51 protein-coding genes (3 of these 51 only partly in view) are annotated in these 56,968 nt (G+C 71.1%); 34 read left to right on the top strand and 17 right to left on the bottom strand.

The features are described 5' to 3' along the window. On the top strand, window positions 1–9 hold the 3' end of the coding sequence (locus AC07FN_RS05815; RefSeq protein WP_478394573.1) for a sensor histidine kinase. Its footprint begins 1,089 nt before the window's first position; only the last 9 of its 1,098 coding nucleotides appear in the window; the start codon falls outside the window, past its left edge; it ends in the stop codon at window positions 7–9. Continuing rightward, on the top strand, window positions 1–641 hold the 3' portion of the coding sequence (locus tag AC07FN_RS05820; protein WP_478394574.1) for a response regulator transcription factor. 7 nt of this gene lie to the left of the window's left edge; the window shows 641 of its 648 coding nt (coding positions 8–648); the start codon falls outside the window, past its left edge; the stop codon is at window positions 639–641. The genes AC07FN_RS05815 and AC07FN_RS05820 overlap by 16 nt, the downstream gene beginning before the upstream one ends. A 145-nt stretch (window positions 642–786) precedes the next feature. Here AC07FN_RS05820 and AC07FN_RS05825 read toward each other — a convergent pair whose 3' ends face one another. Further along, window positions 787–3,963, bottom strand: a complete 3,177-nt coding sequence (locus AC07FN_RS05825; RefSeq protein ID WP_478394575.1) for a BTAD domain-containing putative transcriptional regulator — start codon at window positions 3,961–3,963, stop codon at window positions 787–789. A gap of 96 nt (window positions 3,964–4,059) precedes the next feature. Between AC07FN_RS05825 and AC07FN_RS05830 the strand changes: the two genes are divergently transcribed. From AC07FN_RS05830 to AC07FN_RS05840, 3 genes are read left to right on the top strand one after another with little or no spacing between them, the layout of a single operon-like run. Next, window positions 4,060–4,926, top strand: a complete 867-nt coding sequence (locus AC07FN_RS05830; protein ID WP_478394576.1) for an NAD(P)-dependent oxidoreductase — start codon at window positions 4,060–4,062, stop codon at window positions 4,924–4,926. Next, complete coding sequence (locus AC07FN_RS05835) at window positions 4,923–5,087, top strand: hypothetical protein (RefSeq protein ID WP_478394577.1); 165 nt, start codon at window positions 4,923–4,925, stop codon at window positions 5,085–5,087. Before AC07FN_RS05830 ends, AC07FN_RS05835 begins: the two co-directional genes overlap by 4 nt. 41 nt (window positions 5,088–5,128) lie before the next feature. Further along, the gene (locus AC07FN_RS05840; protein ID WP_478394578.1) at window positions 5,129–5,992 is read left to right on the top strand and encodes an NAD(P)-dependent oxidoreductase; all 864 of its coding nucleotides are present in this window, start codon (window positions 5,129–5,131) and stop codon (window positions 5,990–5,992) included. A gap of 54 nt (window positions 5,993–6,046) precedes the next feature. Here the strand turns inward: AC07FN_RS05840 and AC07FN_RS05845 are convergent, their stop codons facing one another. Genes AC07FN_RS05845 through AC07FN_RS05855 form a run of 3 tightly spaced genes read right to left on the bottom strand, consistent with a single transcriptional unit; the run spans window position 6,047 to window position 8,942 of the window. Further along, complete coding sequence (locus tag AC07FN_RS05845) at window positions 6,047–6,946, bottom strand: glycine betaine ABC transporter substrate-binding protein (protein ID WP_478394579.1); 900 nt, start codon at window positions 6,944–6,946, stop codon at window positions 6,047–6,049. A gap of 45 nt (window positions 6,947–6,991) precedes the next feature. Then, entirely contained in the window at window positions 6,992–7,891 is a 900-nt protein-coding gene (locus AC07FN_RS05850; protein ID WP_478394580.1) for an ABC transporter permease, read from the bottom strand. Next, window positions 7,884–8,942: a quaternary amine ABC transporter ATP-binding protein gene (locus tag AC07FN_RS05855; protein WP_478394581.1), complete on the bottom strand. Its 1,059-nt coding sequence runs from the start codon at window positions 8,940–8,942 to the stop codon at window positions 7,884–7,886. Before AC07FN_RS05855 ends, AC07FN_RS05850 begins: the two co-directional genes overlap by 8 nt. Before the next feature lie 541 nt (window positions 8,943–9,483). Here AC07FN_RS05855 and mshC point away from each other — a divergent pair. The 3 genes from mshC (at window position 9,484) to AC07FN_RS05870 (ending at window position 14,122) form a co-directional block, all read left to right on the top strand. Beyond that, window positions 9,484–10,719 carry a cysteine--1-D-myo-inosityl 2-amino-2-deoxy-alpha-D-glucopyranoside ligase gene (mshC, locus tag AC07FN_RS05860; protein WP_452613859.1) on the top strand — a complete coding sequence of 412 codons (1,236 nt, stop codon included), beginning with the start codon at window positions 9,484–9,486 and terminating at the stop codon, window positions 10,717–10,719. 298 nt (window positions 10,720–11,017) lie between these two features. Further along, on the top strand, window positions 11,018–12,247 hold the full coding sequence (locus AC07FN_RS05865; protein WP_478394582.1) for a styrene monooxygenase/indole monooxygenase family protein: 1,230 nt from the start codon (window positions 11,018–11,020) through the stop codon (window positions 12,245–12,247). Window positions 12,248–12,307: 60 nt separating this feature from the next. Then, window positions 12,308–14,122 carry a C69 family dipeptidase gene (locus tag AC07FN_RS05870; protein WP_478394583.1) on the top strand — a complete coding sequence of 605 codons (1,815 nt, stop codon included), beginning with the start codon at window positions 12,308–12,310 and terminating at the stop codon, window positions 14,120–14,122. Window positions 14,123–14,183: 61 nt separating this feature from the next. Here AC07FN_RS05870 and AC07FN_RS05875 read toward each other — a convergent pair whose 3' ends face one another. Both AC07FN_RS05875 and AC07FN_RS05880 read right to left on the bottom strand, forming a co-directional pair. After that, window positions 14,184–15,293: a chitinase gene (locus tag AC07FN_RS05875; RefSeq protein WP_478394584.1), complete on the bottom strand. Its 1,110-nt coding sequence runs from the start codon at window positions 15,291–15,293 to the stop codon at window positions 14,184–14,186. 110 nt (window positions 15,294–15,403) lie between these two features. Then, the gene (locus AC07FN_RS05880) at window positions 15,404–16,297 is read right to left on the bottom strand and encodes a PAC2 family protein (protein WP_132481062.1); all 894 of its coding nucleotides are present in this window, start codon (window positions 16,295–16,297) and stop codon (window positions 15,404–15,406) included. 251 nt (window positions 16,298–16,548) lie between these two features. On the opposite strand from AC07FN_RS05880, the gene AC07FN_RS05885 reads away from it, so the two are divergent. Both AC07FN_RS05885 and metH read left to right on the top strand, forming a co-directional pair. Further along, window positions 16,549–18,918: a lysylphosphatidylglycerol synthase domain-containing protein gene (locus AC07FN_RS05885; protein WP_478394585.1), complete on the top strand. Its 2,370-nt coding sequence runs from the start codon at window positions 16,549–16,551 to the stop codon at window positions 18,916–18,918. A gap of 211 nt (window positions 18,919–19,129) precedes the next feature. After that, window positions 19,130–22,672, top strand: a complete 3,543-nt coding sequence (gene metH, locus AC07FN_RS05890) for a methionine synthase (RefSeq protein ID WP_478394586.1) — start codon at window positions 19,130–19,132, stop codon at window positions 22,670–22,672. Window position 22,673: 1 nt separating this feature from the next. Here metH and AC07FN_RS05895 read toward each other — a convergent pair whose 3' ends face one another. Together AC07FN_RS05895 and AC07FN_RS05900 are read right to left on the bottom strand one after the other, a co-directional pair. Next, entirely contained in the window at window positions 22,674–22,994 is a 321-nt protein-coding gene (locus tag AC07FN_RS05895) for a hypothetical protein (protein WP_478394587.1), read from the bottom strand. A 6-nt stretch (window positions 22,995–23,000) separates the two neighbouring features. Further along, the gene (locus AC07FN_RS05900) at window positions 23,001–23,567 is read right to left on the bottom strand and encodes an esterase/lipase family protein (protein ID WP_478394588.1); all 567 of its coding nucleotides are present in this window, start codon (window positions 23,565–23,567) and stop codon (window positions 23,001–23,003) included. A gap of 260 nt (window positions 23,568–23,827) precedes the next feature. Between AC07FN_RS05900 and AC07FN_RS05905 the strand changes: the two genes are divergently transcribed. The 5 genes from AC07FN_RS05905 (at window position 23,828) to AC07FN_RS05925 (ending at window position 27,788) form a co-directional block, all read left to right on the top strand. Then, window positions 23,828–24,532: an HAD family hydrolase gene (locus tag AC07FN_RS05905; RefSeq protein WP_478394589.1), complete on the top strand. Its 705-nt coding sequence runs from the start codon at window positions 23,828–23,830 to the stop codon at window positions 24,530–24,532. After that, window positions 24,532–25,500, top strand: coding sequence for a homoserine dehydrogenase (locus AC07FN_RS05910; RefSeq protein WP_478394590.1), 969 nt, complete (start codon window positions 24,532–24,534; stop codon window positions 25,498–25,500). The genes AC07FN_RS05905 and AC07FN_RS05910 overlap by 1 nt, the downstream gene beginning before the upstream one ends. Before the next feature lie 91 nt (window positions 25,501–25,591). Next, complete coding sequence (locus tag AC07FN_RS05915) at window positions 25,592–25,855, top strand: phosphoribosyl-ATP diphosphatase (RefSeq protein ID WP_093260198.1); 264 nt, start codon at window positions 25,592–25,594, stop codon at window positions 25,853–25,855. A 36-nt stretch (window positions 25,856–25,891) separates the two neighbouring features. Then, a complete protein-coding gene (gene hisG, locus AC07FN_RS05920) occupies window positions 25,892–26,740 on the top strand; it encodes an ATP phosphoribosyltransferase (RefSeq protein ID WP_478394591.1) in 849 nt (282 codons plus the stop codon). A 202-nt stretch (window positions 26,741–26,942) separates the two neighbouring features. Then, window positions 26,943–27,788 (top strand): VOC family protein, encoded by an 846-nt coding sequence (locus AC07FN_RS05925; protein ID WP_478394592.1) that lies wholly within the window; start codon window positions 26,943–26,945, stop codon window positions 27,786–27,788. Between the two features lie 186 nt (window positions 27,789–27,974). On the opposite strand, the gene AC07FN_RS05930 is transcribed toward AC07FN_RS05925, so the two are convergent. Further along, window positions 27,975–28,862, bottom strand: a complete 888-nt coding sequence (locus AC07FN_RS05930; protein ID WP_478394593.1) for a RecB family exonuclease — start codon at window positions 28,860–28,862, stop codon at window positions 27,975–27,977. Window positions 28,863–28,951: 89 nt separating this feature from the next. Between AC07FN_RS05930 and AC07FN_RS05935 the strand changes: the two genes are divergently transcribed. After that, a complete protein-coding gene (locus tag AC07FN_RS05935; RefSeq protein ID WP_478394594.1) occupies window positions 28,952–30,091 on the top strand; it encodes a site-2 protease family protein in 1,140 nt (379 codons plus the stop codon). Window positions 30,092–30,242: 151 nt separating this feature from the next. Then, window positions 30,243–31,076: a tRNA (adenine-N1)-methyltransferase gene (locus AC07FN_RS05940; RefSeq protein ID WP_478394595.1), complete on the top strand. Its 834-nt coding sequence runs from the start codon at window positions 30,243–30,245 to the stop codon at window positions 31,074–31,076. Window positions 31,077–31,130: 54 nt separating this feature from the next. Here the strand turns inward: AC07FN_RS05940 and AC07FN_RS05945 are convergent, their stop codons facing one another. Then, on the bottom strand, window positions 31,131–31,883 hold the full coding sequence (locus AC07FN_RS05945; protein WP_478394596.1) for a hypothetical protein: 753 nt from the start codon (window positions 31,881–31,883) through the stop codon (window positions 31,131–31,133). Window positions 31,884–31,920: 37 nt separating this feature from the next. Then, window positions 31,921–32,568, bottom strand: coding sequence for an Rv0361 family membrane protein (locus AC07FN_RS05950; RefSeq protein WP_478394597.1), 648 nt, complete (start codon window positions 32,566–32,568; stop codon window positions 31,921–31,923). A 510-nt stretch (window positions 32,569–33,078) separates the two neighbouring features. On the opposite strand from AC07FN_RS05950, the gene arc reads away from it, so the two are divergent. Continuing rightward, window positions 33,079–34,869, top strand: a complete 1,791-nt coding sequence (gene arc / locus AC07FN_RS05955) for a proteasome ATPase (RefSeq protein ID WP_358571066.1) — start codon at window positions 33,079–33,081, stop codon at window positions 34,867–34,869. An 80-nt stretch (window positions 34,870–34,949) separates the two neighbouring features. Next, window positions 34,950–35,900: an aldo/keto reductase gene (locus tag AC07FN_RS05960; RefSeq protein ID WP_478394598.1), complete on the top strand. Its 951-nt coding sequence runs from the start codon at window positions 34,950–34,952 to the stop codon at window positions 35,898–35,900. Window positions 35,901–35,975: 75 nt separating this feature from the next. Here AC07FN_RS05960 and AC07FN_RS05965 read toward each other — a convergent pair whose 3' ends face one another. Further along, complete coding sequence (locus tag AC07FN_RS05965; protein ID WP_478394599.1) at window positions 35,976–36,485, bottom strand: NUDIX hydrolase; 510 nt, start codon at window positions 36,483–36,485, stop codon at window positions 35,976–35,978. Between the two features lie 117 nt (window positions 36,486–36,602). Between AC07FN_RS05965 and dop the strand changes: the two genes are divergently transcribed. From dop to pafA, 5 genes are all read left to right on the top strand, one after another. Next, window positions 36,603–38,102 (top strand): depupylase/deamidase Dop, encoded by a 1,500-nt coding sequence (gene dop / locus AC07FN_RS05970; RefSeq protein WP_452613843.1) that lies wholly within the window; start codon window positions 36,603–36,605, stop codon window positions 38,100–38,102. 161 nt (window positions 38,103–38,263) lie between these two features. Beyond that, a complete protein-coding gene (locus AC07FN_RS05975; RefSeq protein ID WP_010310552.1) occupies window positions 38,264–38,455 on the top strand; it encodes a ubiquitin-like protein Pup in 192 nt (63 codons plus the stop codon). 129 nt (window positions 38,456–38,584) lie between these two features. After that, the gene (gene prcB, locus AC07FN_RS05980) at window positions 38,585–39,418 is read left to right on the top strand and encodes a proteasome subunit beta (protein ID WP_478394600.1); all 834 of its coding nucleotides are present in this window, start codon (window positions 38,585–38,587) and stop codon (window positions 39,416–39,418) included. A gap of 73 nt (window positions 39,419–39,491) precedes the next feature. After that, window positions 39,492–40,247, top strand: a complete 756-nt coding sequence (gene prcA / locus AC07FN_RS05985; RefSeq protein ID WP_478394601.1) for a proteasome subunit alpha — start codon at window positions 39,492–39,494, stop codon at window positions 40,245–40,247. 313 nt (window positions 40,248–40,560) lie between these two features. Then, on the top strand, window positions 40,561–41,919 hold the full coding sequence (gene pafA / locus AC07FN_RS05990; protein ID WP_132480544.1) for a Pup--protein ligase: 1,359 nt from the start codon (window positions 40,561–40,563) through the stop codon (window positions 41,917–41,919). Between the two features lie 69 nt (window positions 41,920–41,988). On the opposite strand, the gene AC07FN_RS05995 is transcribed toward pafA, so the two are convergent. The 3 genes from AC07FN_RS05995 to AC07FN_RS06005 all read right to left on the bottom strand — a co-directional run bounded on the left by AC07FN_RS05995 (window position 41,989) and on the right by AC07FN_RS06005 (window position 44,908). Continuing rightward, window positions 41,989–42,687: an SDR family oxidoreductase gene (locus tag AC07FN_RS05995; protein ID WP_478394602.1), complete on the bottom strand. Its 699-nt coding sequence runs from the start codon at window positions 42,685–42,687 to the stop codon at window positions 41,989–41,991. Window positions 42,688–42,733: 46 nt separating this feature from the next. Beyond that, on the bottom strand, window positions 42,734–43,132 hold the full coding sequence (locus AC07FN_RS06000; protein WP_478394603.1) for an ABC transporter permease: 399 nt from the start codon (window positions 43,130–43,132) through the stop codon (window positions 42,734–42,736). Window positions 43,133–43,276: 144 nt separating this feature from the next. Beyond that, on the bottom strand, window positions 43,277–44,908 hold the full coding sequence (locus AC07FN_RS06005; protein ID WP_478394604.1) for an SMI1/KNR4 family protein: 1,632 nt from the start codon (window positions 44,906–44,908) through the stop codon (window positions 43,277–43,279). Between the two features lie 145 nt (window positions 44,909–45,053). On the opposite strand from AC07FN_RS06005, the gene AC07FN_RS06010 reads away from it, so the two are divergent. The 10 genes from AC07FN_RS06010 (at window position 45,054) to AC07FN_RS06055 (ending at window position 54,994) form a co-directional block, all read left to right on the top strand. Continuing rightward, on the top strand, window positions 45,054–46,037 hold the full coding sequence (locus AC07FN_RS06010; protein WP_478394605.1) for a helix-turn-helix transcriptional regulator: 984 nt from the start codon (window positions 45,054–45,056) through the stop codon (window positions 46,035–46,037). Then, complete coding sequence (locus AC07FN_RS06015) at window positions 46,034–47,005, top strand: helix-turn-helix transcriptional regulator (RefSeq protein ID WP_478394606.1); 972 nt, start codon at window positions 46,034–46,036, stop codon at window positions 47,003–47,005. The genes AC07FN_RS06010 and AC07FN_RS06015 overlap by 4 nt, the downstream gene beginning before the upstream one ends. 19 nt (window positions 47,006–47,024) lie before the next feature. Further along, window positions 47,025–47,225 (top strand): bacteriophage holin, encoded by a 201-nt coding sequence (locus AC07FN_RS06020; protein WP_132480650.1) that lies wholly within the window; start codon window positions 47,025–47,027, stop codon window positions 47,223–47,225. A gap of 78 nt (window positions 47,226–47,303) precedes the next feature. Further along, window positions 47,304–47,576 carry a Sec-independent protein translocase subunit TatA gene (tatA, locus tag AC07FN_RS06025; protein WP_358388060.1) on the top strand — a complete coding sequence of 91 codons (273 nt, stop codon included), beginning with the start codon at window positions 47,304–47,306 and terminating at the stop codon, window positions 47,574–47,576. Window positions 47,577–47,680: 104 nt separating this feature from the next. After that, on the top strand, window positions 47,681–48,553 hold the full coding sequence (gene tatC / locus AC07FN_RS06030) for a twin-arginine translocase subunit TatC (RefSeq protein WP_478394607.1): 873 nt from the start codon (window positions 47,681–47,683) through the stop codon (window positions 48,551–48,553). A gap of 117 nt (window positions 48,554–48,670) precedes the next feature. Beyond that, the gene (locus AC07FN_RS06035) at window positions 48,671–49,552 is read left to right on the top strand and encodes a diacylglycerol/lipid kinase family protein (RefSeq protein WP_358571185.1); all 882 of its coding nucleotides are present in this window, start codon (window positions 48,671–48,673) and stop codon (window positions 49,550–49,552) included. 66 nt (window positions 49,553–49,618) lie between these two features. Then, window positions 49,619–52,396 (top strand): DEAD/DEAH box helicase, encoded by a 2,778-nt coding sequence (locus AC07FN_RS06040; protein WP_478394608.1) that lies wholly within the window; start codon window positions 49,619–49,621, stop codon window positions 52,394–52,396. Window positions 52,397–52,561: 165 nt separating this feature from the next. Further along, on the top strand, window positions 52,562–53,071 hold the full coding sequence (locus tag AC07FN_RS06045; RefSeq protein WP_478394609.1) for a DUF4333 domain-containing protein: 510 nt from the start codon (window positions 52,562–52,564) through the stop codon (window positions 53,069–53,071). Between the two features lie 43 nt (window positions 53,072–53,114). After that, window positions 53,115–54,308 (top strand): GNAT family N-acetyltransferase, encoded by a 1,194-nt coding sequence (locus AC07FN_RS06050; protein WP_478394610.1) that lies wholly within the window; start codon window positions 53,115–53,117, stop codon window positions 54,306–54,308. A gap of 98 nt (window positions 54,309–54,406) precedes the next feature. Continuing rightward, entirely contained in the window at window positions 54,407–54,994 is a 588-nt protein-coding gene (locus AC07FN_RS06055; RefSeq protein WP_478394611.1) for a TetR/AcrR family transcriptional regulator, read from the top strand. A 153-nt stretch (window positions 54,995–55,147) separates the two neighbouring features. Here the strand turns inward: AC07FN_RS06055 and AC07FN_RS06060 are convergent, their stop codons facing one another. Both AC07FN_RS06060 and AC07FN_RS06065 read right to left on the bottom strand, forming a co-directional pair. Further along, entirely contained in the window at window positions 55,148–56,068 is a 921-nt protein-coding gene (locus tag AC07FN_RS06060) for a 5'-3' exonuclease (RefSeq protein WP_478394669.1), read from the bottom strand. Between the two features lie 29 nt (window positions 56,069–56,097). Further along, a protein-coding gene (locus AC07FN_RS06065; protein ID WP_478394612.1) for an alpha/beta fold hydrolase crosses the window boundary here: on the bottom strand, window positions 56,098–56,968 show its 3' portion. 53 nt of this gene lie beyond the right edge of the window; 871 of the gene's 924 nt are visible here — the last part of the coding sequence; its start codon lies off the right edge, out of view; its stop codon occupies window positions 56,098–56,100.

A 56,968-nucleotide genomic window follows, 5' to 3' on the forward strand; every position in this document is an offset into this window, starting at 1 on the left:
TTGTCCTAGCCGAAGACCTAGCACTGCTGCGGGACGGGCTGACCAGGTTGCTCGAAGCGCACGATTTCCAGGTCGTCGCCGCCGTGGACAACGCGCCGATGCTGCTCGACGCTCTGCGCAGGCACCAGCCGGACGTGGCGGTGGTCGACGTGCGCCTACCACCCACGCAAACCGACGAGGGACTGCGTGCCGCGCTCGACGCGCGCCGGGAGAACCCCACGCTGCCGCTCCTGATCCTCTCGCAGCACGTCGAGCAGCTCTACGCGCGCGAGTTGCTCTCCGACCGCTCCGGCGGGATCGGTTATCTGCTCAAGGACAGGATCGGCGACGTGCGGCACTTCGTCGACGCGGTGCGCCGGGTCGCCGAGGGCGGGACCGCGATGGACCCCGAGGTGATCTCCCAGCTGCTCGCGCGCCCCCGGCGCGACGACCCGGTCGACGCGCTCACGCCCCGCGAGCGCGAGGTGATGGCACTGGTGGCCGAGGGCCTGTCGAACCGGGCGATCTCGCATCGCCTTCACGTGTCGGACAAGGCGGTCAGCAAGTACACCAACAACATCTTCGGCAAGCTCGGGCTGCCGGCCACCGAGGACCACAACCGCCGCGTCCTAGCGGTCCTGGCCTTCCTCCAGTCCGTGTGAACGGCGCCCGGTCCGGCGCTCATCCCGTCCGGGGCTGCCACGTCCCGCTGTGGGCGGCCGCGAAGTCGCCGAAGGTGCGCGGCGGACGACCGGTGATGTCTCCTCGACCCCGTTCCCGGAAATGCGGAAACGTGCGCACCAGTTGTCAACGCGAATCCGGCCGGCTGCCGGGAGGTGCCTGTTGTCCCGGGACGTCGTTCGTCGCCTCGGCGGTGGACATCGCCTGGCCGCGTTCGTGCTCCGCGGCGAAGTCCTCGTCGCCCAGGGATTTTCGAGCCGCAGCCTCGATGCGGTCGATGTCCTGGCGTTCCGCCGGGGGGAGGGGCGCGCCGACCGAGGCTCGGGCCGCGGCCGCTGTGCCGAGGAGGCGGGCCGCCCGCGCCGTGTGACCGGTGAGGGCTTCGGCGCCTGCCAGGCCTTCCAGCGTCAGGGCGATCGCCCGGGGGTCGGTGCCCCGGCTGGCGATCCGGTAGGCCGACAGGTGCAGTTCGCGGGCCTGCTCGGCGTTTCCGCGTTCTTCGGCGACGAAGCCGAGTTCGGCCAGGATCAGGGCGTTACCCGGCTCGAACTCCACGCGGCGGTGCCATTCGAGCACCCTGCGCAGGTGCCGCTCCGCCTCGTCGAACCTGCCTTCGCGGCGCGCGCCCAGCGCCAGACCGGTTTCCGCGTACATCTCCGCCGGGGTGAAGCCGCGCTCGGCGGCCACGCGCATCGCGCGGGTGTGCAGCTCACGCGCCCGCGCGTAGTCGTGCCTGAGCAGCGCGACGCGGCCCAGCCAGGACGTCTGGTAGGCCACCTCCGCCCACAGGCCGAGGGCTTCCGCGCCGCGCAGCGCCTCGGCGTGATGGCGCTCGGCGCTCGCGTAGTCGCCGGTGATCCCGGCGACCGTGCCGAGCCCGTACGACGCTTGCGCCAGGCCCCAGCTGTCGCCCAGCTCCTGGAAGAGTTCGGCGCTGCGCTCGGCATCCCGCTTCGCCGCAGCCAGGTCGCCGCGCGTCATCTGGTGCGTCGTCCGGTCGCTGAGAGCGACGCCGAGGCCCCAGCGGTCGTCCAGCTCGGCGAACTCCGCCACCAGCTCGTCCACGTCGCGTTCGGTGCTGGAGAGGTCGGCGACGGTGGTCCTCGCGTGGATGAGGAACCACCGCGCGCGGGCGCGGTCCGTGGGATCGGTGATGTTCCGCCACGCGTCGACCTCCTCGACGGGGTCCCCGGTCAGCAGTCCTATCCCGGCGTACCAGGCCGCCGTCTTCGCCCGCGTTTCTCCGCCACCGCCCGTCGCGAGGGCCGCGGCCAGCGAGCGCTTGGCCTCGCTGAGCCTGCCGCGCAGGAACCAGTACCAGAACAACGCGTTGACCAGCCGCAACGCGACCTCGGTGGAGTGCTGGACGGCGTCGTCCAGCGTCGCCCGCAGGTTCGCCGCCTCCGCGTCGAGCCGCTCCAGCCAGTGCCGTTGTTCGCGGCCGCGCAAGTTCGGGTCTGCTCGCTCCGCCAGCGCCAGGTAGTGCTCGTTGTGCCGCTGGCGGAGGGTCTCGTGCTCGTCGGCCTCTTCCAGTCGCTCCAGGCAGTACGCCGCAACTGATTCCAGCAGGCGGTACCGGCGACCTCCGGCGGGTGTTTCCGTCGCGACCACCAGCGACCGGTCCACGAGCCGTGCCAGCAGGTCCAGCACCTCGGCGGGCCGAACGCCGTCACCGGAGCACACCGCTTCAGCACTGTCCAAAGTGCATCCATCGCGGTGGATGGCCAGGCGGCGCAACACCGTTCGCTCGGCTGTCGGCAGCAGGCGCCAGCTCCAGTCGATCACCGCCTGCAACGTCCGCTGCCGCTCGGGGGCATCGCGGTGGCCGGACGTGAGCAGCGCGAATCGATCGTCCAATCTGGACAACAGGGTCTTCGCGCCGAGCGCGCGAACCCGGGTGGCGGCCAGCTCCAAGGCCAGCGGGATGCCGTCCAGCCGGCGGCAGATCGCGGCCACTGATGCGGCGTTGTCGCCGTCGACGCCGAAGCCCGGAGACGCCGCGGCGGCGCGGGCGGTGAACAGCCGCACCGCGCCCGATGCCCGCACGTCGTCGAGCCCGGATCCGGGCGGCGGAACGTCCAGCGGCGGCACCGGGAGCAGCGTCTCGCCCGAGATGCCGAGCGCCTCCCGGCTCGTGGCGAGGATCCGCAACCCGGGCAGCGCCCGCAGCAGGCGCGCGGCCATCCCGGCGGCGCCGATGATCAGGTGCTCGCAGTTGTCGAGGACGAGCAGGATCTCCTTGCCGCGCAACGCATCGACGAGCGGATCGGCCGGTGCGACGGGCGCCGCTCCGGTTTCCTGCACGTCCAGCTCCGCCAGCACGGCGTGCTCCAGCGAGCACGTCGCGTCTCCATCGGCCCGGATGCCGGCCAGCTCGACGAGCCGCACGCCGTCGCGGAACGCCGCGCTGCGGGCCGATTCGATGGCCAGCCGCGTCTTGCCCACCCCGCCGGGCCCGGTCAACGTCACCAGCCGCGACGTGCTCAGCAACGCCTTGACCTGCGCGAACTCCCGGTCGCGGCCGACCAGGTCGGTGACCGGCACCGGCAGGTCGTGCACCGGCGCGGCGGGGGCGGCGAGCGCGGCGTCCTGCGTCAGGACCGCCTGCTGCAGCCCGGCCAGTTCCGGGCTCGGGTCGACGCCCAGCTCGTCGGCCAGCCGCTCCCGCAGGTCCGCCAGGCTCGCCAGCGCCTCGCTCTGCCGTCCGGCGCGGTACAGCGCCCGCACGTGGACCGCGCGCAGCCGCTCGCGCAGCGGATGCGCGCTCACCAGCTCGCCGAGCTCGCCCGCGAGCGCGGCGTGTTCGCCCAGCTCCAGCCGGGTTTCGGCGAACTCCTCCAGCGCGGCGAGGCGTTCTCCGGCCAGCCGCTGGATGGGGGCCTGCGCGAACGGCTCGTCGGCGAACTCGGCGAACGCGCGACCCCGCCACAGCGCCAGCGCGTCGGCCAGCAGCGTCCGGCGTGCTTCCGGGGCGGCGGTCTCGCGGGCCTGCGCGACGAGGCGGCGGAAGCGGTGCGCATCCACCGCGTCCGGCTCGATGGCCAGCGCGTACCCGGGGGAGCGGTAGGTCACCAGGCCCCTGCCGATGGCCTTGCGCAGCTGGGAGACCTTCGTCTGCAGCGTGTTCGCCGGGTTGCCGGGCGGCTCGACGCCCCACAGGTCGTCGATCAACCGGTCCGCCGACACCGGCCCGTCGTGCGCGAGCAGCGCCGCGAGCAGGGCACGGACCTTCGCCTCGGGAACCACGACCGGTTCGCCCTCGGCGGTCCACACCCCCAACGGGCCGAGAACTCCGAAACGCACGATCCCACCTTAGTCCGCGCGGCCGACACCCCCAGCCGACCGTGCGCGGTTCGTGCGCGGCCCCCAGCAGGGTGGATGTCGACGAAAGGAACTGGAATGAACGGGAAAGCAGTGAGCGTCCTCGGGCTCGGTGACATGGGCGCGGCGCTGGCCGAGGCGCTGCTCGCCGCCGGTCACCGGGTGACCGTGTGGAACCGCACCGCGGCCAAAGCCGATCCGTTGGTGGCCAAGGGTGCCGCCCGCGCGGGCACGGCCGCCGACGCGGTTCTCGCGAGCCGGCTGGTGATCGTCTGCCTGCTGGACTACGACTCGGTCGGCCAGGTGCTGGCCCCGCACACCGACGTGCTGGCCGGGCGCACACTGGTCAACCTGACCAACGGCACCCCGGGCCAGGCGCGCGAGATGGCCGCCTGGGCCGCTGATCACGGTGCCGATTACCTCGATGGCGGCATCATGGCCGTCCCGCCGATGATCGCCACACCGGCGGCGTTCGTGCTCTACAGCGGGCCGAGCGGGACCTTCGACGCCGCGCGGCCGGTGCTGGACGCCTTCGGCGAGAGCAACTACCTCGGCGACGATCCGGGCTCCGCTGCGCTGCAAGACCTTGCCCTGCTCAGCGGCATGTACGGGATGATCAGCGGTGCCCTGCACGCCTTCGCCCTGGTGCGTTCGGCAGGCGCGTCGGCGCGCGAGTTCGCGCCGCTGCTGAACCGGTGGCTGCAGACCATGAGCGGGTGGCCCCTCGGCGCGGCCGAGCAGATCGACTCGGGCGACTACGGCAAGGACGTCGTCTCCAACCTCGGCATGCAGGAAGCCGCGTACGTCAACCACTTCACGGCCGCCGACGAGGCGGGCATCAGCGCGGAACTCCTCGCGCCGCTGCACGCCCTGATGCAGCGCCGCGTCGCCGACGGTCACGCCCACGAAGATCTCACCGGCGTCATCGAACTCCTCAAGAAGTGACGATTTCCTTGGCGCACAACATGAATCAGCACGTCACCCTGATCGGTCTGGGGCCGATGGGGCAGGTGATGGTCAAGGCGCATTACGACCGGGCCCTCGCCGCCGGGAAGGGCGGCGACAGCTGGACCCGGCTCATCGACGGGATCCGCCGACCCGCGTGATTCCTTCGCGACATCCCAACGAAATCTCCTTGGAGCACAACATGAATGAGCACGTCACCCAGATCGGATTGGGTCCGATGGGGCAGGCGATGGTCGTGGCGCTGCTCGATGGCGGGCATCCGGTGACGGTGTGGAACCGGACGGCGAGCCGTGCGGACGATGTGGTCGCGCGCGGTGCCGTGCGCGCCGCCACCCCCGCCGAAGCCGTTGTGGCCGGCGACATCGTGATCCTGAGCCTCACCGACTACCAGGCGATGTACGACATCCTGGGCCCGGTCGAGGACCTGGGCGGCAAGGTGATCGTCAACCTCAGCTCGGACACCCCGGAGAAGACCCGCGAGGCGGCTGCGTGGGCCGAGCAGCGCGGTGCCCGATTCCTCACCGGCGGCGTCATGGTGCCCGCCCCGGTGGTCGGCACCGAAGCGTCCTACGTGTACTACAGCGGGCCGAAGGACGTCTACGACGCGCACGAGAAGACGTTGCGGCGCATCGGGGAAACCCACTACATGGGCGATGATCCCGGCCTGGCGCAGCTGTTCTACCAGGCCAACCTCGACGTCTTCCTGACCGCGCTGTCGGCCTTCCTGCACGGCGCGGCCCTGCTCGGCTCGGCGGGCGTGCCGGCGAAGGAGTTCGCGCCGTGGGCGGCGAAGGTGCTCCAGCTCGCCGCCCACTTCCTGCCGGAATCCGCCGAGCAGGTCGACAGCGGCGAACACCCCGGCCACCTGAGCACCGCCAAGATGATGGGGGCGACCGCCGACCACATCCTGGCCGCCAGCGAGGCCACAGGCATCGACCTCGACCTGCCGCGCGCGATCAAGGCGCACTACGACCGGGCCATCGCCGCCGGGAAGGGCGGCGACAACTGGACCAGCCTCATCGACGGCATCCGGAATCCCCGGTAGCGGCAACGCGAAAGGCCGGTGGTCGCGCCCACCGGCCTTTCGCTCGCAGTGGCTTCAGGGGGTGAAGAAGTTGGCCACCACGGCCTGGTTCTCCGACACCCACTTCCGCGCCGCGTCGTCCTCCTTGCCCTTCTCGGCGCTGTTGATCGCGTTCTCCAGCGACGCCAGCTGAGCGTCGTCCAGCTTGAACTTCTTGACCATCTCGGTGACCTCGGGGAAGTCCCGGCTGAAGTTCTGGCGGCCGATCGCGTGGATCTGCTCCGCCTGGCCCATCGCGCCCAGCGGGTCCTGCAGGTCCTTGATCGGGTACCGGGCGTAGGCCCAGTGCGGGTGCCACAGCGTGACCACGATCGGCTTCTGGTCCTTGGTGGCCTTCTCCAGGGCCGCCAGCATCGCCGTCGTCGACGAGGTCTGCAGGGTGTACTCACCGCCGAGGCCGTAGGCCGGGATCGCGTTGTCCTTGGTGATGCGGGTCAACCCGGCGCCCGGGTCGATGCCGGTGATCACGCCGCCGAACTCCGGGCCGCGGCCCTTGAGGTCGGCGATCGAGTTCAAGTCGGTCATGTACTTGGGCACCGCGATGTTCAGCGTCGCCTGGTCGTACCAGACGTTGAGGTCCTCCAGCTGCGGGCCGTACTGCTTCCAGTAGTCGGCGTGCGTCTGCGGTAGCCAGCCGTCCATGAACAGGTCGATGTTGCCCTGCGCGAGTCCGGCGTACATCGGCCCGGCCTCCAGCTCCTGGGCGTTGACCTTGTAGCCCTTCTGCTCCAGGAGAACCTTGTACAGGTGGGTGACGGCGATGTCCTCGTCCCACGCGATGAAGCCGATGTTGATCGCCTTCGCCTGCTGGCCGGTCTGCGCTTCGCGGCCGCCGCACCCCGCGACGACCAGCACCAGGGCGGCCAGCGCGGCGAGGAGAGCGAACAGCTTTCGGGATCTTCTTCCGGTCGACATTCGTGCCCTGCCTTTCTGCGACAACTGCGCCGGAGACGGGCCGCCTCACTTTGCCTTGGCCGCCGCCCGGTGCTCCGCCCGCGCCACCGGCGAGCGGTCCGACAGCACCGCGGTGATCCGGTCCAGGTAGACCGCGAGGATCACCACCGACAGGCCGGCCTCGAAGCCCAGGCTCAGCTGGACCCGGGTGACCGCCTGGTAGATGTCGGTGCCCAGGCCCTGGGCGCCGACCATGCCCGCGATGACCACCATCGACAGCGACAGCATGATCACCTGGTTGATGCCCGCCATGATCGACGGCATCGCGAGCGGTAGCTGGATGCCGGTGAGGATCTTGCGCCGCGGCGCGCCGAACGCCTCCCCGGCCTCGACGACCTCCTTGTCCACCTGCCGGATGCCCAGCTCGGTGAGCCGCACGCCCGGCGGCAGCGCGAAGACCACGGTCGCTATCACGCCCGGCGTCGTCCCGATGTTGAAGAACAGGATGGCCGGGATCAGGTAGACGAAGGCCGGCATGGTCTGCATCAGGTCCAGCACCGGCCGCACGACCATGCTGACCCGCGCGCTGCGCGCCGCCAGGATGCCCACCGGGATGGCGATCAGCACCGCGATGACGCTGGCCACCAGCACCAGCGACAGGGTCTGCATCGCGGCGGTGAACTCCCGCATGCTCGAGATCAGGCCGAAGCCGATCAGGCTGAACAGCGCGAACCGCCAGCTGCGCAGCCACAGCGCCAGCGCGCTGAACAGCAGCACCATGGCCAGCTCGGGCAGGAAGGTCAGCGCGGAGGTCAGGCCCGTGACGGCCGAGATCACCACCAGGGTGATGAAGTCGAACACCGGGCCGATGTTGTTGTTCAGCCAGTCGACCAGGGCCGTGAACATGTCGCCGATGGGGATTCGCGGCAGCTCGAACTCGGCCGCGAGCCGGAGTGCCTCAGACATCGGACGCCTCCTCGATCTCGGGCGCGGCGCCGGGCACCTGGGCCTCCCGGCACAGGGCCTCGAACACCGCGGCCGGGGTGACCACGCCGATCACCCGCTGCTGCTCGTCGACCACCGGGACCGGCGCCGTGCGGGCGCTCATCCGGGCGAACAGGTCCTTCATCGGGGTGTCGGCGGGCACCGGTTCCGTGCCGGGCGGTGCGGTGCCGCTCGGCTCGGCGATGGATGCCGCGGTGAGCACCCGGCTGCGGTCGACGTCCTTGACGAACGTGGCGACGTAGTCGTCCGCGGGCTCGTTGAGGATCTGCTCGGCGGTGCCGATCTGCACGATCCGGCCCGCCTGCATCATCGCGATGCGGTCACCGAGGCGCATCGCCTCGTTCAGGTCGTGGGTGATGAAGATGATGGTCTTGCCGAGCTTGGCGTTGAGGTTGAGCAGCTGGTCCTGCATCTCCCGCTTGATCAGCGGGTCCAGCGCGCTGAACGCCTCGTCCATCAGCAGCACGTCGGTCTGCGCGGCCAGGGCGCGGGCGAGCCCGACGCGTTGCCGCATGCCGCCGGAGAGCTGCTGCGGGTAGCGCTCCTCCCAGCCCTCCAGGCCCACCAGGTTCAGCGCTTCGCGCGCCTGTTCGGCGATCTCGGCCTTGCTCACGCCTCGGATCTGCAGCCCGTAGCCCGCGTTGTCCAGCACCGTGCGGTGCGGGAACAGGGCGAAGTGCTGGAAGACCATGCTCATCTTCTGCTGCCGCATCGCGCGCAGCGCCGCGGCGGACATCCCGGTGATGTCCTCGTCGTCGACGAGGACGCTGCCCGAGGTGGGCGTGAGCAGCCCGTTGAGCATCCGGATCAGCGTCGACTTGCCGGAGCCGGACAGCCCCATGACGACGAAGGTCTCGCCCTCCTTGACGTCGAACGACGCGTCCACCACCGCGGCGGTGGCGCCCGCCGCCTTGATCTCCTCCTGGTCGGCTCCCGCCTCCAGGCGGCGAACGAGCTCCGTCGGTTGCGGCCCGAAGATCTTGTAGAGCCGTTCCACGCGTACCGATGTCACCGATCGCCTCCACTGCTTCGCCGGTGCCGGGAGCTTCGCCCGGGCGCCGGGGGCCGCGTGAATCGCCGGATCCGGCCGATCAATTCAGGCGGGCCGCGGATTCGCGTTCGAGTCCTTTCGTGCGGGCATTGATCATACGTAGCGAGTTGGGCTTGTCCAGTCATTCGGGCGCGGAACTGATCGCGGTACGGGCGTTCTTTTTCGAGTTCGAGGCCGGATGACTGGGTTCTTGTCGGTCCTCTGACGTGCGAATATTCAACTTTTCCAACTGAATGATCCCACCTCTCTGCCAGCGTTGCGAAGTGGCGGTTTCAAATGATCAAGGTGGGTGGATATGCGTTGTTTCGACCGGTTTCCCCGGGCCGTTAATTGATCTTTTCCGGGGCCGGATTTGGTAAGTTCCTGACTGGAATCCGAATAGTTCCGACAAGATCTGGTTTCCGGTGGCCGCGTCGGCGAGCTGCCGATCTTCCCACGATGTGATACTGCCGATGACCCGGGTGGGGGCGTCCACCGGCCCCGGACGTTTAAGGTCGGATGCATGCAACCCTGGTCATCGGTTCCCGTGCCTCAGGTGCCGGGCACACCAAGCCCCCTGCGCCTCTTCGACACCGCCGCCGGTGAGATCAGGCCCACCGAACCCGGGCCCGTCGCGCGGATGTACGTCTGCGGCATCACGCCGTACGACGCGACCCATCTCGGCCACGCCGCGACCTACCTGGCGTTCGACCTGGTCCACCGGGTCTGGCTGGACAACGGTCACCAGGTGCACTACGTGCAGAACGTCACCGACATCGACGATCCGCTGCTGGAGCGCGCCGAGCGCGACAGCGAGGACTGGATCGTGCTCGCGATGCGCGAGACGGCGCTGTTCCGCGAGGACATGGCGGCGCTGCGGGTGGTGCCGCCGGCGGACTTCGTCGGCGCGGTCGAGTCGATCCCGGAGATCGTCGAGGCCGTCGGCAAGCTGCTGGCCTCCGGAGCGGCCTACCGGGTCGACGACGAGTACCCCGACATCTACTTCCGGCACCAGGCCTCCGGCCGCTTCGGCTACGAGTCCAACTACGACGACGCGACCATGCGCGCCTTCTTCGCCGAGCGCGGCGGCGACCCGGACCGCGGCGGCAAGGAGCACCCGCTGGACGCGCTGGTGTGGCGGGCCGCCCGCGACGGCGAGCCGTCCTGGGAGTCCGAGCTCGGCGCCGGCCGGCCCGGCTGGCACCTGGAGTGCTCGGTGATCGCGCTGAACCGGCTCGGGCTCGGTTTCGACGTGCAGGGCGGGGGCTCGGACCTGATCTTCCCGCACCACGAGTTCAGCGCCGCGCACGCCGAATCGCTCACCGGCGAGTTCCCGTTCGCCAAGCACTACGTGCACGCCGGGATGGTCGGCCTGGACGGCGAGAAGATGTCGAAGTCCAAGGGCAACCTGGTGTTCGTGTCGCGGCTGCGCGGCGACCGGGTGGATCCGATGGCCATCCGGCTGGCGCTGCTGGACGGCCACTACCGCGCCGACCGCGAGTGGACGGCGGACGCGCTGACCGGCGGCGCCGCGCGCCTGGCGCGCTGGCGGGAGGCCGTCGCGCTGGAGTCGGCTCCGGCGGCGGAGCAGGCGGTCGCGCGGCTGCGCGAGCGGCTGTCCGACGACCTGGACACCCAGCAGGCGCTGCGCGCGATCGACGCCTGGGCGGACGAGGCGCTGACTGCCGGTGGTTCCGACCGCGGCGCGCCGGGGCTGATCCGCGCCGCCGTCGACGCGCTGCTCGGCGTCGAGCTCTAGAACCGGCGATCAACACGGAGAGTGAGCGGAAGCCGATTGTTCGGCTTCCGCTCACTTTTCTGGCGGACTTGTTCGACCCGGTTCCCAGTTTGCGTTAAATCCGGCAAAAGTAGCCGGTCAGCGCGTGGTATGCACCACTCGCGGAACGAGTCCGCATCCCGCATGGACTTCGCAAACCCCGTTCTGGTTGGATCTTTCTCGGTTACTGGGAGCAATGGACCAATCTGCTGCGACGAATGGCGGTACAGGCCTGCTGCGCCCGGAAGTTCGGGGAGACCAACGGAAGGTGGTCGGGGAGATGCGGAAGGTCCTGATCGTCGGGGCGGGACAATCCGGGTTGCAGCTGGGACTCAGCCTGCAGGCGTTGCGCTACGAGGTGACGTTGATCTCGGCGCGGACGCCGGCGGAGATCCGGGGCGGCCGGGTGATGTCCACGCAGGTCATGTTCCGGACCGCGCTCGGGTACGAACGGGAGCACGGCCTGAACCTGTGGGAGGAGCAGGCGCCGAAGATCATCGGGCTGCGGCTGTCGGTGGGCGGCCCGGACGGCTCCCGGGTGCTGGACTGGCGGGGCGAGCTGACGGGCTTCGCGCAGTCGGTGGACCAGCGGTTGAAGATGGCCGGGTGGCTGGAGCTCTTCGCCGAGCGCGGCGGCGCCGTCGAGTACCGCGACATCGAGGTGTCCGACCTGGACGAGCTGAGCCGCGGCTACGACCTGGTGCTGGTCGCGGCGGGCGCCGGGAAGCTCGGCCGCACCTTCGAGCGCGACCCGGGGTGGTCCCCGTTCGCCGAGCCGCAGCGGGCGCTCGCGGTGTCCTACCTGCGCGGCGCCGCACCATCGTCCGATGTGGACGATTCGGGGCTGGTCCGGTTCAACTCGGTGCCGGGCGTGGGCGAGGTCTTCGTCATTCCCGGCTACACCGAGGGCGGGCCGTGCGACATCCTGTTCTTCGAGGGCGTCCCGGGCGGGCCGCTGGACTGCTGGGCCGATCGCCCGGGTCCCGCGGAGCACCGGGCGCGGATGCTGGAGCTGCTCCGCGCCCACCTGCCGTGGGAGCACGAGCGGTTCGCCGGCGCGGAGCTGACCGACGACCGGGCGGTCCTGGCCGGCGGGGTGACCCCGGTGGTGCGCAAGCCGGTCGCGCGGCTGCCCTCCGGGGCGGCGGTGCTGGGCATGGCGGACGCGGTGGTGGTCACCGACCCAGTCACCGGGCAGGGCGTCAACAGCGCGAGCAAGGCGGCGGAGTCCTATTTGGACAGCATCGTGCGGCGGGCGGACCGGCCGTTCCACGCCGAGTGGATGCAGGAGACCTTCGACCGGTTCTGGGACTACGCCCGGCACGTGACGGTGTGGAGCAACGCGATGCTGCGACCGCCGGCGCCGCACGTGCAGCGGCTGTTCGGCGCGGCGGTGGAGATCCCGGCGATCCGGAACCGCTTCGCGAACGGCTTCGACGACCCGGCGGACTTCGAGTCCTGGTTCCTCGACCCGGCCGGGGCCGAGGAGTACCTCAGCAGCCTCAGTTGAGAATTTTCGCCCGTTGGGGCTAAAAAGGCGCGACTGATCATCTCGATCCAGGAGGTTGTCGTGTCGCGGCTCCGACATCGGTGCAGTGCGCTCGGATCGGCGGTGGCGATGGCGGTGCTCGCCGCGCCGATCGCCGTCGCCAATCCGGCCACCCCGCCGCAGCAGCAGGTCCGGCCGATGCCGGACAAGAGCATCGCCTTCTACGTCGGCAAGAACCGGACGGAGAGCGGGGCGACGCTGCTCGGCGGGTTCGGGCACGAGCCCTCCAGCCACTGGCTGGAGATCGTGCCCCGGCAGCAGCATGAACCCGGCTCGACGATCACGGTGGGCGCCACCGAGGAGGCCGACCTGCCGGGGCGGCTGACGCAGATCCCGCAGGTGCCGGAGACCGCGAAGTACATCACCTCGAACTACTCGGAGTTCGCCGGGTTCCCGGCCCCGCTCACCAACGGCGGGCTGAACGAGTACCAGGTGGCGGCGCGCGACGTGTGGTCGGACTCGCGGCCCGAGCTGGTCGAGATGACCCCGCCCGGCCAGACCGGGCCGAACTACAGCGACCTGTCGCGGATCGCGATGGAGCGGGCGCACACCGCGCGCGAGGCCGTGCAGATCCTCGGCGAGCTGATCGACCGGCACGGCTACACCACCTACGGCGGGAACTCGCACCTGTTCGCCGATGCCAACGAGGGCTGGGTGTTCATCGAGTTCGCCGGCGGCAAGGGGTTGTGGGCGGCCGAGCGGCTCGGGCCCGACGACGTGCGGGTGTCCTATCCGGGTTACATCGGCGACTTCCCGGTCGACCACCGGAACGACCCGGACCACATGGGCTCGCCGAACCTGGTCGATTTCGCGGTCCAGCAGGGCTGGTGGAACCCGGCCGACGGCAGGCCCTTCAACGTCCAGCAGGTCTACGGCACGCCGTTCCCGGGGCATCCCGGCAAGTCCACCCCGGACGACGAGGCGCCGTGGCGGCATCCGCCGACGCTGGAGGAGGAACTGCGGCGGCTGGGCGAGGTTTCGCTGGTGGACATGCAGCGCATGGTCCGCGACCCGCGCTGGTCCGACGACCGCTCCGGCTACGGGCAGGTCGCCGAGCTGAAGGCGGATCTGGCGCATCCGGAGCTCGCGACGCTGTGGGTGGCCAACACCGCCGCGATCACCGCGCCGTACGTCCCGTTCCACATCGGTGCCGAAACCGTGCCGCCGGAGTACGGCCAGCACCGCTACCTGACGTCCGGGGCGGCGGCCAACTACCTGAGCCCGGAGTACGCGGCGCAGGAGGCGACCCGCTCGGCCACCTACGAGTCGAAGCGGCTCATGTACTACACCTGCGACCGGCCGGAGGTGTTCCTCGCCGACGTCACGAAGGCGTTCGAGGGCTTCGAGGCCCAGATGCTCGGCGAGATCGGCGGCGTCGAGCAGCAGGCGGCCGAGGCGTATCGGGCCGGCGATGCCCCGCGGGCCCGCGCGTTGCTCACCGACTGGAGCAACGAGTGGGCGATGGACGGCCTGGACCTCACCGAGTACCTGGTGGCGGACGTCGAGGCGCGCACCAAGGAGCAGTTCGGCATCCGCAAGCCGGCGGTCGAGCCGCCGCCGGGGGTGACGGCCAGGGCGGAGAGCCTGGACATGTCGCTGCCGGAGGGGTCGATCTCGGCGCGGGACCGGGTCAACTGCGACCTGGGCAACGGCTGGGCGGACGGCACCACGGTGGATCGCAAGGGCCAGGTCGGCGACCCGAACGCGGTCCCCGACTTCCGCGCGGCCACCCGTGCCGATCGGCCCTTCCCCTGGCTTCCGGTGACGATCGCGGCGGTCGTGGGCCTCGCCCTCGGAGCGGTGGCGATGTTCTTCGCCCGCCGCCGAACCACCTGATCCGCCGGATTCGGTGAGCCGGTGCGCCTGCCGCCGAGCGGTTCGGCGGCAGGCGCCCGGGTCAGTAGGCGTCGTGGGCCTTGGCGAACTCGTTGCCGTGGTAGGCGTCCCAGTTGATCGACCACGCCATCAGGCCGCGCAGGGCCGGATAGGTGCCGTGCGGTCGGTACGGGCCGCAGCCGGTGCCCGCGCGCAGGCAGTCGAGCGCCTTGTGAACCTCCGGGACCGGGGTGAAGCCGTTGCCCGCCGGGTTGGCCGCGGGCAGGCCGATGGCGACCTGTTCCGGCGCCAGCGGCGCGAAGGTGTTGTCCGGGTTCTTCGCCAGCGGGAAGCCGGTCAGCAGCATGTCGATCATCGCCACGTGGAAGTCCGCGGTGCCCATCGTGTGGTACTGGTCGTCCAGGCCCATGATCGGGCCCGAGTTGTAGTTCTGGACGTGCAGCAGGTCCAGGTCCGCCCGCAGCGCGTCGATCACCGGCAGGTACGAACCGGCGCGCGGGTCGGCGCCGGAGCCGCCGCCGTAGTGCTGGTAGCCGAGCTGGACGAAGAACGTCTCCGGCGCCATGGTCAGCACGAAGTCCGGGCCGTAGCGCTCGTTCAGCGCCCGGAGCGCGGCGATCAGGTTGACCACGACCGGCGTGGTCGGGTTCTTCAGATCGGTGTCGCCCGGGGCGAGTTCCAGCGAGTGGCCCTCGAAGTCGATGTCGATGCCGTCGAGGCCGTAGCGGTCGATGATCGCGGCGGCGGATTCGACGAAGGCGTCGCGCGCGCCCGCGGTCTCCAGCCGCACCTGCCCGTTGGCGCCGCCCACCGACAGCAGCACCTTCTTGCCCTCGGCCTGCTTGGCCTTGATGCCGGCGATGAACTCCTCGTCGGTCTCGACGTTCGGGCATTCGGCGGCCGGGCAGCGGTTGAACTCCAGCTGGCCGGAGGTGGGGGAGGTGGGCTCGGCGAAGGCGAGGTCGATGACGTCCCATTCGGCGGGCACGTCGGCGATGCGCACGTAGCCGGAGCCGTTGGCGAAGCTGGCGTGCAGGTAGCCGACCAGGGCGTGGGCGGGGATGTCCGGCGCGGCGGGTTCGGGGGCGGCCGCGGCCGTGGCGGGCAGCGTCAGCCCGACCAGGCCGACCAGGCCGACCAGGGCGGCGAGCGCGGTGCGCACCCGTGGCATGGGAGTGCTCCGATCCGTCGGGAGTGATCTGGGGCACAACAAAAATGGACTAGACCATTGCTCGCGTCAAGGTCCAGTCCATTTGTCGCCAACGGACGCGAAAGCGCCGGTCAGCCCGGGCCGGGGCCCAGAGGCCCCTTGCCACCGGGGCCGCCCGGACCGCGGCGGCGCAGGTAGCGCTCGAACTCCGCGGCGATCGCGTCCCCGCTGGCCTCGGTCAGCTTGACCTCGGCGTCCCCGCGCTCCTCCAGCGCGCGGACGTAGTTGCGGACGTCCTCGTCCTCCTCCGCCATCTCGCTGACGGTCTGCTCCCACTCCTCGGCCTGCTCGGGCAGGTTGCCCAGCGGGACCTCCACGTCGAGCGCCTCCTCGACCCGGTGCAGCAGCGCCAGCGTGGCCTTCGGCGACGGCGGCTGCGACACGTAGTGCGGCACCGCCGCCCAGAACGAGATCGCCGGGATCCCGGCCTGCACGCAGGCGTCCTGGAACACCCCGACGATCCCGGTCGGGCCCTCGTAGCGGGAGCGCTCCAGCCCGTAGCGGGCGGCCGACTCGGTGTCGTAGGCCGCGCCGCTGACCGGCACCGGCCGGGTGTGCGGCGCGTCCGCGAGCAGGGCGCCCAGGGTGACCACGGTGCGGGCACCGATCCGCTCGATCTGCTCGACGAGTTCGGCGCAGAACGCCCGCCAGCGCATGTTCGGCTCGATGCCGTGCACCAGCACCACGTCGTGATCGCAGCCGGGCGGGCGGCAGACCGTCAGCCGCGTGGTCGGCCAGGAGACCTGGCGGGTGATGCCGTCGACCAGCTTCACAGTGGGGCGGGTGACCTGGAAGTCGTAGTACGGGTCCGGGTCCACCTCGCTGAGCGGCTCCGCGTCCCAGATGAGCTGCAGGTGCTCGATCGCGGAACTGGCGGCGTCGCCTGCATCGTTCCAGCCCTCGAAGGCGCTGACGACGATCGGGTCGGTCAGCGGGGGCAGTTCGGCGCGCTGTTGTCCGGTGATGTGTGCGTCGCGATCGGTCACGGCGCCAGCCTACGACGCCACGCCGACGCGAGCGCCCGACGTCCCCGCCGAACATCATCCGCCGCGCGCGAACACGCGGGAGCCGCCGTTCTTCCAAGCGGCGGTGGTCGCGTGCAGTGCGGTGCCGTGGTGGAACGATCCTCATCCCGGTTTGACGGGAGACAGCCGGGGCCAGACCCTTTACCCGAGTCACCGTGGGTGTCAGCGGTCGAGGGAAGCCGATCCAGCCAGTGGACAGCACCGGAGCGTCATCGAGCGACGGGACCGGGATATCCCCGAGGTCCCGGCTGCGGCTGTCGATCGGCCGCCGCCCGAAGGACCTGGCCCAGCTGGCCCTCGTCGGCGGGCTGCTCACGCTGAGCGTGCTGCTCGTCCTGGTGCCCGCCAACCCCGTCGAGCTCGCCCTCTACCAGCAGCTGGAGCGGATCCCGGCGGCCACCGACCCGCTGTGGGTGGTGCTCACCTGGGTCGGCGGCTGGGCCGGGATCGCCGGGGCCACCGCGGTGGCGATGTACTTCGGCTGGATCCGGGTGGCGCTGCTGTGCGCGGCGTCGGGCGCGGCGACGTGGGCGCTGGCCGGGCTCATGCAGCACGTGCTGGGCGTCCGCCCGGTGCCCGTGCCGTTCCCCGGGCCGCCGGGCGGTTTCCCGTTCCCGGCGGGCGAAGTGGCCATCGTGACCGTGCTGGCGGTGGTCGCCGCGCCCTACCTGGGCCGCACCGCGCGGTACCTCGGGTGGGCCCTCGCCGTGCTGGTCGGGGTGGCGGTGGTGCACCTCGGCGGGCACCTGCCGCTGGACGCCGTGGGCGGCGCGCTGCTGGGGTGGGGCGTCGGCCTGCTCTGCCACGTCGTCTGGGGCGCGCCGGGACGGAAGATCTCCGGCCAGGTGATCCTGGGCGAGCTGGAGCTGGCCGGGATGGAACCGACCTGGATCGTCGCGCTGCGCCACCGGCTGCTGGAGCCGCGGGAGTTCGCCGTGGGCACCACGGCGGGGTGGACGCTGCGGGCCAAGGTGGTGCGGCGGATGAGCCGCCGCGCCGGGCCCTGGTACAAGATCAAGCGCCTGCTCACGCTGCTCGACGTCCAGGACGAGCCGCACCTGTCGACGCCGCACCACGAGGTGGAGCACGAGGCCTACGTGACGCTGCTCGCCGAACGGGCCGGCGTGCGCACCCCGCAGGTCGTGCTGGCCTGCGACGTCAAGCACGCGCCCGCGCTGCTGGTGGTCCGCCAGGTGACCGGGCGCCGGCTGTCGGAGCTGCGCGGCGCCGAGATCGACGACGAGCTGCTCGCGGCGATCTGGACGCAGCTCGCGGCCCTGGCCGCGGCCCGCATCGCCCATCACGACCTTCGTGCGAAGAACATCCTGGTGGACGACGAGAACCGGCCGTGGCTGCTCAGCTTCACGTTCAGCCACGCGGGCGCGGACGCGGCGCGCCTCGCCCAGGACCTGGCCGAGGCGCTGGTGTCGCTGGCGGCGGTGGTCGGCACCGAGCGCGCGGTGCGAAGCGCGATCAGCGCGCTGCCGGCCGAGCAGCTCGCGGCGGCGCTGCGGAACCTGGTGCCGCTGGCGCTGCCGCGGCGCATCAGGAGCCAGGCGGAGCGCGGGCGCTTCCTGCTGGCCGAGCTGCGCGAAACCCTGGCGGACGGGCTGGGCCTGCCGATCCCGGGCTTCCGCTCGCCGGTCCGCCCGATCACCGTGATCGGCCTGCTGCTCATCGCCGCTGCGGTGTACCTGCTGCTCCCGGAGCTCTCCAGCATGGGCGAGGTGCTCACGGCGGTGCGGCAAGCCAACTGGGGCTGGCTGGCGGTGGCGGTCGTGACGGGGTTCGTCGCGATCCTGCTGTCGTCGATCTCCGTGCAGGGCTCCAGCCGGATCCCGCTGCCGTTCTGGCGGACGTTCCTGGTGCAGATGGCGGCCGCGTTCACCGGGCGCACCACGCCCGGCGGCGCCGGGTTCTTCGGCATCAACGTGGTCTACATGGAACGCCTCGGGTTGCGGCGGCCGCTGGCGGTCGGGGTGACGCTGCTGAACCAGGCGGGCACCGGTGCGGTGGCGTTCGTCGTGGCCGTGATCGGCGTGTTCGCGGTCGGCCTGTCCGGCACGTTCACCAACCTGTCGATCCCGACCGGCTGGCCGGTGCTGGCCGGCGCCGCCGCGGTCGTGGTGGTCGCGGCGGCCGTGATCGCCTCGCCGTTCGGCCGCCGCCGGATCGTCGCGCCGTCGCTGGAGGTCGGCCGGGAGCTGCTGGAGACGTTGCGCCACCCGGTCCGCGCGCTCCAGCTCTTCGGCGGCGCGCTGGGTTACCTCGTGGTGTCGGGGCTCGGCCTGGCCGCGTCGCTGGCCGCGCTGCACCCGGACTTCTCCTGGACGGCCGTGACGGTCGTGTTCATCATCGGCAACACCCTCGGTCACCTGGTGCCCTCGCCCGGCGGGCTGGGCGCGGTCGAGGCGGTGCTGCTCGCGGGCCTCGGAGCGATGGGCGTGCCGGCGACGGCGGCGATCACCGGAGTGCTGATCTCCCGGCTGCTGACGTACTGGCTGCCGGTCCTCCCCGGCATCGCGGTGTTCCGCTACCTCCAGCACCGAGGCCTGATCTAGACCTGCCCCAAGCGCTCCGCCCGGGCACCCCGGCCCGGGGCGCCCCACCCCGTCGCGCCCCGCTCCGGGTCCGGTCGTCCCGCAATTTCCATTGAAATCGAACCTTCGATTTCAATGGAAATTGCGGGCACGAGACGGGGATCCCGTGCCGCTGGGAGCCTCGTACCACACTGTGGGAATTGGGTTGGGATGCGCTCGTACGCTGGTCGGTATGCCGCATTCTCCCTGGTCACCGCTGCTGGAGGCGCTGGAGCGCCGGGTTCTCGTCGCCGACGGCGCGATGGGCACCATGCTGCAGGAGGTGCCGCTGGGCCTCGACGACTTCGCGGGCCTGGAGGGCTGCAACGAGATCCTCAACGCCACCCGCCCGGACGTGGTGCGCGACGTGCACCGCGGCTACCTGGCGGCCGGGGCGGACGCGATCGAGACGAACACGTTCGGCGCGAACCTGGCCAACCTCGGCGAGTACGGCATCGCCGACCGCATCCGCGAACTCTCCGAGCGCGGCGCGCGGCTGGCCAGGGAATGCGCCGACGAGTTCGCCACCGCCGGGCAGCCGCGGTTCGTGCTGGGCGCGATGGGGCCGGGCACCAAGCTGCCGACGCTGGGGCACGTGACCTTCGAGGCGCTGCGCGACGCCTACGCGGAGCAGACCGTCGGCATGCTCGACGGCGGGATCGACGCCGTGCTGGTGGAGACCTCGCAGGACCTGTTGCAGACCAAGGCTTCGGTGCTGGCCGCCAAGCGCGGCATGGCGCGGGCCGGGCGGCGGGTGCCGATCATCGCGCAGGTGACCGTGGAGACCACCGGCACGATGCTGCTGGGCACCGAGATCACCGCTGCGCTGACCGCGCTGGAGCCGCTGGGCATCGACCTGATCGGGATGAACTGCGCGACCGGTCCGGCCGAGATGAGCGAGCACCTGCGGCAGCTGGCCAAGCAATCGCGGGTGCCGCTGTCGGTGATGCCCAACGCCGGGCTGCCGCAGCTCGGCCCCGACGGCGCGGTGTACCCGCTGACGCCCGAGGAGCTGGCCGAGGCGCTCGCCGAGTTCGTCACGCAGTACGGCGCCCGGCTGGTCGGCGGCTGCTGCGGCACGACCGGCGAGCACATCCGCCAGGTCGTCGAGGCGGTGCGCGACCTGGCGCCGCCGCGGCGCGAGCCGCAGCCCGAGCCGGGCGTCAGCTCGCTGTACCAGGCCGTGCCGTTCGCCCAGGACGCGTCGGTGCTGGTGGTCGGCGAGCGCACGAATGCCAACGGTTCCAAGGCGTTCCGCGAGGCGATGCTGGGGGGCGACTACGATTCCTGCGTCGAGATCGCCAAGGCCCAGACCCGCGACGGGGCGCACCTGATCGACCTCTGCGTGGACTACGTGGGCCGCGACGGGGCCGCCGACATGGCCGAGCTGGCCGCGCGGCTGGCCACCGCCTCGACGCTGCCGGTGATGCTGGACTCGACCGAGCCGCCGGTGCTGCGCGCCGGGCTCGAACGCCTCGGCGGCCGGTGCGTGGTCAACTCGGTCAACTACGAGGACGGCGACGGGCCGGATTCCCGCTACCGCCGCGTCATGGAGCTCGTCCGCGAGCACGGCGCCGCGGTGGTGGTGATGTGCATCGACGAGGACGGGCAGGCCCGCACCAAGGACTGGAAGCTGCGGGTCGCCGGCCGGATGATCGACGACCTGACCTCGAACTGGGGGATGGCGGAGTCGGACATCATCATCGACACCCTGACGTTCCCGATCTCCACCGGTCAGGAGGAGGTCCGCCGGGACGGCGTCGAGACCATCGAGGCAATCCGCGAGCTCAAGCGCGCGCACCCGGAAGTCCGCACCACGCTGGGCATTTCGAACGTCTCCTTCGGACTGAACGCGGCGGCGCGGCAGGTGCTGAACTCGGTGTTCCTCAACGAGTGCCGGGAAGCGGGCCTGGACACGGCGATCGTGCACGCCTCGAAGATCCTGCCGATGAACAAGATCCCGGACGAGCAGCGGGAGGTCGCGCTCGACCTGGTCTACGACCGGCGTCGCGAGGGCTACGACCCGCTGCAGAAGCTGATGGAGCTCTTCGAGGGGCAGACCGCGAAGTCCAGCCGGGCGTCGCGGACCGAGGAACTCGCGGCGCTGCCGCTGTTCGAGCGCCTGGAGCGGCGGATCGTCGACGGCGAGCGCAACGGGCTGGAAGCCGACCTGGACGCGGCGATGGCCGAGAAGCCACCGCTGGAGATCATCAACGAGAACCTGCTGGCCGGGATGAAGGTCGTCGGCGAGCTGTTCGGCTCCGGGCAGATGCAGCTGCCGTTCGTGCTGCAGTCGGCCGAGGTCATGAAGGCCGCCGTCGCCTACCTGGAACCGCACCTGGAGCGGGAATCCGCCGCCGGCAAGGGCACTCTCGTGCTGGCCACAGTCAAGGGTGACGTGCACGACATCGGCAAGAACCTCGTCGACATCATCGTGTCCAACAACGGCTACAACGTGGTCAACCTCGGCATCAAGCAGTCGATCGGTACGATCCTGGACGGCGCGCAGCAGCACTGCGCGGACGCCATCGGCATGTCCGGGCTGCTGGTGAAGTCGACGGTGATCATGAAGGAGAACCTGGCGGAGCTCAACGCCAGGGGAGTGGCCAAGAAGTACCCGGTGCTGCTAGGCGGCGCCGCGCTGACCCGGTCCTATGTGGAGGGTGATCTCGACGAGCTCTACCGCGGCGAGGTGCGCTACGCCCGGGACGCCTTCGAGGGCCTGCGGCTGATGGATTCCATCATGGCCCGCAAGCGCGGCGGCGTGATCGTCCCGGACCAGGCGGAGGAGGCGAAGAAGGCGGAGCGCAAGGCCCGCCGGGAGCGGTCGCTGCGGATCGCCGAGAAGCGCAAGGCGGCCGCCGTTCCCGAGCCGGTGACCCGCTCGGACGTGGCCGCCGGCGTTCCGGTGCCCACGCCGCCGTTCTGGGGCGGGCGTGAGGTGCGCGGCGTGCCGGTCGGCGAATACTCCGCCTACTTGGACGAACGGGCCACGTTCTTCGGCCAGTGGGGGCTGCGCGGCGCGAAGGGCGGCCCGGCCTACGAGGAACTCGTCGAATCGGAGGGGCGGCCGCGGCTGCGGTACTGGATGGACCAGCTCGCCACCGAGGGGATCCTGCAGCACGCGGCGGTGGTCTACGGCTACTTCCCGTGCGTGTCCGAGGGCGACGACCTGGTCGTGCTGGCCGGGCCCGCGGCGGACGCGCCGGAGCGCTGCCGCTTCGCGTTCCCGCGCCAGGCCCGCGACCGGCACCTGTGCCTCGCGGACTTCTTCCGCTCGCGGGAACGCGCCGAGGCGTCCGGGCAGGTGGACGTGCTGCCGCTGCAACTGGTCACGATGGGCCAGCCCATCGCCGACTTCGCCAACGAGCTGTTCGCACGCAACGCCTACCGCGACTACCTGGAGATCCACGGCCTCGGCGTGCAGCTCACCGAGGCGCTGGCGGAGTACTGGCACCGGCGCGTCCGCCAGGAACTGCTGTTCGCGTCCGGCGTTCCGGTGGCGGCCGAAGATCCGGCCACTGTGGAGGCGTTCTTCCGGCTGGGCTACCGCGGCGCCCGCTTCTCCCTCGGCTACGGCGCCTGCCCGAACCTGGAGGACCGCGCCAAGATCGTCGAGCTGCTGCGGCCGGAACGCATCGGCGTGACGCTGTCCGAGGAGTTCCAGCTGCACCCGGAGCAATCCACCGACGCGATCGTCGCCCACCACCCGGAGGCCAAGTACTTCAACACCTGAGCTACCACTTGCCGTTCTGGTTGACCGCCTCGTAGGCGGTCTTGACCGGGGCCCAGCCGTTTCCGGTGTCGTGCGGGACGCCTTCGCTGGAATGCCAGTAGCGGAGGTTGTGCTTGCCGCCGGCGATCTCGCGGATGCCGGAGTGCGTCACCTTCGGGCTGTTCCCGTTGAGGTACCGGAACTTGTGGTCGGCGTGGTAGCCCTTGTCGATCGCGGACGTGCCGCTGACCGTTTCGTCCTCGTTGGCGCCCGCGAATGTCCAGTCCGTCCCGGCCGCCCAGGACTGGCTCAGGCGGTTCTCCGGCGCGTGCAGGACGCGCATGAACTCCTAGTCCGGGTCCATCGACTTCCACTGCGTGGTGTCCGAGGCGTCCGGGTTGCGCACGCCCCGGTGCGGGGTGCCGAGCGTGACGACGTCGCCGACCTTCAGCGGCCCCTTCGGGAAGCCCGACCAGCCCTTGGCCGAACCCAGCAGCGCGACGCGGGTGACCAGCCCGCCCATCGAGTGCGCCACGATGTCGACCGATTCGCCCTTCTTCGTGTGGTGCTCGTAGATGTAGTTGGCGAGGTCGGCGGCCACGTGCTTGATCCGCGTGCCGGTGGTGTTGTCGTCGCTGATCGAGATGTCGCAGCCGGTGTCGCCCTTGTAGTAGCCGACGGTCTTCAGCTGCCCGCCGGGCCAACCGCGCTTCTCGAAGTAGTCGACGGCGTCGCCCCAGATGGTCTTGCAGTTCGCGTCGCTGCCCGGGTTGTAGCCGTGCACGAAGTAGACCGGATTGTTCCCCGCCGCCGAGGTTTCCGGATTTTCCGGTTGCGCCGCAGCCGTTCCGCCGAGCGCCAGCATCGCGACCGCGAGCAACGCCGCCGCGGCCCGTCCCGTCCTGCTGAACACCATGCGCGTCCTCCTTCCAACGGGAATGCGGCCTTCCAAGGTAGGTGAAGCCGATCTCGCCTTCCGGCCGAACGATCACGCGTCGCTCGTTCGGGTCTGCGCGTTGCGCCGACCGGGCCCGGGCCGCGCGTCGATTGCTCCGATCGTGGCCGGTGGGGCGGGGCGACGAGGGATTGGACACTTTCGCTGGGGGAGGCCGGACCTCGGGTGCTGTACTTGTGGAGGTCATGGTCCACACCTCTTCCCCGAACGGAGATCCCCGAGTGACCCGCGACGCCGGTCAGAACTCGCCCGCCGCAGTCCTGTTCGACATGGACGGCACGCTCGTCGACTCCGAGAAGCTGTGGACCATCGCGCTGGACGACTACGCACGGCATCGCGGGGGCGCGCTCACCGACGAGACCCGGGAGGCGATGGTCGGCTCCAACATGACCCGCAGCATGCGAATGCTGCTGGCCGATGTCGGGATCGCGGACGTCCCGGAAGAAGTCGGCACTGCGGAGGTCGACGCGGCGGCGAAGTGGGTCGCGGCCCGCATGGAGGAGCTGTTCGAGCTGGGCCTGCCGTGGCGGCCGGGCGCGCCGGAGGCGCTGCGCGAGGCCCGCGAGCTGGGCATCCCCACCGCGCTGGTGACCTCCACGATCCGCTCCCTGACGGAGCTGGCGCTGGAAACCCTCGACCGGGACTCGTTCGACGTGACGGTCTGCGGCGACGAGGTGGACGGCAAGAACAAGCCCGAGCCGGAGCCGTACCTGAAGGCCGCGCGGCTGCTCGGCGTCGACCCGGCGCGGTGCGTCGCGATCGAGGATTCCCCGACCGGGGTGGCCGCGGCCGAGGCCGCCGGCTGCCTGGTGATCGCCATCCCCTGCGAGGTGCCGCTGCAGCCCGGCCCGCACCGGGTCCTGCGCGACTCGCTGGCGGACGTGGACTTCGCCGCCCTCGGTGAGCTGTTCGCCCGGGCGGCGTGATGATCGACGTGCCGATCGTCCTGGCCGGGTACGGGCCGGTGGGGCGGGAGTACGTCGAGCTGGTCCGGCGGCGCCGCGCGCGCTGGCGCGACACCTACGGCGCCGACCTGCACGTCGTCGCAGTCCGCGGCAGGCAATCGCAGGTCCGGGTCGATGGCGCCGTGCCGTCCCGCGGGCAGTGGGATCCCGCCGGTGAGATCGACGACCTGCTCGCCGGCGCCCGGGTGCTGGCGCAGGCCGTGCCTTCGGACGGCAGCGACCAGCCCGCGCTGGACGCCCTGCAGGCGTTGCAGCAGGGCGCGCACGTCGTGACCGCGACGAAGTCGCACCTGCTCACGCATTGGCGGAAGCTCGACGAGGCCGCGCGCCTGGCCGGGCGGTCGGTGCGGATCTCCGGGGCGACCGGCGCCGCGATGCCGGCCGGTGACCTGGCCCGCTCGGTGCTGCGCGGCTTCGACGTCCGCGCCGTGCAGGGCTGCCCGAACGGCACCGCGACCTTCGTCCTCGACCGGATCGCCGCAGGTCACGGCCTGGCCGGCGCGGTCGTCGAGGCCCAGCGGCGCGGCATCGCCGAGGCCGACCCCACCGCCGACCTCTCCGGCAAGGACGCCGCGACCAAGCTCCGGCTGATCACCGGCCTGCTGTGGGGCTGGGACCCGGCGGACGTCGCGGTCGAGGCGGAGCCGATCCGCGAACCGCTGCCGCCGGTGCCGGAAGGCCACCGGCTCCGGCAGGTCGCCGGCGCGCAGCGCGAGGAGCCTGGGCTGGTTCGCGTCGAGCTGCGCGCCGAGCCCGCGGCGAGCACCTTCGGTGCGCTGCTGGGGCCGGAGAAGGCGATCAGCTACGACTGCGGCGAAGCCGGGACGGTCGCCGTTTCCGGCGGCCGGTCGAGCCCGCGGGGCGCCGCGCTGGCCATGGTCAAGGACACGCTCGGGGCGGTGCTGGAGGCGACCACCGGGTTCCACTGAGGTGTCCGGCGGGTGACGCGCCGTGATGAAACCCGCAAACGAGCGGGTCCGCCTTCTGGTTCGGCGGCCAGGGATGCAAGGATCGTGGACTGTGAAGACCTTCGACGAGTTGTTCGCCGAACTGCAGGAACGAGCCCGGACCCGTCCGGAGGGCTCGGCTACGGTGGCCGCGCTCGACGCCGGGACGCATGCCCAGGGCAAGAAGGTCCTCGAAGAGGCCGGCGAGGTGTGGATCGCCGCCGAGCACGAATCGGACGAACAGCTCGCCGAGGAGATCTCGCAGCTGCTGTACCGGCTGCAGGTCATCATGCTGGGGCGCGGACTGTCCCTTGAGGACGTCTACCGCTACCTGTGAACCCATCCCAGGAATGAACCGAGGAGAATTGGTCCCATGCTGCGTGTGGCTGTGCCCAACAAGGGCACCCTCGCCGGTCCCGCATCCGAGATGCTCGCGGAAGCCGGGTACCGGCAGCGCCATGAGCAGCGGGACCTCACCGTCCTGGACACCACCAACGACGTCGAGTTCTTCTTCCTGCGCCCCAAGGACATCGCGATCTACGTCGGCTCCGGCGAGCTCGACCTCGGGCTCACCGGCCGCGACCTGGCACGCGATTCGGGCGCCCCGGTCGAGGAGCGGCTCGCGCTCGGCTTCGGCGGCTCCACGTTCCGCTACGCCGCCCCGGCGGGCCAGCACGACTGGGCCGTCGCGGACCTGCAGGACAAGCGGATCGCCACGTCCTACCCGAGGCTGGTCACCGACGACCTCGCGCAGCACGGCGTGACGGCCGACGTCATCCGGCTCGACGGCGCGGTGGAGATCTCCATCCAGCTCGGCGTCGCCGACGCCATCGCCGACGTGGTCGGCTCCGGCCGCACGCTACGCCAGCACGGCCTGGTCGCCTTCGGCGAGCCGATCTGCAACTCCGAGGCGGTGGTGATCGAGCGCCGCGGTTCGGACGACGAGCAGGCCAAGAACCAGCTCATCGCCCGCCTGCAGGGCGTGGTGTTCGCCCAGCAGTACGTGATGCTGGACTACAACTGCCCGCGCGATCTGCTCGACGACGCCACCAAGGTGACGCCGGGCCTGGAATCGCCGACCATGTCGCCGCTGGCCGACGACCGCTGGGTGGCGGTGCGCGCGATGGTCTCCCGCAAGGAAGCCCCGGCGATCATGGACCGCCTCGCCGCCGTGGGAGCCAAGGCCATCCTGTCCTCCGACATCAGGGCCTGCCGCCTCTGAAGCCTGGTCCGAACGCCACGCCCACCCGGTCCGCGCCGGGTGGGCGTGGCGTTTTCGGCTGGTGCTCCGGTGAACGCCGCGTTCCTCGTCCTGTATGTCCGATTGCTCCACCGGATTGTGATCCGAGTGCCCCAAGTCGGCCGTGCCGATTGCGGATAATGGAATCCGAGACGATCTTGAACGAGCCGGTGGGGGTGAGGAAATGGCCGTCGTGGTACCGGGAACTACCCCGCCGCGGTGGGAGCTCTACGAGGGGATGCCCTGCTGGATAGAGCTGATCACCACGGATCTCGAGCGGGCCCAGGAGTTCTACTCCGGGCTGTTCGACTGGACGTACGAAACCCATCGCGATCCGGTCTCCGGCGAACACGTGATCGCCATGCGCGAGGGTTTCCCGGTGGCCAGCCTGCGGGCCGCCTCCGGTGACCAGTCGAGCTGGCGGCTCTACCTGGCCACCGCGGACTGCGAGGCCTTCGCGGAGCGGGCCGTGGCGCTGGGGGCGACGGTGACCGTGCCGCGCAACGAGGTGCCCGGGCTGGGCGCCAAGACGGTGCTGGTCGGGCCGGCCGGGGCCGAGTTCGGGCTGCTGGAACCCGAGGAGTCCTGGCAGTTCGACGTCGGGCTGCCGGGCACCCTGATGTGGGCCGAGCTGGTCACCATCAAGGCGCAGACCGCGGACAACTTCTTCCAGGAGCTCTTCGGCTACAGCGCCGAGCAGTTCGGCACCGAACACCGCTCGGACTACTCCGTCTGGTACCTCGGGGACGAGTCGGTGTGCGCCCGGGTCAGCATGATCCGCAACTTCATCACGGAGTCGACCAAGCCGCACTGGCTGCTCTACCTCGGCGTCGACGCGGAGGTCGGCACCGACGAGCTGGTCCGCCGCGCGATCGGCCTCGGCGGCCGCGTGCGGGTGGATCCGTACGACTCCAGCATCGGCCGGGTCGCCGTCCTCCGGGATCCCAGCGGCGCCCGCTTCGCGGTCATCGACCCGACCCAGGCCGGCGACTTCGGCACCGCCGCCAACTACGACCCCTACGAGGACTGACCGCCCGAGGGCCCGGCCCGAGGGCCCGGCCGCCGTCCGGGGTGCCGCAATTTCAATGGAAATCGGACCTTCGATTTCCATTGAAATTGCGCAAGTTGTCCACAACCTCCGGCGTGTCGGGTCCCGACACGCCGGAGGATCCCAGTTTCAATTGAAACTGGGATCCCCCGGGTGACGGGCGGCGGGTCAGTCGGTGCGGTCGAGGACGGATTCCGGGCCCGGGTCGGGTTCCGGCCAGCCCGGGTAGGGCGGCGGGGTGCCGCCGAAGGCCGGGCACAGCGGCTTGTGGTCGCAGTAGTCGCACAGGCGGCTAGGGTTCGGCCGGAAGTCACCCGTCTTGCCCGCCCGCAGGATCGCCTGCCAGATCGCCTCCAGGGTGCGCTCGAAGCGGCGCAGCTCCGTCTCGTCCGGCGTGTAGGCCAGCCGCTGCTTGCTGGCCAGGTACATCAGCAGCAGCTGGCGGGGGATCTCGCCGCGGGTGCGCCACAGTACCAGGGCGTAGAACTTCATCTGGAACATCGCCTTGGCCTCGCCGATCTCCCGCGGCGCGGCACCGGTCTTGTAGTCGACCAGCCGGATCTCGCCGGTCGGGGCCACGTCGACGCGGTCGATGAACCCGCGCAGCAGCACCCCGGAGTCGAGCTCGGTCTCCACCCGCAGCTCGCAGGCCTCCGGCTCCAGCCGGCGCGGGTCCTCCAGCTCGAAGTAGGCGTCCAGCAGCGCGTTCGCCGACTCCAGCCAGCCCGCCAGTTCGGGATCGTCGGGCCCGTCGAACAGCTCGCCGAGCTCGGGTTGCTGCGCGAGCAGCTCGTCCCAGGCCGGCTGCAGCAGCGCCCGCGCTTGCGCCTGGTCGCGCTCGGCCGTCGGCAGTTCGAACAGGCGCTCCAGCACTGAATGCACCACGGTGCCGCGCACCTGCGCCTTGCTGGGCGTTTCCGGCAGCCGGTCCACGGCGCGGAACCGGTAGAGCAGCGGGCACTGCTTGAAATCGCTCGCGCGGGACGGGGACAGCGCCGGCCGCCTGGGCCTGCCGTCCTGGAGTGTCCCGCCTGTCGCCTGCGCAGGTTCCGCCATGGCCCGTGACCCTAATCGAGCCGACCGACACGCGATCACCCCCTGCACGGATCACGACTGCCTCACGGACGGGGCACTACCCTGCGTGCATGCCGTCGACCGCGTCCCCGCCCACCCGGCCCAAGTTGAACGACGGCGGCCTGCTGCTGTGCCGCATCGCCGGGGTGCCGGTGCTGCTGTCGCCGTCGTGGTGGCTCGGGGCGGCGCTGATCGTGCTGCTCTACACGCCGCTGGTGGGCCGGATACTGCCGGGCGCGGGGATCTGGGAGAGCGCGCTGCTGGCGGCGGTGTTCACCGTGCTGCTGGCGGTTTCGGTGCTGCTGCACGAGCTCGGGCACTGCATCGTCGCGCTGCGCCTGGGGCTGCCGGTGCGGCGCGTTCGCCTGTTCCTGCTCGGCGGCCTGTCGGAGATCTCCCGGACGCCGCCGAAACCCACCCAGGAGGGCCTGATCGCGGCGGCCGGGCCCGCGGTGTCGATGGCGCTGGCGCTGGCGACCGGCATCGGCTGGTTCGCGCTGGTGCCCGGCGGCGCGATCTGGCTGCTGGTCGCGCAGACCTGCGTGGCGAACCTCGCGGTGGCGGTGTTCAACCTGCTGCCGGGCCTGCCGCTGGACGGCGGCCGGATGCTGCGGGCGCTGACCTGGCGGCTCACCGGCAAGCGCGCCACGGGCACCACGGCCGGCGTGATCGGCGCGGGAGCGGTGGCGGCGGTCCTGATCGGCTGGGCGCTGGTCGGCCTGCTCAACAACGCCCAGGACCAGTGGCTGCGGCTGGGCGTGTGCGTGCTGATGGCGTGGTTCGTGGTGGCCGGTGCGAGCGCGGAGCACGCGGCCGAGCAGCGCAAGCGCTGGCCCGCGGGCCTGGCGCTGGGGGACCTGGTGCGCCCGGTCCTGCAGCTCCCGGCGGAGAGCCCGGTGGGCGATGCGCTGCTGGCGGCGGCGGGCCGGGGAGTGGTGCTGGTGCGGGCCGATGGCATCGCGGTCGGCCTGCTCGACCAGACCGCGGCGGAGCGCCTGGCCACCCACGCGCCGAACGAACCGGCCGAGCGCGCGGCCGAACCGGTCGACCCGGACACGATCCTGCTCGACAGCGAGACCCCGGACACGATCCTGGAGCGGGTGCAGTCGGTGCTGGCCTGGCAGTTCCTCGTGGTCGACAGCGAGGGCAGGCCCAGCGGCGTGCTGCGCCGCGAGGACCTCCGCAACGCGCTGCGCTCCCGTCGCGAGTGAGCCGTCCGTGAGCGTTTTGGGGTGTCGTAGCGCCCCAAAACGCTCACGGGACCTGCGCAGCGGCAATGGGGTGGCGGACGCCGACCCGAGCCTTCTCCGGGCGCTCTGCGACGATGGTGCGCTGTACCAGCGTGGAGAAGGTAGGCAGCAGTTGAGCAGCACCGTCAGCGGTGAGTTCCAGCCCGGCGACCGGGTCCAGTTGACCGACCCGAAGGGCCGGAAGTACACGGTCGTCCTGGAGCAGGGAGGGGAGTACCACACGCACCGCGGTGGCCTCGCGCACGACGACCTGATCGGCAAGCCGGAGGGCTCGGTGGTGACCTCGGCGGGCGGCACGTCGTTCCTGGCGCTGCGGCCGCTGCTGGCCGACTACGTGCTGTCGATGCCGCGCGGCGCCCAGGTCATCTACCCGAAGGACGCGGCGCAGATCCTCATGTGGGGCGACATCCGCCCGGGCGCGCGGGTGCTGGAGGCGGGTGCCGGATCGGGCGCGCTGAGCTGCTCCCTGCTGCGCGCGGTCGGCCCCGAGGGCAGCGTGACGTCGTTCGAGGTGCGCGAGGACCACGCGGAGCACGCGGAGCGCAACGTGCGGCGCTTCTTCGGCGACAAGCCGGACAACTGGACGCTGCAGCTGGGCGACGTCCAGGAGTACGACGGCGATCCGGTCGACCGGGTGGTGCTCGACATGCTCGCGCCGTGGGACGTCCTGGACAAGGTCCACGAGAAGCTGCTGCCCGGCGGCGTCCTGGTCGTCTACGTGGCCACGACGACCCAGCTGTCCCGGATCACGGAGGCGATCCGCGAGCAGCAGAACTGGACGGAACCCCAGTCCTGGGAAACGCTGCTGCGCCCGTGGCACGTGGTGGGCATGGCGGTCCGCCCGGACCACCGGATGGTGGCGCACACGGCGTTCCTCCTGACGACCCGCCGCCTGGCGGATGGCGTGACCCCGCCCCGGGTCCAGCGCCGCCCCAGCAAGGGCTGAACGCGAAAGGCCCGCCCCGGACGGGGCGGGCCTTCTCACGTGATCGGGGTTCGATCAGCAGAACTTCCAGGAACCGTCTTCGACGATCATCTTCATGTCCTCGTCGATCTGCTGGTCGGGCATCAGGTCGGCCACGTTCTGGCCCATGATCTCGACGTCGGCGGTGATGCTGATGTTGCCGGAGACCTTGGCCGTGGCGGTGTTGTCGCCGTTGTCCTTGACCTCGCCCAGCTTCATCTCGATCTTCATGCCGTCGATCAGCTTCTGGATGTCGGCGTCGGTGAGGCCGAACTCCTTGAGGTCCTGGAACTCGGAGCTCTTGCCCTCGAAGGTGTCCAGCATCTCCTGGAACTTCTCCTGCTCCTTCTTGCAGGAGAGCGGCTGCAGGCTGGCGAAGTCCTTCTGGTTGATCGCGTCGATGCCCTGCTGGGCGACCTTGCGGGGGTCGCCGGGGCCGCCGGTGAAGACGATCACCAGGGTGATCACCAGGCCGATCACGAGGAGGCCCCCGATGCCGCCCAGGATCCACGGCAGCGGGGACTTCTTCTTCGGCGCGTCGAAGCCAGGCTGACCGAAGCCGCCGCCCTGCGGCGGGTACGGGGGCTGCTGGCCGAAGCCCTGCTGCGGCTGCGGGCCGCTCTGCGGGTACGCGCCGCCCTGCTGGGGCTGGCCGCCGCTCTGCGGGTACGCGCCGCCCGGCTGGCCGCCGAAGCCCTGCTGCGGCTGGCCACCGCTGGGCGGGTACTGGCCGCCGGGCTGCTGCCCCCAGCCGCCCTGCCCGGGCGGCTGCTGCGGTGGGTACGTCATGGGTCCTCCCCCTTGCTCACATGCTCTTGCTGCGGGCTCACTGGTCGAGCTGGCAGACCTTCCAGGTGCCGTCCTCCACGACCAGGCCCATCGTCTGGTCCACCGGTGTGGACGATCCGTCGGCCTCGTAGGTTCCGGTCAACTTTGCGGTGGCCTGGTCGCCACGCTCGGTCACCTCGCCGAGCTTGACGTTGAACTTCCACTGGCGGAGCTGGCTCATCGCCTTGCTCAGCTCGGTCTTGTTGGAGTCGCAGAACAGGCTGCTCACGCCGTTGAAGTCGCCGGCGTTGACCTTCTGGACGACCTCCTGCGCGACCGGCCGGGCCTCGCCGGGCCCGCTGTTCAGCCAGAAGAACACCCCGACGCCGGCCCCTGCGAGGACGACCAGCGCCCCGACCAGGCCGAGGATCAGCGGCAGCTTCGACTTCTTCCGCTGCGGCGGCTCGATGTCGGCGAAGCCGTTGGGCTCCTGGATCCAGGAGCCGGGGCCGAACTCGCTGCCCCACTGGGGGGCCATGGGCGCCTGCTGCTGGTCCGGGCCCTGCTGGCCCCAGCCGGTGTGCTGGTTGCCGTACCAGGCGGGCTGCTGCTGCGGGGTTTCCGGCGGACCCTGCTGAGGGAACCCGTTGCCCGCGGGTTGCTGGCCCCACCCGCCCTGTCCAGGCTGCTGCGGCGGATAGGTCATGGCTCCTCCCCGGAGTGGTGGTGCGTTGCTGCTTTCGGCGGCCGTAAGTAGATCAGAGCCCGCGACGCGTGGTGCACGGAGTGGACTTTTCGGCACTCAATCGTCATGGGGAATTCGCCGGGCTGGAGTGGCGTCCAGGGGCAGTTGTTCCAAATGATGGGAGAAGTGCCGGATGCGCTCGCAGTCGGGTGGTCGCAACGCCACCCGGTTGCCGGATCGGTTAACCCGGATGCCCGCCGACCGCTCCCGATCCGCGTGGCGCAACGGAAAACCGGTGCTCGTGGGGGGTGCGTCGTCCGATCGGGAACGTATCGAACGGACCATGATCGTCAACGCAACGTGTCCGCCCCGCCCGGCCGAAACGCGACCCGCTGGCGCCAACCTGGCCCGCCTCATGGGTATTCGCGGATTTTTGTGGCACGCTGGGCGATCCGGCGGGCATCAACGACGCCGCCGTCGTCGGTGATCGCCGGTACCGTGGTGGTACGAGCACGGGAGGAGGGTGCCGACATGCAGCACGACCGTCCCGGCAGCCGGCCTGAGGAGGGCGGCGAGCAGTACAGCGGTGGCTCCGCAGAACTCCGCAGCCAGATTCGTCTCCTGGAAGACGAGGTTGCACTGCTGCGCCGCAGGCTCAACGAGTCTCCCCAACAGGCCCGGTTGCTGGAAAAGCGGCTGGCCGAGGCATCCGAGAGAGTGAGCCAGCTCACCGAACGGAACGCCAAACTCACCGAGACCCTGAAGGAAGCGCGGGGCCAGCTGATGGCGCTGCGCGAAGAAGTCGACCGCCTCGCGCAGCCCCCCAGCGGTTACGGGGTCTTCCTGCACGGCTACGAGGACAGCACGGTCGACGTGTTCACGTCTGGTCGCAAGATGCGGGTGGCGGTGTCACCCAACGTCGAGACGGAGGAACTGAGACTGGGCCAGTCGGTGCGCCTCAACGAGGCCCTGACTGTGGTGGAGGCTGGTGCGTTCGAGCGAACCGGTGAGGTCTGCACCTTCCGGGAGCTCCTGTCCAGCGGTGCCGGGGAGAGCCCCCGGGCGCTGGTGCTGGGCCACACCGACGAGGAACGCGTCGTGTGGGTCACCGAACCGCTGGCCGCGTCCGGGCTGAAGGCCGGCGACTCGGTGCTGATCGACAGCAAGGCGGGCTACGCCTACGACGTGGTGCCGAAGGCCGAGGTCGAAGACCTCGTGCTGGAGGAGGTGCCCGACGTCGGGTACCAGGACATCGGTGGGCTGGCCGGCCAGATCGAGCAGATCCGGGACGCGGTGGAGCTGCCGTTCCTGCACTCCGACCTCTACATCGAGTACCAGCTGCGGCCGCCGAAGGGCGTGTTGCTGTACGGCCCGCCGGGCTGCGGCAAGACGCTGATCGCCAAGGCCGTCGCCAACTCGCTGGCGAAGCAGGTCGCCGCCGCGCGCGGCGACGACGACGGCCATGCCAAGTCCTTCTTCCTGAACATCAAGGGCCCCGAACTCCTCAACAAGTTCGTCGGCGAAACCGAGCGGCACATCCGGCTGATCTTCCAGCGGGCGCGGGAGAAGGCCTCCGAGGGCACCCCGGTGATCGTGTTCTTCGACGAGATGGACTCGATCTTCCGGACCCGCGGCAGCGGCGTCTCCTCCGACGTGGAGACGACCATCGTGCCGCAGCTGCTCAGCGAGATCGACGGTGTCGAAGGGCTGGAGAACGTCATCGTCATCGGCGCCTCCAACCGCGAGGACATGATCGACCCGGCGATCCTGCGGCCGGGGCGGCTGGATGTGAAGATCAAGATCGAGCGTCCGGACGCGGAGTCGGCGAAGGACATCTTCTCCAAGTACCTGACCAAGGAACTGCCGATCCACGAGGAAGACCTCAAGGAGTTCGGCGGCGACAAGGGCGCGTGCGTGGAGGCGATGATCCAGACCACGGTCGAGCGGATGTACGCCGAGACCGAGGAGAACCGGTTCCTGGAGGTCACCTACGCCAACGGCGACAAGGAAGTCCTGTACTTCAAGGACTTCAACTCGGGCGCGATGATCCAGAACATCGTGGACCGGGCGAAGAAGGCGGCCATCAAGTCGGTGCTGGAGACCCGCCAGCCGGGCCTGCGCGTGCAGCACCTGCAGGACGCCATCGTCGACGAGTTCGCCGAGAACGAGGACCTGCCCAACACCACCAACCCGGACGACTGGGCCCGCATCTCCGGCAAGAAGGGCGAGCGGATCGTCTACATCCGCACCCTGGTCAGCGGGAAGAGCCAGGAATCCGGCCGAGCGATCGACACGGCCACGAACACGGGCCAGTACCTGTAAGGCCGAGCTCAGGGCCGCCATCCCCGCGGGGGTGGCGGCCCCGAGCTGTGCCGCAGGCCGACAGAGGTTAGGTTCCAGGCATGCTCCCAGCGCAACGATCGGTGCAGCGCCTAGGACTCGGCCTCGCCGCGCTCGGCAGGCCCGCGTACATCAACGTCGGTCGCACCGCCGTGCTGCCCGTGCAGCGCACCGCGCAGGCGATGCGGGAACGCACCCGGACGGTGCTGGACGCCGCGTACGCCAACGGGATCCGCTGGGTGGACACGGCCCGCTCCTACGGCAGCGCCGAGCAGTTCCTCGCGGACTGGCTGCGCGAACGCGGCCACCAGGACGTCGCGGTCTCCAGCAAGTGGGGGTACGCCTACGTCGCGCAGTGGCGCATCGAGACCGAGGTGCACGAGGTCAAGGAGCACTCGGTGGAACGCCTGCGCACCCAGTGGGCCGAGACGCGGACGCTGCTCGGCGACCGCATCGACCTCTACCAGGTGCATTCGCTGACCACCAGCAGCCCGCTGTTCGACGACCTGGCGCTGCAGCACGAGCTGGCGCGGATCCGGGACGCCGGGGTGCAGCTGGGCTTCTCCACCAGCGGCGCGGCGCAGGGCGAGACCATCGAGCGCGCCTGGGAGATCGAGGTGGGCGGGCGGCAGCTGTTCAGCGCCGTGCAGTCCACTTGGAACACCCTGGAGCCGTCCGCGAGCCGCTTCCTGGCCGAGGCGCACACCGGCGGCTGGCGGGTGCTGGTGAAGGAAACCCTGGCGAACGGGCGGCTCGCGGTGGATCCGCCCGCGGAGCTCACCAGGGTCGCCGACCGGCACGGGGTGGGCACCGACGCCATCGCGCTCGCGCACGTCCTGCGCCAGCCCTGGGCCGACGTGGTGCTCGTCGGCGCGGCGAGCGTCGAGCAGCTGGAGTCGAACCTGGCGGCCTGCCGGGTGGAGCTCACCGACCAGGACGTCGACGCGCTGAGCCGGCTGGCCCGCGACGCCGCGACCTACTGGGGCGAACGAGCCGAACTCCCCTGGCACTGAGCCCCGCTCACCAGTCGATCCGCAATTTCCATTGAAATCGAAGGTTCGATTTCAATGGAAATTGCGGACCTCCGGTCACGGCCGGGTGAACCACTCCTCGGCGAACTGGCGGCCGTCGGGCACGAACGGCCACCCGGGGTCGTTCAGGCGCTCGCGGAGCTCGCCCAGGGGCATCCACCAGCCCTCGGCGACCTCTTCCGGCTGGTGGACGATCGGGCCGTCCCACAGCGCCTCGTAGAGGAACGCGTGGAACCGCACGCTGCCCAGTTCGTGCACGGTCTGGAACAGGGGCCGGATCGGCGCCTCGTGCACGCCGAGTTCTTCGGCCAGTTCGCGCTTGGCGGTGACTTCCGGGGCCTCCCCGGCGGCGACCACACCGCCGGCCCAGCAGTCGTGCATGCCGGGGTAGATGTCCTTGGTGTCGGTGCGGCGGTGCACGTAGACCTCGCCGCGGTCCGGCGACAGCACGAGCACCTCGCCGACCGCGTGCCAGAGGCCCTCCGCGCGCATCCGCCGCCGCGTCGCGCTGCCCACGACACGCCCGGCCGCGTCGTACACCGCCACCGATTCCTCGCCCGCGCTCATGGCCCAATCGTCGCACCCTCCCTTCGAGGCACACGCGTTGCGCCGAATCGGGTCGACTCGGATCCCTGTGGCGCGCAGCACTCCGCTTGGTCGGTGAGACCCCGTACGCTGCGAGGTATGCGGCGGATCATGGGAACCGAGGTGGAGTACGGCATCGTCGTGCCGGGCGATTCCGGCGCCAACCCGGTGCTGACCTCCACGCACATCGTGCTGGCCTACGCGGCGGCGGCCGACATCCCGCGGGCGCGGCGCGCCCGCTGGGACTACGAGGTCGAGTCGCCGTTGCGCGACGCCCGCGGTTTCGACCTCAGCACAGCGGCGCAGCAGACCAACGGATCGGACGGCGACGACCTCGGGGCGGCCAACGTCATCCTGACCAACGGCGCGCGGCTGTACGTCGACCACGCGCACCCCGAGTACTCGGCGCCCGAGGTGACCAACCCGCGCGACGCGGTCATCTGGGACAAGGCCGGTGAGCGCGTCATGGAGGAGGCGGCGATCCGGGCCGCCAGCGTGCCCGGCAGCGCGCCGATCCAGCTGTACAAGAACAACGTCGACGGCAAGGGCGCCAGCTACGGCACCCACGAGAACTACCTGATGTCCCGCAGCACCCCGTTCACCTCGGTGATCGGCGGCCTGACCCCGTTCTTCGCGTCCCGCCAGGTGATCTGCGGTTCGGGGCGCGTCGGCATCGGCCAGGCGGGGGAGAAGGCCGGCTTCCAGCTCTCCCAGCGCTCCGACTACATCGAGGTCGAGGTCGGCCTCGAGACGACGCTCAAGCGCGGCATCATCAACACCCGCGACGAGCCGCACGCCGACGCCGACAAGTACCGGCGGCTGCACGTCATCATCGGCGACGCCAACCTCGCGGAGACCTCCACCTACCTCAAGCTCGGCGCCACCGCGCTGGTGCTGGACATGATCGAGTCCGGGCAGCGCTTCGACGACCTGAAGCTGGCCGACCCGGTGCAGGCGGTGCACCTGATCAGCCACGACCCGACCCTCAAGCAGACCGTCGAGCTCACCGACGGGCGCCGGTTCACCGGCCTGGACCTGCAGCGCGCCTACCACGAGCGCGCCGCCCGGCACCTCGACGAGCACGGCGCCGAGCGCCCCGCCCGCGACGTGCTGGACACCTGGGGCGAGGTGCTGGACCTGCTCGGCGGCGACCCGATGGACTGCGCCGACCGGCTGGACTGGCCCGCCAAGCTCCGGCTCATGGAGAGCTACCGGGCCCGTGACGGCCTGGGCTGGGCGTCGCCGCGGCTGCACATGGTCGACCTGCAGTACTCCGACGTCCGCCTGGACAAGGGCCTGTACAACCGGCTGGTCGCGCGCGGCTCGATGAAGCGCCTGGTCAGCGAGGAGGAGGTGCGGGACGCGGTGGCCACGCCGCCGGAGGACACCCGCGCCTACTTCCGCGGCCGGTGCCTGGAGCGCTACCCGTCGGAGGTGGCCGCGGCGTCCTGGGATTCGGTCATCTTCGACCTGGGCCGGGAATCCCTGGTGCGCATCCCGACGTTGGAACCGCTGCGCGGCACCAAGGCCCACGTGGGCGCCCTGCTGGAGGCGGCGGCCAGCGCCGAAGAACTGGTCGACTCGCTGACGAAGGGCTGATCCACCGGCCGGTGAACACGTTTCGTGCACGTCAGCCCGGTGTGGATGATCGAAATGACGCCCGGCTGGACGTGGGCGAACGGGTGTCGGATGGGTAGTGTTCACAGCAGGGTGTCCCCACTGCCGGGAGAACATCCGCAAGGCGAGCACCGGGAGGCAAGATGTCCCAGGAAAAGGTTCAGCGGCACGGCGGCGGCGAAGGCGACGAAGAGCAGGGTCCGGAGGCCGCCGGTCAGGAACGTCGCGAAAAGCTCGGCGAGGACGTCGACGCCATCCTGGACGAGATCGACGACGTCCTGGAGGAGAACGCCGAGGACTTCGTCCGCGCCTACGTGCAGAAGGGCGGCCAGTAGCCCGCGGGCCCGGTCGTGACGTCGACGCCGGGCCGGGAAACTCCGGCCCGGCGTTGTCGGCTGCGCGCCGGATCATGACTAAAGTGCTGTTGAAGTCGAAAGCCCTTCGATCGGGAGACGATGTCGCTGATGGATCCGAGCTCGGGCCAGGCCCTGCCCGCCGCCTACCTCACGCCGGGGTCTTACTCGTTCACCGACTTCCTCCGCGCGACCGCGCCCGAACTGCTGCCCGGCGGCCGCAAGGTGCCGGAAGGCACCGTGCAGGCCCCGCACGGCACCACGATCGTCGCGGTGACCTTCCGCGGCGGCGTCCTGCTGGCCGGTGACCGCCGAGCCACCATGGGCAACCTGATCGCCCAGCGGGACATGGAGAAGCTGTTCGTCACCGACGCCTACTCGGCGGTCGGCATCGCGGGCACCGCCGGGGTCGCGCAGGAGCTCGTCAAGCTGTACGCGGTGGAGCTGGAGCACTACGAGAAGCTCGAAGGCGTCTCGCTCTCGTTGGACGGCAAGGCGAACCGGCTGGCCAACATGCTGCGCGGCAACCTCCAGGCCGCGATGCAGGGCCTCGCGGTGGTGCCGCTGTTCGCCGGGTACGACCTCGACGCCGACGACCCCGAGCGGGCCGGCCGGATCGTCTCCTACGACGTCGTCGGCGGCCGGTACGACGAGGTCGGCGGTTACCACGCGGTCGGTTCGGGTTCGCTGTTCGCGAAGTCGGCGCTGAAGAAGCGCTACGACCCGGACGCCGACGCCGACGCCGCCGTGCGCACGGCCGTCGAGGCCCTCTACGACGCGGCGGACGACGACTCCGCCACCGGCGGCCCCGACGTGTCCCGGCGCATCTTCCCGTCGGTCATCACCATCACCGCCGCGGACGGCGCCGTGCGGGTGCCCGAGGAGCGGACGGCCGAGGTCGCCACCGAGGTGATCAACGGCCGGTTGGAGAACCCCGGCGGCTGACGCCGCGGCCCGGTGCCCCGGGCCCCGATCACGCCTGCCCGAGCGAGCAGATTCGAACCAGGAGTGCACAGCCGTGACGATGCCGTTCTACACCTCTCCCGAGCAGTTGATGCGGGAGCGTTCCGAGCTGGCCCGCAAGGGCATCGCGCGGGGCCGCAGCGTGGTGGTGCTGAAGTACGCCGGTGGCGTGCTGTTCGTCGCCGAGAACCCGTCTCCGACGCTGCACAAGGTCTCCGAGATCTACGACCGCATCGGATTCGCCGCGGTGGGCCGCTACAGCGAGTTCGAGGCGCTGCGGGTCGCCGGCGTGCGCATCGCCGACGTCCGCGGGTATTCCTACGACCGCCGCGACGTCACCGGCCGGTCGCTGGCCAACACCTACGCCCAGCACCTCGGCGCGATCTTCACCGAGCAGATCAAGCCGTTCGAGGTGGAGATCTGCGTGGCGGAGGTCGGTTTCACCGCCGAGACGGACCAGCTGTACCGGCTGACCTACGACGGGTCCATCGTGGACGAGCCGCAGTACGTCGTGATGGGCGGCCAGGCCGAGGCGATCGCGAGCACGCTGAAGGATTCGTTCAGCGACGGTCTGGAACTGGCCGACGCGACGAAGCTCGCGGTCGAGGCGCTGTCCTCGGGCGGGGACAGCACCCGGGAGCTGGGCATGGGCCAGCTCGAGGTGGCGGTGCTCGACCGCGTCCGGCCGCACCGCACCTTCCGCCGCATCCAGGGCGCGGCGCTGACGGCGCTGCTCCCGGTGAAGGAGCCGGAGTCCGAAGCGGAATCCGCCGACGGCGATTCCGAGGATGAGACCAAGAAGGACAAGTAGTCCCCTGGGCCACGGGTGGAGGGCATCTTCCGGCGAGGAGGTGCCCTCCACCGCTGTCCGGGCTCCCCGGACGGCCGCCCGCCGCTCGTGCCTGGCCCGGATTCGGTTGGTGGCCACAAGATGCTGTGGTTCCTGGTGTCGTTGAGCACCTCTGGTGCGATGCGGGTCGGCCTGGCGGCGGTCGCGCGCCGAGCTGTGCCGGGCCGGCCGGTGGGCGTGATGACGCGGTGCAACCGGTCCCGCGTGAGAAACGCACTACCGGTGCCCGAACGGCGGACCGCCGAGAAGCCCTGTTTGCGCCTAGTGTGGAAGCATGCAGCGGCGGATCTTCGGCATCGAAACCGAGTTCGGGGTCACCTGCACGTTCCACGGGCAGCGGCGACTGTCCCCGGACGAGGTGGCCAGGTACCTGTTCCGGCGGGTCGTGTCGTGGGGAAGGTCGTCGAACGTCTTCCTCCGCAACGGGGCCCGGCTCTACCTCGACGTGGGCTCGCATCCGGAGTACGCCACGGCGGAATGCGACGACCTCGTCCAGCTCGTCACCCACGACAAGGCGGGCGAGCGGATCCTGGAGGACCTGCTCATCGACGCCGAACGCCGGTTGTCCGACGAGGGCATCGGCGGGGACATCTTCCTGTTCAAGAACAACACCGACTCGGCGGGCAACTCCTACGGCTGCCACGAGAACTACCTGGTCGGCCGGTCCGGGGAGTTCTCCCGGATCGCCGACGTGCTGCTGCCGTTCCTGGTGACCCGCCAGCTCATCTGCGGCGCCGGGAAGGTGCTGCAGACCCCGCGCGGCGCGGTGTACTGCCTGTCGCAGCGCGCCGAGCACATCTGGGAGGGCGTCTCCAGCGCGACGACCCGCTCGCGGCCGATCATCAACACCCGCGACGAGCCGCACGCCGACGCCGAGCGGTACCGGCGGCTGCACGTCATCGTCGGCGACTCCAACATGTCCGAGGTGACCACGCTGCTCAAGGTCGGCTCGGCGAACCTGGTGCTGGAGATGGTCGAGCAGGGCGTGCAGTTCCGGGACTTCAGCCTGGACAACCCGATCCGCGCGATCCGGGAGATCAGCCACGACCTCACCGGGCGGCGCACGGTGCGGCTGGCCGGCGGCCGGGAGGCGTCCGCGCTGGACATCCAGCGGGAGTACTACGGCCGGGCGGTCGACCACGTGGCACGGCGCGGTTCGGACCCGATGACCGAGCGGATCCTGGAGCTGTGGGGCCGGACGCTGGACGCGATCGAGCAGCAGGACTTCTCGCTGATCGACCGGGAGATCGACTGGGCGATCAAGCACCGGCTGCTGGAGCGGTACCGCAACAAGCACGGTCTGGAGCTGTCCAGCCCGCGCATCGCCCAGCTCGACCTCGCCTACCACGACATCCGCCAGGGCCGCGGGCTGTTCGACATGCTGCAGCGCAAGGACCTGGTGGACCGGGCGACCGAGGACGGCGAGATCGAGGCGGCCAAGGACACGCCGCCGCAGAGCACGCGGGCGAAGCTGCGCGGTGACTTCATCGCCGCCGCGCAGGCCGCGGGCCGGGACTTCACCGTGGACTGGGTGCACCTGAAGCTCAACGACCAGGCGCAGCGGACCGTCCTGTGCAAGGACCCGTTCCGGGCGGTCGACGAGCGGGTGGAGCGCTTGATCAGTTCGCTGTGACCCGCGCTTCCGGACGAAGGCGCCCCGCACCGAGCAGCTCGGTGCGGGGCGCCTCTTCTGCGGCGGGGCTCAGCGGTTCGGGTCTTGGCCGACCGGGCGGATGACCACTTCGTTGACATCGACGCCAGGGGGCTGGCGGAGGGCGTAGAGGACGGCGTTGGCGATGTCCTCCGCGCGGAGCTTCGGGACGTCCTGGACGGACGCCGTCATCTTGGTCTCGACCATGCCCGGCTGGACGAGGGTGACCCGGACGCCGGTGCCCACGCATTCGGCGCGGATGTTCTGCGCCAGGCCCGTGACCGCCCACTTGGTCGCGGAGTAGAGGTTCCCGGGGCGGATGCCGCGGCCGGCGTTCGAGCCGGTCAGCAGCAGGTGGCCGCTCGTGCGGGTGAGCGCCGGTAGCGCCGCGCGGGCGGTGATGGCGGCGCCGTAGACGTTCGTCAGGACCATGTCGCGCCACTGCTCGGGGTTCGCGCCGCCATTGCCCAGGAACGACGTCTCCAAGCTCAGCCCGGCGTTGCCGAACGCCGCGTCCAGGCGCCCGAAGTGGTCCTCGACGCTTTGCACGGCGGCGGAGAGCGCGGGCCAGTCGGTGATGTCGCAGGGCAGAGCGAGCACGTCGTCGCCCAGCTCGTCGACCAGCGGGGCCAGGGAGTCCGCGGAGCGGGCGAGCAGGGCGAGGCGGTAGCCGGCCGCCGCGGCGGCGCGGGCGGTGGCCGCGCCGATGCCGCGCGACGCTCCGGTGATCAGCATGACGGGGTCTGACATGCCGACACCCTACGCTCGGTGAATATCTTTCATGTCTACGAATGCTTCAGTGTCGATCGAAATCAACCCTGGGGTCGTGCGCCAGCAGCGCTTCGGCCGGGCTTCCCCGGGTCAGGGTGCGGACGGCGTTGATCACGACCGTGACCCGTTGGTGGCCGGCGATCACCTGCAGCCAGCCGGGCATTGTGTTGACCGGCACGAAGGCGCTGGAGGCGAAGCTGAGCGGCAGCACCAGGAAACCCAGCCCCTGCGCGGCCTGCGGATTGCCCGAGGACAGCAGGCCGAGCGCGGCGAACACCCACACGAACGCCATGCCGAACAGCACGATCAGCAGCAGCGCGAGGAGTGCGGGTCCGGCGTCGGTGTGCACCCGGAAGCCGATGGCGACGGCGACCACCACGCACACGACCAGGCACCACGCCACGAGCGCGGTGTCGGCGAGCACGCGCGACTTGCCCCGCGATCCGGCTCAGGTCCACGTAGTCCCAGCCCTGGAAGCGGCCGCGCACGTAGCGGATCGCGGCCTCCTCCCGCACCTGGAACCGCGGCTCCAGGTGCCAGGCGCCGCTATGGTGATCCGGTCAAGGCGTCAGGGTCGCCGCAGCCGCAGCAGCCGCCGCCACAGCGAGGTGCGTGGGCCCGCCGGTGGCTCGTACCGGCTCCGGGTGTAGCGGAGATCCGGTTCGTCGACGAGGGTTTCGGCCCACGCGGCCGCGTTGCGCAGCCCCGGCGAACCGCTCAGCTCGGCGGCGGCCAGGCCCGCCGGGTGGGACGCCGTCTCCCGCAACGTGTCCCACTGGCGCTCGTTGAGCCTGAGGTGGCGCACGCCGTCCAATTCGGTCAGCACGGCCACGTCGCCGATCTCGGCCCGGGCCAGGTCCAGTCCGTACAGCCGCGGGCAGTCGCGCAGCGGGCTCAGGTCGACCGGCCGGCCGGTGGCCAGCCGCAGCACCCGCAGCGTCGGGTGCGCGGCCAGCGGCGCGAGATCGATGCTGTCGAGCTCGGCGGTCAGCACCTCGACCGGGGTGTCGCGCAGCGCGGAGAGGTCGGCGGCCGGGCAGTCGATCAGCTCCACTTCGAGCAGCGACGGCGCACCGCGCAGCGGCGCCAGGTCGACCCGGTCGGCGTTGGCGATGACGAGCCGCTGGACCGCCGGGGGAATGTCGCGCAGCCGGGCCGAATCGCCCTCCACCCGCAGTTCGCGGCCTTCGGCGGGCTCCGGCTCCGCCGCCATGAACAACCGCAGCTCGCCGCCGCGGTACTGGTAGGAGTAGTCCGCCAGCGCGTCGACGTGGCGCTGGAGCAGGCTGGTCACCGAGTCGGCGACGTAGACCGGACCGTCGTCGTGGCGCATGCCGACGCGGATCACCTGTCCCGGCCGGCCGTTGGGGCCGGGATCCATGTCCACCGCAAGGAAGGCGCCGCCCGTGTCGTGCGCGAACGGGAGCCAGCCGGGGCGGTCCACCGCCCGGCGCACCGTGCCGGCCGGCCGGGAGTCGTAGCGGAGCTCCCGGAACAGCAGCCGCTCCCAGTCGCGCGCCGCCCACCAGCGGTCCGCCGGGTCGCTCAACGCGACTACCTTGTTCAGCCCGAGCCATTCGTGCCCGTGCAGCAGGCCGGCGCGCCGGTCGCCGTTGATCCGGCCGTACAGCGCCCGGAGATCCGCGGGCAGCGGCACCGGCAGCCGGTCTTCGAGGAACTCCCGCTCGTCCGCGCCCAGCGGTTGCGGCAGCCGCTCGGGGCGGTCGAGGATCTCGGCGCGCCGCGCGAGATAGCCGTCCAGCAGCTCCAGCGCCTGCAGCGGGTCGCCGGCCTGCGTCGGGTCCGCCGGCCCCGGTTGGAAGTCGGCGGGCTCGGCGGGCAGTTCGCCGGGGCGCAGCAGGTAGGTGAAACCCGTGCGGTCGGACCGGGTCGGACGCCGCAGCGATTCGCTGGTGAGCGCCTCGAACCTGCCGTTCGGGCGGACCACCAGCTCGATGCTCAGCCGGTCCCCGGCCCGCTCCAGCTCGTGCACCCGGCACAACGCCTCGTGCAGGTCGAGCTCGCCGGTCCCGTCGCGCGGCTCCGGCTCGTACCAGAACCCGTGGTGACCGGAACCGCTTCCGCCCGTGGCGAATCCGCGCAGCACCGCGCGTCGCCAACCCTGGGGCGCGGCGGCGGCGATCTGTTCGGCGATCGCGCGCAGCGCCGCGAGCGTCTCGGCATCGTGCTCGGTCGGCAAGGACGGCTCCGGCTTCCGGTCGGGGTGCGTGCGGGGGCAAGTCTTCTTACCGCACCGCCACCACATCGGTCCCGGCTGCACCGCTGGACGCATCGCGCACCGGACCCAAACACATGATCGAATACAGCGGGGCTAGGCTTTCGAAGTGGCCACTGTGCGTGCTGAACGCTTGGTGAACCTGGTGCTGTGCCTGCTGTCGACGCGCCAGTACCTCACCGCTGAGCGGATCCGGGCGATCGTGCCGGGTTATGCCGGCGCGCCCACCGACGAGGCCTTCTTCCGGACCTTCGAACGAGACAAGGCCGAGCTGCGCGACCTGGGCATCCCGCTGGAGACCGGGCGCAACTCCGCCTTCGACGCCGCCGACGGCTACCGGATCGCCCGCCGCGACTACGAGCTCGGCGACATCGACCTGGAACCCGACGAGGCCGCTGCGGTCGCGCTAGCGGTGCGGCTGTGGGACTCCCCGGAGTTCACCTCGGCGGCCCGGGGCGCGCTGCTGAAGCTGCGCGCCGCCGGGGTCGACGTCGACGAGCGCTCCTCGGCGGCGGTCGAGCCGAAGGTGCGCACCAGCGAACCGGCGTTCGCGCCGCTGCTGGCCGCGGTGCAGGCGGGCCGGGTGGTGGAGTTCGACTACCGGCGCCCGAGCAGCCCCGATGTGCACCGCCGCACCGTCGAGCCGTGGGGCGTGGTGTCCTGGCGCGGCCGCTGGTACTTGGTCGGGCACGACCGCGACCGGCAGGCGCCGCGCTGCTTCCGGCTGTCCCGGATCCAGGGGCAGGCCAAGGCGGTGGGCCCCACCGGGCAGGTGCAGCGCCCGCCGGACACCGACCTGCTGCGGTTCGTCGCCGGCGAGCACCGCGAGCCGCCACCGGCCACGCTGGCCCGGGTGTGGGCCGCGGCAGGCCGCGCGCAGGGGCTGCGGCGCCGGGCGACCGTCGTGGACCGGATGGAGATCGGCGGCGACGAGGGCGACGTGCTGGAGATCGACCTGAACTACCCGGAGTCCGCGGCGAGCTGGCTCGCCGGGTACGGGCCGGACGTCGTGGTGCTGGAGCCGGACACGCTGCGCAAGACGGTGCACGAGATCCACCTGGACGTCGTCGACCAGGTGGGGGAGGGCCGATGACGAGCGCGACCCAACGGCTGCCCAGGCTGCTGGCGCTGGTGCCGTACCTGCTGAGCCGGCCGGGCATCCCGATCACCGACGCCGCCGCCGACTTCGGCGTCACCGAGCAGCAGCTGCGCAAGGACCTGGAGCTGCTCTGGATGTGCGGGCTGCCGGGCTACGGGCCCGGCGACCTGATCGACCTGTCCTTCGAGAGCGACTCGATCACCGTCACCTACGACGCGGGCATGCGGCGGCCGCTGCGGCTCACCGCGTCCGAGGCGACGGCGCTGCTGGTGGCGCTGCGAGCGCTGGCCGACACCCCGGGCATCGCGGACACCGACGCGGTGCAGCGCGCCCTGGCCAAGGTGGAGAACGCGGTCGGGCAGGCTCGCCCGGCCGGCGTGGTGGTCGGGCTGGAAGGCCGGGAAGGCGCGGTGCGGCCGGGCGTGCGGTCGGCGGTGCAGGACGCGACGACCCGCCGCCGCGCGCTGCGGATGCGCTACTACACGGCCTCCCGCGACGAGATCAGCGAGCGGACCGTCGACCCGATGCGGCTGCTGCTCATCGACGGGCGCAGCTACCTGGAGGCCTGGTGCCGCAGCGCGGCCGGGGTGCGGATGTTCCGGCTGGACCGCATCGACGACGTCGAGGTGCTGGCCGAGGCCGCGCAGCCGCCGTCGGAGGCCGAGCCGACCGACGTCTCGGAGGGGCTGTTCCGGCCGGCGCCGGACCAGCTCGTCGCCGAGGTCGAGCTGGAGCCCGACGCGCGCTGGGTGGCCGAGTACTACCCGGTCGACGAGCTCGTCGAGCTGCCGCAGGGCCGGGCCAGGGTGCGGATGCGCTACTCGGACCGGTCGTGGATGACCCGGCTGCTGCTGGGCCTGGGCGGCCAGGCGCGGGTGCTCAGCCCCGACGAGCTGGCGTGTGACGTGCGTCAACGTGCGGAAGACGCGTTGACGCGGGCGCGTCACCTTCCGTCCACCTGAGCGGGATACCGTTACCGACGTGCCGTACGTGTGGAGTCTCGTCCTGCTGGTCGTGGGCCTGGTCCTGCTCGCGCTGCTGCTGGTCCGGCTGTTCCGGGAGCTGCGCAGGTTCAAAGCCGTGCAGCGGCAGGTGTTCCACGACATCGACGACCGCAGCGGCCTGGTGAAGGCTCGCGTGGCCGGTTTGAAGGTGGCGTTCGCCCAACGTCGCAACCGGTGACGCGCAACGGCCCTATTTGTCGACTCCCGTCTTGCGTACCATTGCGCCTGCAGGGACATCACGAAAGGTTGGACACGAATGGGTTTGCCAGGTGGCTGGGAACTGATCCTCATCGTCTTGGTCTTGGTGCTGCTCTTCGGTGCCACCAAGCTCCCGCAGATGGCCCGTTCGCTCGGCCAGTCGGCGCGTGTTTTCAAGGCTGAGGCGCGTGGCATGAAGCAGGACGAGGAAGCGGCCAAGAAGGAGAAGGCCGAGCGGGAGCCGAAGCCGGAGCTGACCTCCGGTGAGCCGAGCGCGCCCCCGGTCACGTCCACGGTCGACGAGAAGCAGCGCAACGACTCCAAGAACTGACTGAGGACGGGAACAACAAGGTGGGTGCCAGTGCACTGGGGCGCCTGAACCCGTTCCGCAAAGGTCGCCGTCGGTGGGGCCGTAGGCACAACCCCGACGGCACCATGACGCTCGTCGATCACCTCTACGAGCTGCGGTACCGGTTGGGCGTGGCCGTGGTGGCGGTGACGGTCGGCGCGATCTTCGGGATCTGGTGGTTCTCCAACTCGATTTACGGGCTGCCCACGCTCAGCGATGTCCTGCTGGAGCCGTACTGCCAGCTGCCCGTCACCCAACGGCTCAGCCCGAACGGGACGTGCCAGCTGCTGCAGACCGAGCCGTTCGAGATCTTCATGCTGACCCTGAAGGTCGGCGTGTCGGTGGGCGCGGTGCTGTTCAGCCCGGTGTGGCTCTACCAGCTGTGGGCGTTCATCACGCCCGGGCTGTACGCCAAGGAGCGCAGGTTCGCCCGGCTGTTCGTCGCCTGCGCGACCGTGCTGTTCGTCGCGGGCGCGGTGCTCGCCTACTACATCCTGCCGACCGCGCTGGGGTTCATGTCCGGGTTCGGCGGGGACGCGTTCTTCACGGCGCTCACCGGTGGCAAGTACATCAGCTTCATGCTGCTCCTGCTGGTGATCTTCGGCGTGAGCTTCGAGCTGCCGCTGATCCTGGTGATGCTCAACCTGGCCGGCATCGTCAGCTACGCCAAGCTGAAGAGCTGGTGGCGGGGCCTGGTCTTCGCGCTGTTCGTGTTCGCCGCGATCGCCACGCCGGGGCAGGACCCGTTCTCGATGCTGGCGCTGGCGGCCGCGCTGTGCGTGCTGTTCACCGTCGCGATGGTGATCTGCAAGTTCAACGACAAGCGCCGGGCCAAGAAGCTCGAGGGGCAGGGCCTGGCGGGGCTCAGCCCGGACGAGGCGTCGAACGTCGACTTCCGGGCCTCCGATCTGGACACCACGCCGTCCGCGACCCCGAAGCAGCACGACGACGCGACCTGAGATCCGCAATTTCCATTGAAATCAGAGGTTCGATTTCAATGGAAATTGCGGCACAGCTCGGCAACGGGAGCTGGGGCACTGGCCAAGGCAGGGGTGCGTGGGCAAGGATCTTGCCTCGTGCGCTGCGTCCTGGTGATCAACCCTGCTGCCGGTGGTGGACTCTCCGCGAAGGTGGTCGGCGAACTCGTCGGCCACCTTCGCGGCGTCTGCGACGTGAAGACCGTGCTCGCCGCCGACGCCCGGGGCACCGCCGACGCCGCGAAGCGGGCGGTGGCCGACGGCGCCGATGTGCTCGCGGTGGTGGGCGGCGACGGCGTCGCGCACCTGGCGGTGCAGGCGTGCGCGGAGTCGGCGACGGCTTTGGCCCTGATCCCGGCCGGGACCGGCAACGACCTGGCCCGAGGGCTCGGCGTGCCGCGCGACCCGGTCGCGGCGGCGCGGGCGGTGGCGGAGGCGTTGCGCGCGGGCGAGCGGCGCCGCATCGATCTCGGCAAGGTCGCGGGCGGCGGCTGGTTCGCGACGGTCTTGTGCGCCGGATTCGACTCGCGGGTCAACGCGCGGGCGAACCGGATGCGCTGGCCGCGCGGACAGCGCCGGTACGACCTGGCGGTGGTGCGCGAGCTGCTGGGCCTGCGGCCGATGCCGCTGCGGGTGGAGACCGACGCGGGCACGACGGAGCTGATCGCCACGCTCGTCGCGGTCGGCAACACCGCCTGCTACGGCGGCGGCATCCCGGTCTGCCCGGACGCCGATGCGCGCGACGGGCTCCTCGACCTGACGGTGGTCGGCGAGGTCGCCCGGCGCGACCTGGTGCGGATCCTGCCGTCGCTGCGGACCGGGCGGCACGTCGAGCACCCGGCGGTGCTCACGCTGCGGGCGCAGCGCGTGCGGCTGGGCGGTGAGAACGGCTGGATGGCCTACGCGGACGGAGAACCGCAGGCCCGCCTGCCGCTGAGCATGCGCTGCGTCCCCGGCGCGCTCACCGTCGTGGGTTCGTGAGCTGCCCGCATCAACCGGAATCAGCCAACCGCGACGGCGGTCGGGGTGATGTGAAAACCTTGGGGTGTGGCTGCCAGCCGTTCCAACCCCACCAAGCTGTCCCCGGCCGACGCCTTCCAGGCGCACACCCGCCGCAGCGCGCATCCCGCGCTAGCGGAGTTCGCCGGGGGGATGTCCTTCGAACTCGACCCGTTCCAGAACACCGCCTGCCAGGCCCTGGAGGCAGGGCGCGGCGTCCTGGTGTGCGCGCCCACCGGCGCCGGCAAGACCGTGGTCGGCGAGTTCGCCGTGCACCTCGCGCTCAAGGAGGGCCGGAAGTGCTTCTACACCACGCCGATCAAGGCGCTGTCCAACCAGAAGTACGCCGACCTGTGCGAGCGGCACGGTAGCGACGCGGTCGGGCTGCTGACCGGCGACACCTCGATCAACGGCGAGGCGCAGGTGGTCGTGATGACCACCGAGGTGCTGCGCAACATGCTCTACGCGGGTTCCCGCAGCCTCGACCAGCTCGGTTACGTCGTGATGGACGAGGTGCACTACCTCGCCGACCGCTTCCGCGGCGCGGTGTGGGAGGAAGTGATCCTGCACCTGCCGGAATACGTGCAGGTCGCGAGCCTGTCGGCGACGGTGAGCAACGCCGAGGAGTTCGGCGAGTGGCTGCAGGAGGTGCGCGGCGACACCACGGTGGTCGTCGACGAGCACCGGCCGGTGCCGTTGTGGCAGCACATGCAGGTCGGCTCCCGGATGTTCGACCTCTTCGGCGGCGAGACCGCGGACCGGGAACTGCAGATCAACCCGAACCTGCTGCGGCACACCCAGCAGCTCGCCCGCGTGCACCTGCCCTACGGCGGCCGGCGCGGCGGGCCGAACGCCAAGCGCAAGGGCCCGCGCCCGCCCCGGTTCTCCCCGCCGTCGCGGGTGGAGATGCTGACCAGCCTGGACGCGGCCGGGCTGCTGCCGGCGATCGTGTTCATCTTCAGCCGCAACGGCTGCGACCAGGCCGTCGCCCAGTGCATGCGGTCGGGCCTGCGGCTGACCACCGAGGCGGAGATCGACGAGATCCGCGAGGTGATCGACGAGCACACCGCCAACCTGCCGGAGAGCGACCTGGCGGTGCTGGGCTTCTGGGAGTGGCGGGAGGCGCTGGAGCGCGGGCTGGCCGCGCACCACGCGGGGCTGCTGCCGGCGTTCAAGGAGACCGTCGAGGAGCTGTTCGTCCGCGGCCTCGTCAAGGCCGTGTTCGCCACCGAGACGCTGGCGCTGGGCATCAACATGCCCGCCCGCACGGTGGTGCTGGAGCGGCTGGTGAAGTTCAACGGCGAATCGCACGTGGACCTCAGCCCCGGCGAGTACACGCAGCTCACCGGCCGGGCCGGGCGGCGCGGCATCGACATCGAGGGCCACGCGGTGGTCGTCTGGCAGCCGGGCATCGACCCGAAGCAGGTCGCCGGGCTGGCCTCCACCCGCACGTACCCGCTGCGCTCGTCGTTCCGGCCCGGCTACAACATGGCCGTCAACCTCGTGCAGCGCGTCGGCCAGGACGCCGCGCGGGAACTGCTGGAGCAGTCGTTCGCGCAGTTCCAGGCCGACCGGTCGGTGGTCGGGCTGTCGCGGCGCGTGGACCGCAACAGCGAGGCGCTCACCGGCTACGCCGAGTCGATGCACTGCCACCTGGGCGACTTCGAGGAGTACTTCGACCTGCGCCGCCGCATTTCCGAGCGGGAGAAGCACCTGGCCAGGCAGAACCGGCAGTCGCGGCGCGCGGAGGCTGCCAAGTCGCTGGAGAAGCTGCGCAAGGGCGACGTGATCTCGGTGCCCGCCGGGCGCCGGGCGGGGCTCGCGGTGGTGATCGACCCGGGCCTGGAGCCGATGGGCGAGCCGCGGCCGCTGGTGGTCACCGAGGACCGCTGGTCGGGGCGGCTGTCGGTCGCCGACTTCACCTCGCCGGTGGAGCCGCTGGGCAAGATGAAGCTGCCGAAGCACGTCGACACCCGATCGCCGAGGTCGCGGCGCGATCTAGCGTCCTCGCTGCGCAACACCGGCCTCGAAGCCTCCGGCGGGCGCGGCAGGCGGCGTTCCGACGCGACCGACGACGCGGAGCTGGCGACGCTGCGGCGGGCGCTGAAGGCGCACCCGTGCCACGGCTGCGACGAGCGCGAGAGCCACGCCCGGTGGGCCGAGCGCTACGAGCGGCTGCGCGGTGAGAACGAGAACCTGCGGCGCAAGGTCGCCGCGACCACGCACTCGCTGGCCAGGTCCTTCGACCGGATCGTCGGGCTGCTGACCGAACGGGACTATCTACCGGTGGCGGGCTCGTCGGAGGGCCAGGTCACCCAGCACGGGCGGCGGCTGTCCCGGCTCTACAGCGAGTCGGACCTGCTGGCCGCCGAGTGCCTGCGGGTCGGGACGTGGCGCGGGCTGGGCCCGGCCGAGCTGGCGGCCGTGATGTCGTCGCTGGTCTACGAGTCGCGGCGGGAGGGGCTGGCGCCGCAGGTGCCCTCTGGCCCGATCAGCGACGCGCTGGCCGCCACCTGGCGGCTGTGGGCGGAGCTGGAGGACGACGAGCGGCGGCACAAGCTGGACCGCACGCGCGAGCCGGACGCCGGTTTCGCCTGGCCGGTGTTCCGCTGGGCGCGCGGCGAGTCGCTGGAGAAGGTGCTCACCGCCGCCGAGTCCAGCGGGCACGAGCTGTCGGCGGGCGACTTCGTGCGCTGGTGCCGCCAGGTCATCGACCTGCTCGACCAGGTCCGCGAGGTCGTCGGCGTGGCGGACCCGGTGGGTTCGGCGGCGGCGAAGGCGGTCACCGCGATCCGGCGAGGTGTGGTCGCCGCCGGCGCCGTATGACACGGCGGCCGCCCGGCCGATTCGGGCGGCCGGTCGGTTGTGGTTGGATTTCCTGGCGTCGGGAACGTCGGTCAGGTGAAGAATCGTCCGGAGGTACATGTGTCGTCCCCTTACGGTCCGCCGGGGGGCTATCCCCAGTGGGGGCAGCAACCCCAGGGCCCTGGGATGCAGCCGGCGGCGCCGGGCTATCCGCAGCCAGGTGGTTTCGCGCCGCAGCAGCCGCCGCAACCACCGCCACCGCCGCAAGCGCCGCCGCCGCAGCAGTACGGCTACGGCCGGCCGTACCCGCCCGGCGGCGCCCAGTTCCCGCAACAGGGCGGCTTCGGCCAGTTCGACGAGTTCGGGCCGAAGAAGAAGCGTTCGGCGCTGCCGTGGGTGCTCGCCGCCATCATCGCGGTGATCCTCGTCCTCGCGGTGCTGGTCCTCGGCTTCATCACGCCGGGCTGGTTCGTGAAACCGGTCTTCGACTCGGCCAGCGTCGAGAAGGGCGTTTTGCAGACGCTGCGGAGTTCCTACGGCATGACCGGGGTCGGTCAGGTCAGCTGCCCCGCGGGGCAGCGGGTGGCCGTCGGGCACCGCTTCGACTGCAAGGTCACCGTCGATTCGCAGCCCAAGACCGTGACCGTGACGGTGAAGAACGAGAAGGGCGTCTACGAGGTCGGCCACCCCAGGTGAAAATCGGTCGACCCGGGCGGATCCGGCCGGGAAGATCGTGGGTGTGACCGGTCATGAAGTGCGGCCCCTGGCCAAATCGGAGTTCCGCGAAGCCCACGATCTGTTCCGCCGCGCCCTGCTGTGGCGCCCGTCGAAGGACGAGGAGTGGGAGCAGAGCTCCGGGCGCTACGAGCCGGGGCGGGTGCTGGGCGCGTTCGTCGACGGCGCGCTTGCGGGCACGGCGATGGCGACGACGAACGTCGTCACGGTGCCCGGCGGGCGCAGGCTCCCGGTCGGCGCGGTGACCGGGGTCGGCGTTCGCGCCGACCAGACGCGGCGCGGACTGCTCACGTCGTTGATGCGGGAGCAGCTCGAAGACGCGCGGCGGCGCGGCGAGGCGGTGGCGATGCTGCACGCCTCGGAAGCGGTGATCTACGAGCGGTACGGCTACGGCGTGGTCAGCCGCAGCCGCACGGTGGAATTAGACCGCCGCCGGGCGGCGCTGCGGGCGGGTGCGCCGGTCGGCGGCCGGGTGCGGGTGCTGGACCCGGACGCGGCGGCGCCGATCCTGCCCGCGATCTACCAGCGCTGCGCCCAGGACCGGCCGGGGCAGATCGGCCGGGACGACGCGTGGTGGGTGGGGCAGCGGTCGTGGCTCGGCGACGGCGTCCTGACCGCGGTGCACACCGATGGCGACGGCCTGGACGACGGCTTTGCCTTGTACGAGGCGAAGAAAGCCGACGACGTCAGCACGCTGCAGGTCTACGATCTGAAGTCGGCGAGCGCGACGGCGGCGGTCCAGCTGTGGCGGTTCCTGCTCGGGGTCGACCTGGTGGACCGGGTGGTGGGCCACAACCGGCCGCTGGACGAGCCGCTGGAGTGGTGGCTGGCGGATCGTCGCCAGTGCCGGGTCACCAGCGTCGACGACGACCTGTGGCTGCGCCTGGTGGACGTGCTCGAAGCGTTGCGGGCGCGGACCTTCGGCCCGGCCGATTCGGTGGTGATCGAGGTCCGGGACGAGTTCCTGCCGCACAACGACGGCGGTTACCGGGTCGGCCCGGACGGCGTGGACCGGTGTTCCGACAAACCCCAGCTCGTCCTGGACGTTGCGGCGCTCGCGGCGCTGTACCTGGGCGACCAGAAGGCGTCGGGGCTGGTGGCGGCCGGCCGGATCGAGGCGCGTGACCCGGCGGCGGTCGCCGCGGCGGACCGGCTGTTCGCCGCGGCCGAAACGCCTTGGTGCGGCACCAATTTCTGACCGCTCGCGCGTGCTTCGGGCTGCTGCGGCGGCCCGAAGCACGCGCGGTGCGGCACGTCCGGCTTGAAAATATGTAGACCGAGTGTCATATTTCCTGTGTGAGGAAAGGCGCGCAGACGAAGCAGCAGATGCTCGACACCGCGGTGGAGCTGTTCCGGCGGCAGGGCTACCACGCCACGGGCGTCAACCAGGTGCTCGCCGAGGCCGAGGCGCCGCGGGGCTCGCTGTACTTCCACTTCCCGGGCGGCAAGCAACAGCTCGCCGCCGAGGCCGTCGAGGCGTCCGGGCGGCAGGTGGCGGAGCTGCTGGCCGCGGTGCTGGCGGAGGCGAGCGGGCCGCGCGAGGCCGTGGCGGCGATGATGGCGCACTTCGCGCAGGCGCTGGAGGAATCGGACTTCAGCAGGGGATGCCCGGTGGCCACCGTGGCGCTGGAGGCGAGCGCGGACAGTCCGGACGTCAGGTCGGCGTGCGACGGCGCGTACGGGACCTGGCTGGTAGGTCTGACGGCGGCGTTCGCCGGCTGGGGGATTCCGGCGGCGCGGGCGGAGGAGCTCGCGGTGATCGCGTTGTCGATGCTCGAAGGCGCGCTCCTGCTCTGCAAGGTCCAGCGGGATGTCGCGGCGCTGCGGACGGTGGGCGATCAGCTGGCCGACCTGCTGGAGGGCGTTAAGGTGGAGCAGGCGTGATGCTCGTGACCGCCTACCGGGGCCGGATCGACGTGTTCTGCGCGCACGACCCGATCGAGTTCGACCGTCACCTCCAGTATAACTCCACAGTGGACTGACGAAGGGTGTCTTCTCCTTGCTGTGCAAGGAGAAGACACCCTTCGGTCGTCGGTGCTATGCGGTGAGCGCGGCGATGAGGCGGTCGATGCTCGCGCCCAGGCCCCAGGTCTGCTGGAGCGTACGCAGCCGGTCGGTGTCCGCGGGGGGCTGCGGGAGCGCGTCGTCCGCGCGGTCCACGACCACCGGGGCGTCGCGCGCCACCCGGACCACCGACGGGGCCGCCGCGAGGTAGTCGGCGGCGTCCGCGAGCTTGCCGCGGACTCGCGGCGTCAGGCGGGAGTCGCCGCCGTCGGCCGCCGCCAGCAGCGCTTCGAGCGAGCCGAACTGGGTGATCAGCTTCGCAGCCGTCTTCTCGCCGATGCCCGCCACCCCGGGCAGCCCGTCCGACGGATCTCCGCGCAGCACCGCCATTTCCGCGTAATCGTCCCCGGCGCGGCCGGCCGACAGGGCGTACTTCTCGGCGAGCTCCGCGGGGCCGTAGTCCTGCGCCTTCGCCAGGCCCGCGCCGACGTAGATCACCCGCACCGAGGTGGGCCGGTCGCGCACCAGCTGGAACAGGTCGCGGTCGCCGGTGACGACCTCCACCGCGTCCTTCTCCTCGCGATCCGCGAGCGCGCCGATGACGTCGTCGGCCTCGTAGCCCTCCGCCTCGGCGGTGGCGATGCCCGCCGCGTCGAGCACTTCGAGGATCACCGGGACCTGCGGGGACAGCGAATCCGGGACCTCTTCGGCGTCGGGGTCGTCCTCGGCGACGCGGTGCGCCTTGTAGGACGGCAGGGCGTCGACCCGGAACTGCGGCCGCCAGTCGTTGTCCAGGCAGGCCACCAGCCGGGACGGGCGCCGGTCGGTGATCAGTTTGGCGAGCATGTCGCAGAATCCGCGCACCGAGTTCACCGGCGTGCCGTCCGGCGCGGTCAGCGAGTCCGGCAAGGCGTAGTACGAGCGGAACCACAGCCCGGCCGAATCGACGAGCATCAGAGGACCAGTCACAGTGCGCCAGCTTGTCACGTCGGCTCCCGCCGATGTGAGCGACCTGCCGGGTCCGACCCGCGGATGTGCGCGCGCACCTCTGCCGCCAGCGGGGCCAGGGCAGCGCCCGGCAACGCGTGCCCCATGCCGGGTATCTCGACCAGCCGCGCGCCGGGAATCGCGTCGGCGAGGTGGCGGCCGTGCGGCGGCGGGCTGATCGGATCCAGCGGCGCCTGGACCACGAGCGTCGGCGTGCTCACGCGCGCGAGTTCCGGGCCGCGCGTCACCAGTCCTTCCGACACCAGGCCGTGGTTGGTGCTCGGCCGCCACGTCCCGGCATGGTCCATGGCGCGTTGCTCGCGCCGCCGGAACTCCGCCTGATCGAAGGGGAGTTCGTCGCCGGCGAAGATCCGCCAGGAGGCCACCCGCAGATCGAGCTCCGCCGCCGGGCCGGTCGTGGGTTCGTGCAGGTCCAGCACGTCGAACAGGCGCCGGGTGGGGACCGGGAGGCCGTCCGGGGACTCCTCGCCCGCGGCGGCGCGGGCGACGTTGGCCGCCAGGTCGACGTCCAGCGCGTGAGTGCAGATCAGCGCCTGGCTCAGCAGGCGCCGCGGGTGGTCCACGGCGATCAGCTGGGCGAGCCCGGCGCCCATCGAGAACGCGACGACGTGCGCCGCGTCAACGCCCCAGCCGTCCAGCACCGCGAGGGCGTCGGCGGCGAGGTCGTCGAAGGTGTACGGGTGGGTGGCGAAGTCCAGGTGGGTGGACCGCCCGGTGTCGCGGTGGTCGTAGCGGATCACGCGGAGCCCGTCGGCGACCAGCGCCGCGACGAACTCCTCGGGCCAGAACAGCGCGGACTGGCAGTCGCCCGCGATCAGCAGCACCGGCGGGGCGGCGGGATCGCCG

This window comes from Saccharopolyspora sp. NPDC045941, from assembly GCF_056431445.1.

What these genes read in the sequence shown, in the direction of transcription:
- AC07FN_RS05830 (WP_478394576.1), top strand. Translation starts at nt 4,060, where the DNA reads ATGAACGGGAAAGCAGTGAGCGTCCTCGGGCTCGGTGACATGGGCGCG.
- AC07FN_RS05840 (WP_478394578.1), top strand. Translation starts at nt 5,129, where the DNA reads ATGAATGAGCACGTCACCCAGATCGGATTGGGTCCGATGGGGCAGGCG.
- AC07FN_RS05845 (WP_478394579.1), bottom strand. Translation starts at nt 6,946, where the DNA reads ATGTCGACCGGAAGAAGATCCCGAAAGCTGTTCGCTCTCCTCGCCGCG.
- AC07FN_RS05850 (WP_478394580.1), bottom strand. Translation starts at nt 7,891, where the DNA reads ATGTCTGAGGCACTCCGGCTCGCGGCCGAGTTCGAGCTGCCGCGAATC.
- mshC (WP_452613859.1), top strand. Translation starts at nt 9,484, where the DNA reads ATGCAACCCTGGTCATCGGTTCCCGTGCCTCAGGTGCCGGGCACACCA.
- AC07FN_RS05865 (WP_478394582.1), top strand. Translation starts at nt 11,018, where the DNA reads ATGCGGAAGGTCCTGATCGTCGGGGCGGGACAATCCGGGTTGCAGCTG.
- AC07FN_RS05875 (WP_478394584.1), bottom strand. Translation starts at nt 15,293, where the DNA reads ATGCCACGGGTGCGCACCGCGCTCGCCGCCCTGGTCGGCCTGGTCGGC.
- metH (WP_478394586.1), top strand. Translation starts at nt 19,130, where the DNA reads ATGCCGCATTCTCCCTGGTCACCGCTGCTGGAGGCGCTGGAGCGCCGG.
- AC07FN_RS05895 (WP_478394587.1), bottom strand. Translation starts at nt 22,994, where the DNA reads ATGCGCGTCCTGCACGCGCCGGAGAACCGCCTGAGCCAGTCCTGGGCG.
- AC07FN_RS05900 (WP_478394588.1), bottom strand. Translation starts at nt 23,567, where the DNA reads ATGGTGTTCAGCAGGACGGGACGGGCCGCGGCGGCGTTGCTCGCGGTC.
- AC07FN_RS05910 (WP_478394590.1), top strand. Translation starts at nt 24,532, where the DNA reads ATGATCGACGTGCCGATCGTCCTGGCCGGGTACGGGCCGGTGGGGCGG.
- hisG (WP_478394591.1), top strand. Translation starts at nt 25,892, where the DNA reads ATGCTGCGTGTGGCTGTGCCCAACAAGGGCACCCTCGCCGGTCCCGCA.
- AC07FN_RS05925 (WP_478394592.1), top strand. Translation starts at nt 26,943, where the DNA reads ATGGCCGTCGTGGTACCGGGAACTACCCCGCCGCGGTGGGAGCTCTAC.
- AC07FN_RS05930 (WP_478394593.1), bottom strand. Translation starts at nt 28,862, where the DNA reads ATGGCGGAACCTGCGCAGGCGACAGGCGGGACACTCCAGGACGGCAGG.
- AC07FN_RS05935 (WP_478394594.1), top strand. Translation starts at nt 28,952, where the DNA reads ATGCCGTCGACCGCGTCCCCGCCCACCCGGCCCAAGTTGAACGACGGC.
- AC07FN_RS05945 (WP_478394596.1), bottom strand. Translation starts at nt 31,883, where the DNA reads ATGACGTACCCACCGCAGCAGCCGCCCGGGCAGGGCGGCTGGGGGCAG.
- AC07FN_RS05950 (WP_478394597.1), bottom strand. Translation starts at nt 32,568, where the DNA reads ATGACCTATCCGCCGCAGCAGCCTGGACAGGGCGGGTGGGGCCAGCAA.
- arc (WP_358571066.1), top strand. Translation starts at nt 33,079, where the DNA reads ATGCAGCACGACCGTCCCGGCAGCCGGCCTGAGGAGGGCGGCGAGCAG.
- AC07FN_RS05960 (WP_478394598.1), top strand. Translation starts at nt 34,950, where the DNA reads ATGCTCCCAGCGCAACGATCGGTGCAGCGCCTAGGACTCGGCCTCGCC.
- AC07FN_RS05965 (WP_478394599.1), bottom strand. Translation starts at nt 36,485, where the DNA reads ATGAGCGCGGGCGAGGAATCGGTGGCGGTGTACGACGCGGCCGGGCGT.
- dop (WP_452613843.1), top strand. Translation starts at nt 36,603, where the DNA reads ATGCGGCGGATCATGGGAACCGAGGTGGAGTACGGCATCGTCGTGCCG.
- AC07FN_RS05975 (WP_010310552.1), top strand. Translation starts at nt 38,264, where the DNA reads ATGTCCCAGGAAAAGGTTCAGCGGCACGGCGGCGGCGAAGGCGACGAA.
- prcB (WP_478394600.1), top strand. Translation starts at nt 38,585, where the DNA reads ATGGATCCGAGCTCGGGCCAGGCCCTGCCCGCCGCCTACCTCACGCCG.
- pafA (WP_132480544.1), top strand. Translation starts at nt 40,561, where the DNA reads ATGCAGCGGCGGATCTTCGGCATCGAAACCGAGTTCGGGGTCACCTGC.
- AC07FN_RS05995 (WP_478394602.1), bottom strand. Translation starts at nt 42,687, where the DNA reads ATGTCAGACCCCGTCATGCTGATCACCGGAGCGTCGCGCGGCATCGGC.
- AC07FN_RS06015 (WP_478394606.1), top strand. Translation starts at nt 46,034, where the DNA reads ATGACGAGCGCGACCCAACGGCTGCCCAGGCTGCTGGCGCTGGTGCCG.
- tatA (WP_358388060.1), top strand. Translation starts at nt 47,304, where the DNA reads ATGGGTTTGCCAGGTGGCTGGGAACTGATCCTCATCGTCTTGGTCTTG.
- tatC (WP_478394607.1), top strand. Translation starts at nt 47,681, where the DNA reads ATGACGCTCGTCGATCACCTCTACGAGCTGCGGTACCGGTTGGGCGTG.
- AC07FN_RS06045 (WP_478394609.1), top strand. Translation starts at nt 52,562, where the DNA reads ATGCAGCCGGCGGCGCCGGGCTATCCGCAGCCAGGTGGTTTCGCGCCG.
- AC07FN_RS06060 (WP_478394669.1), bottom strand. Translation starts at nt 56,068, where the DNA reads ATGCTCGTCGATTCGGCCGGGCTGTGGTTCCGCTCGTACTACGCCTTG.